The sequence below is a fragment of the Rhizobium sp. G21 genome, assembly GCF_014158035.1.
Lineage (GTDB): Bacteria > Pseudomonadota > Alphaproteobacteria > Rhizobiales > Rhizobiaceae > Rhizobium_E.
The window spans coordinates 172215-229304 of record NZ_JACFXW010000002.1; the positions used below are offsets into that span (position 1 = coordinate 172215).

The 57090-nt window shown below is 63.5% G+C and carries 47 protein-coding genes and 10 pseudogenes (2 of these 57 running past the window's edge); 34 read left to right on the top strand and 23 right to left on the bottom strand.

The window, feature by feature from the left end; translation table 11 throughout:
* Positions 1-122: the final stretch of an energy-coupling factor ABC transporter ATP-binding protein gene (locus H2O14_RS26860; protein ID WP_210275578.1), read on the top strand. It extends 409 nt beyond the left edge of the window; 122 of the gene's 531 nt are visible here — the last part of the coding sequence; its start codon lies off the left edge, out of view; it ends in the stop codon at positions 120-122.
* Positions 110-421, top strand: coding sequence for a hypothetical protein (locus H2O14_RS26865; RefSeq protein ID WP_210275579.1), 312 nt, complete (start codon positions 110-112; stop codon positions 419-421). Before H2O14_RS26860 ends, H2O14_RS26865 begins: the two co-directional genes overlap by 13 nt.
* Positions 422-574: 153 nt before the next feature.
* On the opposite strand, the gene H2O14_RS22135 is transcribed toward H2O14_RS26865, so the two are convergent.
* Positions 575-1840 carry a D-tagatose-bisphosphate aldolase, class II, non-catalytic subunit gene (locus H2O14_RS22135; protein ID WP_182829600.1) on the bottom strand — a complete coding sequence of 422 codons (1266 nt, stop codon included), beginning with the start codon at positions 1838-1840 and terminating at the stop codon, positions 575-577.
* A 147-nt stretch (positions 1841-1987) separates the two neighbouring features.
* On the opposite strand from H2O14_RS22135, the gene H2O14_RS22140 reads away from it, so the two are divergent.
* From H2O14_RS22140 to H2O14_RS22175, 9 genes and pseudogenes are all read left to right on the top strand, one after another.
* On the top strand, positions 1988-2773 hold the full coding sequence (locus H2O14_RS22140; protein ID WP_182829601.1) for a DeoR/GlpR family DNA-binding transcription regulator: 786 nt from the start codon (positions 1988-1990) through the stop codon (positions 2771-2773).
* Positions 2770-3336 (top strand): BadF/BadG/BcrA/BcrD ATPase family protein, encoded by a 567-nt coding sequence (locus tag H2O14_RS22145; RefSeq protein WP_182829602.1) that lies wholly within the window; start codon positions 2770-2772, stop codon positions 3334-3336. Before H2O14_RS22140 ends, H2O14_RS22145 begins: the two co-directional genes overlap by 4 nt.
* Positions 3318-3704: a hypothetical protein gene (locus H2O14_RS22150; RefSeq protein ID WP_182829603.1), complete on the top strand. Its 387-nt coding sequence runs from the start codon at positions 3318-3320 to the stop codon at positions 3702-3704. The genes H2O14_RS22145 and H2O14_RS22150 overlap by 19 nt, the downstream gene beginning before the upstream one ends.
* Positions 3705-3726: 22 nt before the next feature.
* Entirely contained in the window at positions 3727-4977 is a 1251-nt protein-coding gene (locus H2O14_RS22155; protein ID WP_182829604.1) for an extracellular solute-binding protein, read from the top strand.
* Positions 4977-5879, top strand: coding sequence for a carbohydrate ABC transporter permease (locus H2O14_RS22160; protein WP_182829605.1), 903 nt, complete (start codon positions 4977-4979; stop codon positions 5877-5879). Before H2O14_RS22155 ends, H2O14_RS22160 begins: the two co-directional genes overlap by 1 nt.
* Positions 5879-6728, top strand: a pseudogene (locus H2O14_RS22165) (carbohydrate ABC transporter permease). Before H2O14_RS22160 ends, H2O14_RS22165 begins: the two are co-directional and overlap by 1 nt.
* 107 nt (positions 6729-6835) lie before the next feature.
* Positions 6836-7168: pseudogene (locus H2O14_RS29600) on the top strand (SIS domain-containing protein); the annotation flags it as partial.
* Between the two features lie 24 nt (positions 7169-7192).
* On the top strand, positions 7193-7684 hold the full coding sequence (locus H2O14_RS29605; protein ID WP_409526970.1) for an SIS domain-containing protein: 492 nt from the start codon (positions 7193-7195) through the stop codon (positions 7682-7684).
* A gap of 122 nt (positions 7685-7806) precedes the next feature.
* The gene (locus H2O14_RS22175; protein WP_182829607.1) at positions 7807-8862 is read left to right on the top strand and encodes an ABC transporter ATP-binding protein; all 1056 of its coding nucleotides are present in this window, start codon (positions 7807-7809) and stop codon (positions 8860-8862) included.
* Between the two features lie 33 nt (positions 8863-8895).
* Here the strand turns inward: H2O14_RS22175 and H2O14_RS22180 are convergent, their stop codons facing one another.
* The 4 genes from H2O14_RS22180 to H2O14_RS22195 all read right to left on the bottom strand — a co-directional run bounded on the left by H2O14_RS22180 (position 8896) and on the right by H2O14_RS22195 (position 13011).
* The gene (locus H2O14_RS22180; protein ID WP_182829608.1) at positions 8896-9696 is read right to left on the bottom strand and encodes an ABC transporter permease; all 801 of its coding nucleotides are present in this window, start codon (positions 9694-9696) and stop codon (positions 8896-8898) included.
* Positions 9693-10637 carry an ABC transporter permease gene (locus H2O14_RS22185; protein ID WP_182829609.1) on the bottom strand — a complete coding sequence of 315 codons (945 nt, stop codon included), beginning with the start codon at positions 10635-10637 and terminating at the stop codon, positions 9693-9695. Before H2O14_RS22185 ends, H2O14_RS22180 begins: the two co-directional genes overlap by 4 nt.
* A gap of 115 nt (positions 10638-10752) precedes the next feature.
* Entirely contained in the window at positions 10753-11868 is a 1116-nt protein-coding gene (locus H2O14_RS22190; RefSeq protein WP_182829610.1) for an ABC transporter substrate-binding protein, read from the bottom strand.
* 33 nt (positions 11869-11901) lie between these two features.
* On the bottom strand, positions 11902-13011 hold the full coding sequence (locus tag H2O14_RS22195; RefSeq protein ID WP_182829611.1) for an ABC transporter ATP-binding protein: 1110 nt from the start codon (positions 13009-13011) through the stop codon (positions 11902-11904).
* Between the two features lie 346 nt (positions 13012-13357).
* Here H2O14_RS22195 and H2O14_RS22200 point away from each other — a divergent pair, with 346 nt between their 5' ends.
* Complete coding sequence (locus H2O14_RS22200) at positions 13358-13720, top strand: hypothetical protein (protein ID WP_182829922.1); 363 nt, start codon at positions 13358-13360, stop codon at positions 13718-13720.
* Positions 13721-13909: 189 nt separating this feature from the next.
* Here the strand turns inward: H2O14_RS22200 and H2O14_RS22205 are convergent, their stop codons facing one another.
* Genes H2O14_RS22205 through H2O14_RS22225 form a run of 5 tightly spaced genes read right to left on the bottom strand, consistent with a single transcriptional unit; the run spans position 13910 to position 18791 of the window.
* A complete protein-coding gene (locus H2O14_RS22205; RefSeq protein ID WP_182829612.1) occupies positions 13910-15370 on the bottom strand; it encodes an aldo/keto reductase in 1461 nt (486 codons plus the stop codon).
* 4 nt (positions 15371-15374) lie between these two features.
* The gene (locus H2O14_RS22210; RefSeq protein ID WP_182829613.1) at positions 15375-16346 is read right to left on the bottom strand and encodes a branched-chain amino acid ABC transporter permease; all 972 of its coding nucleotides are present in this window, start codon (positions 16344-16346) and stop codon (positions 15375-15377) included.
* The gene (locus H2O14_RS22215) at positions 16343-17254 is read right to left on the bottom strand and encodes a branched-chain amino acid ABC transporter permease (protein WP_182829614.1); all 912 of its coding nucleotides are present in this window, start codon (positions 17252-17254) and stop codon (positions 16343-16345) included. The genes H2O14_RS22210 and H2O14_RS22215 overlap by 4 nt, the downstream gene beginning before the upstream one ends.
* The gene (locus H2O14_RS22220; RefSeq protein ID WP_182829615.1) at positions 17251-17994 is read right to left on the bottom strand and encodes an ABC transporter ATP-binding protein; all 744 of its coding nucleotides are present in this window, start codon (positions 17992-17994) and stop codon (positions 17251-17253) included. The genes H2O14_RS22215 and H2O14_RS22220 overlap by 4 nt, the downstream gene beginning before the upstream one ends.
* Entirely contained in the window at positions 17991-18791 is an 801-nt protein-coding gene (locus tag H2O14_RS22225; protein WP_182829616.1) for an ABC transporter ATP-binding protein, read from the bottom strand. The genes H2O14_RS22220 and H2O14_RS22225 overlap by 4 nt, the downstream gene beginning before the upstream one ends.
* 98 nt (positions 18792-18889) lie before the next feature.
* Here H2O14_RS22225 and H2O14_RS22230 point away from each other — a divergent pair, with 98 nt between their 5' ends.
* The 4 genes and pseudogenes from H2O14_RS22230 to H2O14_RS22245 all read left to right on the top strand — a co-directional run bounded on the left by H2O14_RS22230 (position 18890) and on the right by H2O14_RS22245 (position 22260).
* Entirely contained in the window at positions 18890-19600 is a 711-nt protein-coding gene (locus tag H2O14_RS22230) for a GntR family transcriptional regulator (RefSeq protein ID WP_182829617.1), read from the top strand.
* 8 nt (positions 19601-19608) lie between these two features.
* Positions 19609-19950, top strand: a complete 342-nt coding sequence (locus H2O14_RS22235; protein ID WP_182829618.1) for a TIGR04076 family protein — start codon at positions 19609-19611, stop codon at positions 19948-19950.
* A gap of 4 nt (positions 19951-19954) precedes the next feature.
* Positions 19955-21001 carry an aldo/keto reductase gene (locus tag H2O14_RS22240; RefSeq protein ID WP_182829619.1) on the top strand — a complete coding sequence of 349 codons (1047 nt, stop codon included), beginning with the start codon at positions 19955-19957 and terminating at the stop codon, positions 20999-21001.
* Between the two features lies 1 nt (position 21002).
* Positions 21003-22260 (top strand): annotated as a pseudogene (locus H2O14_RS22245) (ABC transporter substrate-binding protein).
* A 73-nt stretch (positions 22261-22333) separates the two neighbouring features.
* On the opposite strand, the gene H2O14_RS22250 reads toward H2O14_RS22245, so the two are convergent.
* The 6 genes and pseudogenes from H2O14_RS22250 to H2O14_RS22275 all read right to left on the bottom strand — a co-directional run bounded on the left by H2O14_RS22250 (position 22334) and on the right by H2O14_RS22275 (position 28108).
* On the bottom strand, positions 22334-23587 hold the full coding sequence (locus H2O14_RS22250) for a cysteine desulfurase-like protein (RefSeq protein ID WP_182829620.1): 1254 nt from the start codon (positions 23585-23587) through the stop codon (positions 22334-22336).
* Positions 23588-23625: 38 nt separating this feature from the next.
* Complete coding sequence (locus H2O14_RS22255) at positions 23626-24381, bottom strand: amino acid ABC transporter ATP-binding protein (RefSeq protein ID WP_281410044.1); 756 nt, start codon at positions 24379-24381, stop codon at positions 23626-23628.
* A 22-nt stretch (positions 24382-24403) separates the two neighbouring features.
* A pseudogene (locus tag H2O14_RS22260) lies at positions 24404-25080 on the bottom strand (amino acid ABC transporter permease).
* A gap of 81 nt (positions 25081-25161) precedes the next feature.
* Positions 25162-25947: an ABC transporter substrate-binding protein gene (locus H2O14_RS22265; RefSeq protein ID WP_182829621.1), complete on the bottom strand. Its 786-nt coding sequence runs from the start codon at positions 25945-25947 to the stop codon at positions 25162-25164.
* 78 nt (positions 25948-26025) lie between these two features.
* Positions 26026-27165: an aminotransferase class V-fold PLP-dependent enzyme gene (locus H2O14_RS22270; protein WP_182829622.1), complete on the bottom strand. Its 1140-nt coding sequence runs from the start codon at positions 27163-27165 to the stop codon at positions 26026-26028.
* 181 nt (positions 27166-27346) lie between these two features.
* On the bottom strand, positions 27347-28108 hold the full coding sequence (locus tag H2O14_RS22275; protein WP_312858691.1) for a GntR family transcriptional regulator: 762 nt from the start codon (positions 28106-28108) through the stop codon (positions 27347-27349).
* Positions 28109-28250: 142 nt separating this feature from the next.
* Between H2O14_RS22275 and H2O14_RS22280 the strand changes: the two genes are divergently transcribed.
* Complete coding sequence (locus H2O14_RS22280; RefSeq protein WP_246697715.1) at positions 28251-29369, top strand: pyridoxal phosphate-dependent aminotransferase; 1119 nt, start codon at positions 28251-28253, stop codon at positions 29367-29369.
* 104 nt (positions 29370-29473) lie between these two features.
* On the opposite strand, the gene H2O14_RS22285 is transcribed toward H2O14_RS22280, so the two are convergent.
* Positions 29474-30496, bottom strand: a complete 1023-nt coding sequence (locus H2O14_RS22285) for a LacI family DNA-binding transcriptional regulator (protein ID WP_182829925.1) — start codon at positions 30494-30496, stop codon at positions 29474-29476.
* 278 nt (positions 30497-30774) lie between these two features.
* Here H2O14_RS22285 and H2O14_RS22290 point away from each other — a divergent pair, with 278 nt between their 5' ends.
* The 10 genes and pseudogenes from H2O14_RS22290 (at position 30775) to H2O14_RS22330 (ending at position 40917) form a co-directional block, all read left to right on the top strand.
* Positions 30775-32109 carry an ABC transporter substrate-binding protein gene (locus H2O14_RS22290; RefSeq protein WP_182829624.1) on the top strand — a complete coding sequence of 445 codons (1335 nt, stop codon included), beginning with the start codon at positions 30775-30777 and terminating at the stop codon, positions 32107-32109.
* Between the two features lie 99 nt (positions 32110-32208).
* On the top strand, positions 32209-33156 hold the full coding sequence (locus tag H2O14_RS22295) for a carbohydrate ABC transporter permease (RefSeq protein ID WP_182829625.1): 948 nt from the start codon (positions 32209-32211) through the stop codon (positions 33154-33156).
* Positions 33153-34094: a carbohydrate ABC transporter permease gene (locus H2O14_RS22300; protein WP_182829626.1), complete on the top strand. Its 942-nt coding sequence runs from the start codon at positions 33153-33155 to the stop codon at positions 34092-34094. The genes H2O14_RS22295 and H2O14_RS22300 overlap by 4 nt, the downstream gene beginning before the upstream one ends.
* Complete coding sequence (locus H2O14_RS22305; protein WP_182829627.1) at positions 34091-34279, top strand: hypothetical protein; 189 nt, start codon at positions 34091-34093, stop codon at positions 34277-34279. Before H2O14_RS22300 ends, H2O14_RS22305 begins: the two co-directional genes overlap by 4 nt.
* A 3-nt stretch (positions 34280-34282) precedes the next feature.
* Entirely contained in the window at positions 34283-35380 is a 1098-nt protein-coding gene (locus tag H2O14_RS22310; protein WP_182829628.1) for an ABC transporter ATP-binding protein, read from the top strand.
* Positions 35373-35849 (top strand): annotated as a pseudogene (locus H2O14_RS29610) (ABC transporter ATP-binding protein); the annotation flags it as partial. The gene H2O14_RS22310 and the pseudogene H2O14_RS29610, both read left to right, overlap by 8 nt.
* 126 nt (positions 35850-35975) lie before the next feature.
* Positions 35976-36371, top strand: coding sequence for a TOBE domain-containing protein (locus H2O14_RS29615; protein ID WP_409526971.1), 396 nt, complete (start codon positions 35976-35978; stop codon positions 36369-36371).
* A gap of 11 nt (positions 36372-36382) precedes the next feature.
* On the top strand, positions 36383-38011 hold the full coding sequence (locus tag H2O14_RS22320; protein ID WP_182829630.1) for a dihydroxyacetone kinase subunit DhaK: 1629 nt from the start codon (positions 36383-36385) through the stop codon (positions 38009-38011).
* Between the two features lie 228 nt (positions 38012-38239).
* Positions 38240-39976: an alpha/beta fold hydrolase gene (locus H2O14_RS22325; RefSeq protein ID WP_182829631.1), complete on the top strand. Its 1737-nt coding sequence runs from the start codon at positions 38240-38242 to the stop codon at positions 39974-39976.
* A 179-nt stretch (positions 39977-40155) separates the two neighbouring features.
* A complete protein-coding gene (locus H2O14_RS22330) occupies positions 40156-40917 on the top strand; it encodes an SDR family oxidoreductase (RefSeq protein WP_182829632.1) in 762 nt (253 codons plus the stop codon).
* Positions 40918-41070: 153 nt separating this feature from the next.
* Here the strand turns inward: H2O14_RS22330 and katG are convergent, their stop codons facing one another.
* Entirely contained in the window at positions 41071-43242 is a 2172-nt protein-coding gene (gene katG, locus H2O14_RS22335) for a catalase/peroxidase HPI (RefSeq protein ID WP_182829633.1), read from the bottom strand.
* Positions 43243-43386: 144 nt separating this feature from the next.
* Between katG and H2O14_RS22340 the strand changes: the two are divergent.
* The 7 genes and pseudogenes from H2O14_RS22340 (at position 43387) to H2O14_RS22370 (ending at position 51642) form a co-directional block, all read left to right on the top strand.
* A pseudogene (locus tag H2O14_RS22340) lies at positions 43387-44303 on the top strand (LysR substrate-binding domain-containing protein).
* Positions 44304-44432: 129 nt separating this feature from the next.
* A pseudogene (locus H2O14_RS22345) lies at positions 44433-45417 on the top strand (BMP family protein).
* 9 nt (positions 45418-45426) lie between these two features.
* Positions 45427-46835: pseudogene (locus H2O14_RS22350) on the top strand (amidase).
* Positions 46832-48352, top strand: a complete 1521-nt coding sequence (locus H2O14_RS22355) for an ABC transporter ATP-binding protein (protein WP_182829634.1) — start codon at positions 46832-46834, stop codon at positions 48350-48352. The pseudogene H2O14_RS22350 and the gene H2O14_RS22355 overlap by 4 nt, the downstream one beginning before the upstream one ends.
* Complete coding sequence (locus H2O14_RS22360) at positions 48342-49391, top strand: ABC transporter permease (protein ID WP_182829635.1); 1050 nt, start codon at positions 48342-48344, stop codon at positions 49389-49391. The genes H2O14_RS22355 and H2O14_RS22360 overlap by 11 nt, the downstream gene beginning before the upstream one ends.
* A pseudogene (locus H2O14_RS22365) lies at positions 49388-50333 on the top strand (ABC transporter permease). Before H2O14_RS22360 ends, H2O14_RS22365 begins: the two are co-directional and overlap by 4 nt.
* Positions 50334-50349: 16 nt before the next feature.
* Positions 50350-51642: an amidohydrolase family protein gene (locus H2O14_RS22370; protein ID WP_182829636.1), complete on the top strand. Its 1293-nt coding sequence runs from the start codon at positions 50350-50352 to the stop codon at positions 51640-51642.
* A 32-nt stretch (positions 51643-51674) separates the two neighbouring features.
* On the opposite strand, the gene H2O14_RS22375 is transcribed toward H2O14_RS22370, so the two are convergent.
* The 5 genes and pseudogenes from H2O14_RS22375 to H2O14_RS22395 all read right to left on the bottom strand — a co-directional run.
* Positions 51675-52481, bottom strand: coding sequence for a ferredoxin--NADP reductase (locus H2O14_RS22375; RefSeq protein ID WP_182829637.1), 807 nt, complete (start codon positions 52479-52481; stop codon positions 51675-51677).
* Positions 52482-52558: 77 nt separating this feature from the next.
* Positions 52559-54309, bottom strand: a pseudogene (locus tag H2O14_RS22380) (hydantoinase B/oxoprolinase family protein).
* A 3-nt stretch (positions 54310-54312) separates the two neighbouring features.
* Entirely contained in the window at positions 54313-56400 is a 2088-nt protein-coding gene (locus H2O14_RS22385) for a hydantoinase/oxoprolinase family protein (protein ID WP_182829638.1), read from the bottom strand.
* A gap of 75 nt (positions 56401-56475) precedes the next feature.
* Positions 56476-57060: an amino acid synthesis family protein gene (locus H2O14_RS22390; protein WP_182829639.1), complete on the bottom strand. Its 585-nt coding sequence runs from the start codon at positions 57058-57060 to the stop codon at positions 56476-56478.
* Positions 57057-57090, bottom strand: partial view of an amino acid synthesis family protein gene (locus tag H2O14_RS22395; protein ID WP_182829640.1) — the final stretch only. It continues 551 nt past the right edge of the window; the window shows 34 of its 585 coding nt (coding positions 552-585); its start codon lies beyond the right edge, outside the window; the stop codon is at positions 57057-57059. The genes H2O14_RS22390 and H2O14_RS22395 overlap by 4 nt, the downstream gene beginning before the upstream one ends.

The following is a 57090-nucleotide window of genomic DNA, read 5'->3' on the forward strand; positions in this document are numbered from 1 at the left end:
ACATGTTGAGTTTCGGCCAGCGGAAGCGAGTGGCGATCGCGGGGATTCTCGCCATGTCGCCGTCGGTTCTGCTTCTCGACGAACCCACTGCCGGGCTCGATCCGAGGGGGTGGAGGATCTGACGAGAACGCTCGATACGTTGGCGGCAAAGGGTATCGCCGTCGTTCTCGCCACGCATGACATGGATGTCGCTTACGCCCTGGCCGACCGTGTCGCGGTCTTCGCCGCGGGCAGGGTGCTGATGGAGGGCGCGCCCGACGCCGTGTTCGGCCAGGCCGATTTCTGCGAGCGCAGTGGTTTGCGGCTGCCCAACATATTCCAGGTCGCCAGCGGTTTGAAAGACCTGGGGCTGCTGCCGAGCGATGGCGACTTGCCCCGCTCCGTGGATGAATTGCTCAGGCTCGTGTCCGCTCCGCGCTGATTGCAGAGTCGTCGTTCATTCGGAAAGATCGATCTCGACCTGCGGGCGTTACCATTCGCATCGGCCCGGCGATGGCGGCTTAGCTTTGGGGTTCGCGCATGTCGCGACAGAGACCGCCGGGCGGACGCGCGCATGCGTCCGCCGTCGCATCGATCAGCTCTGGCCGCAAGCAGCCGCGTAGATCCGCAGCATGCGCGTGACGGCGGCGCGCGCCAGCGATCGGGCCGTGGGTGCGGTGAGGCCCGTCCGCACTTCCGGCCATGCCGCCGCGAGGTGTTGGCTGATCAGCGTTTCCGGCAAAGCCTTGTCTCCGAGCCTCTTCATCAGCGCGTCGATAGCGGCTTTCGCTTCCGGCAAGGCCCAGTAGTAGCGGATGCGGTCGGAATAGCTGAAATGGCGATGCAATGCCTGCTCTTCAGCGGTCCCGGGATAGTATTTCGCCCAATGGCCGGGCTGGCGGAGCATCAGCGCTTCCATGGCCGGCTTGAGCGACAGTGCGTCGCCGTCCAGTTCCGCCGCGATGGCGTCGAGACCATAAAGCGCCTCGCGCAACGCGAAAGTGAGGCCCGGCCCGACCTTGAGGATGGAAAAGCCGTCGACGACCAGCGCTCGAAGATCGGCTCCTGTCTGATAATCGGTGGAATGGGCTTCGAAAACGAGACCCGGGAGATCCGCCAGGCGTCGCGACAGCGCCTGGGCGGCTTCGGGAACATAGGACACGACATTCTGATTGCCGAATTCGACGCCGGGCTGGACGACAAGGCCGATGACGCGTTCGAAGGCCTCGTCCAGGCCGGCGCCCGCAAAGGCCCGGCGATGAATGTCGACGGTCGCCTCGGCGGCGTCGGGCGACGTCACGTCGAGATGCTCGACCTCTTCGAGCGCCCCGCCGGGAACGGGCACTTCCGTGCCGATGACATAGACCGGTCTGCCGGTAGAGTGTTTTTCGGCGACGGCGGCGAGGCGGGCGGCGCGAGCGGCGGTGTGTTCGTCGTCCAGGGCCGGCGGCTCGCCGGCGCAGCCCATCGAGCAATCGAGATGGATCTTTTCAAAGCCCGCCGCCGCATAGGCCGCCACCATCGCCTCGGCCTTTTCCATCGCCGCCTCGGGGCTCAGATGCTTCCAGGGATTTGGTCCGAGATGATCTCCGCCGAGAATCAGTCTGTCGAGATCAAAGCCGGTTTCGCCGGCGATGCGTTCGACGAAGCGGCGAAAATCGCCAGGGGTCATGCCGGTGTAGCCGCCATCCTGATTGACCTGGTTGCACGTGGCTTCGATGAGCACGGACTGGCCCGTGTCCCGGCCCAGCCTCAGCGCAGCGCCGATCACCTCGGGATGCGCGGAGCACACCGACGTGATGCCGACAGCCCGTCCCTCGCGGTGAAGACGGGGCAGAGACGTAAGGGCGGTCGTGGACATCGGCAGGCTCCATCGCTCGGTGGCATCAGGCTAGAAATGCGATGAACGATCAATAACGCTCAAAAATATGATTGACAATGATTCATTTTCAAGAAATCTTGTGACGAGATTGAACGCAGAGCCTCCCATAAAGGGGTAGTGAGCCGCATGAAGCCAGACCGCGCCCAAGCCATCCGCCAGTTCCTGTTTTCCAACGGCTCCTCCTCGATCGCCGCCATTGCGCAGGCTGTCGGCGCGTCCCTGCCGACGCTGCGCCGCGATCTGGCGGAACTCGAAGAAGCGGGCGTAGTGGTGCGCACGCATGGCGGCGCGCGGTTGGCGGATCAGTTCGAGGTCGAAGTGGCGTTCGAACAGCGCGAGGCGCAGGCTCTGCTCGCCAAGCGCGCCATCGGCGACCTCGCCTATGACATGCTGCAGCCGGGAACCTCGATTTTCCTGGATTCCGGCACGACGGTGCTGCAGCTCGCGCGGCGCATCCGGGTCAATCCGCTGCCGCTCAATGTCTTCACCAATTGTTTGCCGGCGGCGCAGATGCTCATCGACGTGGTCGGCGTCAAGGTCACGCTTCTCGGCGGTCAGTTGCGCAAGGAAAACTCGTCCGTCGTGGGTCCTCTGGCGGAGGAGATGCTGGAGCGACTGTGGTTCGGCCAGTTGTTTCTCGGCGCCGGCGCAATCGCCGTGGACGGGGCGATGAGCTCCGTCGACGAGAACGAGGCGCGGCTGAATTCCGTGATGATCGCACGGTCGGAGCAGCGCATTCTCCTATCCGATTCCAGCAAGTTCGGTCAGCGGCTGACTTACCGTGTCGCCCCGATGACAGATCTGCAAACGGTGGTGACGGATACGGGACTCTCCGCCGAATGGTTCGACCGTCTGGGCGCCTTCGGTCTCGACGTGCGTCAGGCGGACCTGCCGCAGGCGGTTGCGGCATGACCCTGATTTTCGGGCTCGATTCCGGCGGCAGCAAGACGATCGCCGCGGTGGCGACGGCGGATGGCGCTGTCCTCGACGTCTGGCGCGGACCTGGCCTCGATCCGATGGCGGGCGAGGGCTGGACAGCCGTGCTGGCGACGGCGGTCGACGCTCTTTGCGGAAATCGCAGTTTCGCCTCGAGCGTGCTCGGTCTCTCCTGTCATGGCGAGATCGACGCGGTTTCCGCCCATCAGCGGGCCGTGGTCGCAGCGCATTTTTCCGGCCCTCATCTCGTGCTCAACGATGTCGAGGTCGCCTGCGACGCCGCCTTTGCCGGGCGTGACGGCGTGCTCTTGCTGGCCGGCACCGGCAGCATGGCCTGGGCGAAGGTTGCCGGCCGGAGTGTGCGCTTCGGCGGCTGGGGCGAGGCTTTCGGCGATGAAGGCTCGGCCTTCTGGATCGGTCGTGAAGCCCTGTCGCTGGCGAGCCGTGTCCTGGACGGGCGGCTCGACGATCCCTCGGGCGAGGGGCGGCGCTTCGCCGAGGGCGTTTTGCCGCCTGCGGCGTGTCCGCGGTCGACCTGATCGAATGGGCTTTCAATCGGGGCAATCGCCGAGCGGATTATGCGGCGCTCGCGCAAACGGTGTCGGCGATGCGCGAACAAGGCAACGACGTCGCCGCGGTGTTGCTCGACGCCTCAGCGGACAGGCTGGCCGAACATGTGTTCGCCGCCCGACGCGCTCTGGGAGCGCCCGATCTCGACTGGTCCTATGCCGGCGGCGTCTTTCGGTCCGCCGGGCTTCTCGCCGCGACCGCCAAGCGGGCCGGAGAACCCGTCACGCCCAGACTACCCCCTATTGGCGGCGCGCTCTGGCGTGCTGCCGAACATGCCGGACTGCCCATCACGAACAGCTTTCTGGAGACGCTTGCCGCATCGCTTGAAGACCACTAACCACAACAGGAGATAAATGAACATGAAACGTCGTACGCTGTTGTCTGCCGCCGCCGCACTGGGATTGGGCGCGGCATTTCTTCCTCTTTCCGCCTTCGCCGCAGAACCTTTGTCGGTCCTGCTGCCGCCATGGGTCACGCTCCCCAAGGAGATGACCGACAAATACACCGCCAAGACCCAAGGCGCGCTCGACGTGCAGACGCTGGGCTGGGACGAGATCCGCACCAAGATCGTCACCTCGATGATGGCCAATACCGCGCCCGCATCGGCCACCGAAATGGATTGGTCCTGGGTCGGTCAGTTCGGCAGCGCCAACTGGTACGACGATCTCTCGGGCATCCTCAGCGAGGATCTGAAGAAGGATCTGCCGACCACCTCGATCTTCACCTTCGACGGCAAGCTGATCGGCGTGCCCTACAACAACGATTTCCGCGTGCTGATCTACAACAAGGCGCATCTCGCCAAAGCCGGCGTCACCGATGCGCCGAAGACGCCGGACGAGCTTCTCGCCGCCGCCAAGGCGGTCAAGGAAAAGGCCGGCGTGCAATATCCGATCGGCCTGCCGCTCTCGGCCACCGAAGGGGCGGCAACCGCCTGGTACCTGCTGACGAAGGCGTTCGGCGGCGATCTGTTCGACAAGGACATGAACCCGCTGTTCACCGACAAGGACAGCGGCGGCTACAAAGCCATGGCCTTCGAGGTTCAGGCGCTCAAGGACGGCCTGATCGATCTGGCCTCGACCTCGCTCAAGGATGTCGAAATCCAGGAACTGTTCAAATCCGGCAAGGTCACCTTCGACGTGGCCGGTTGGGCCGGCAATCTGGCGGTCTATTCCGACGCGTCCAAGTCGCAGGTCGCGGCCGACGCAGCCGCCGCGCTGGTGCCGAATGTCGACGGCAAATCGCGCACCATCGGCCTGCCGGGCGCGCTGGGCGTCCCGGTATCGGCCAAGGACAAGGAGGCTGCGCACGCCTTCATCAACTGGATGCTCGATCCGGAAACGATGGAGAACAACTACCTCAAGCTCGGCAATCTGCCCACCCGCATCTCGGTGCTGGAAAAGCTCAACAAGGACGGCAAGCTTCAGCAGGGCGATACGCTGATCGCCCAGGCGGCGCTCGTCGAGCCGCTCTTTGCCCAGGGCACGCCCGGCTGGTATCCCGAGTTTTCCGCAGCCGTGGCGACAAATCTGAACGCCGCCGCCAAGGGTCAGCTCTCGATCGACGACGCGCTGAAAGCGATCGCCGACGCCGCCAAGGAGGCGCAGCAGTAATGGCGACAAGCTTCTTCAAGAAGCGCGTCTTCCTGGATAGGGAGGCGCGGCTCGGCCTCGGCCTCTCTCTTCCCATCATCCTGATCATGGGCGGGCTGGTGATCCTGCCCCTGATCGTCACGATCATCGACAGCTTCTATCGGGTCGAACCGATGAAGCCCGGCACGCCCTTTGTCGGCCTGCGCAATTACATCAATCTGATGTTCGATGAAAACGTGCTGGCGAGTTGGAACAACACGTTTCTCTATGTCGTCATGGCCGTCACCATCGAAACGCTGGGTGGGCTGGGCGCCGCGCTCGTGCTGCACAAGGCGCGCATCGGCCGCCGCTGGCTGCTGGCCGCCGTGATCCTGCCCTGGTGCCTGCCGCCGGTGGTCAACGCGATCATCTGGCTGTGGATCTATAATCCGAGCTACGGCCTGTTGAATGGCATTCTGAAAAGCTTGGGCGTCATTTCGGAGAACCAGGTCTGGTTCAATGATCGGCTGACCGGCTTGTTTCTGGTCGCGGTGGTGCATGCCTGGCGCATGCTGCCGCTCACCGCCATCATCCTTCTCGCTGCGCTGCAATCCATTCCGGCCAATCTTTACGAAGCGGCCCGTCTGGACGGAGCCTCGCCCTGGAAGCAGTTTAAGCTCATCACGTTGCCGTTGATCTCGAGCGGTCTTGCGATTGCGCTCAGCCAATCCACGGTGTTCGCCTTCAATCTGTTCGATGAGGCCTGGATCCTCAACGGCAGCTCGATCGGCACGCGCAGCCTGATGGTGCAGGTTTACATGTCCGCTTTCCAGAACATGAAGTTTTCGCTCGGCATGGCGCTGTCGATCCTCGCAATGATCGCCTCGCTGATGGTCTCCGCCGTCTATGTCCTTCGCGTTTATAAAGAAACGAGGTTCGACTGATGCGCCGCCTCGGTTTCTATGTCGCCGTCGTCCTGCTGCTGGTCTGGTCGCTCGGGCCGGTCTATTGGGCGCTCGCCACCTCGCTGACCCCGCCCAATGCACTGATCAGCGATCACCTGCGGCTCTGGCCGGAGAACGCGACGCTTCAGCACTACGCCAAGCTGTTCGGCGCCACGTCCGTCAGCCAGGGCAATGAGGTGCAGTCGGTCTGGCCGCAGTTCTCGCGCGCCTTCATCAACAGTCTCGTCACCTCGCTGGCGGCGACGCTCGCGACCGTCGCGATCGCCGCATTCGGCGCATGGGCTTTCGTGCGGCTCAAATTTCCGGGGCGGGATTTCGTCTTTGTCATCATCGTCGCAACGCTGGGCGTGCCGGCCTATACCGTGATGATCCCGCTCTATCGCATCATGATCGGCGCGGGCCTCGTCGACACCTATCTCGGCGTGACGCTGATCTATGTCTCCGCCTTTTTGCCCCTAGCGCTCTGGCTGATGCGCAGCGTCTACCAGTCCATGCCGCTGTCGCTCGAAGAGGCGGCCTGGCTCGACGGCGCTTCGAAACTCTACACGCTGGTGCGCATCGTGTTGCCGCTGGCCGGTCCCGGCCTCGTCGCCACCGCCATTCTGACCTTTCTCTCCGCCTGGGGCCAGTTCATGGTGCCCCTGGTCTTCTCGCCGACGCTCAGCACCAAGCCGCTGACCGTCCTCATTCCGGAATTCGTCACCCGCAACTATGTCGATTACGGCCTGATGAACGCCGCCGGCGTCATCGCCATCGTTCCCCGTCTTGCTGGTGATTTTCCTCAACCGTTTCCTCGTGCAGGGCCTGATGGCCGGCGCAAGCAAGTAAAGGACGCCCTCATGAACCTCACCGAAAAAGTCATCCGCGAACAGTTTCCGTTCTGGGAAATGGCGCTCGCGCAGCCGCTGCCTTCAGTGCCTGGTAAGACCGTGGTGATCACCGGCTGCGGCACTTCCTATTATCTCGCCCAGACGATCGCTGCCGCCTTCAACCACAATGGCCGCAACGCCATCGCCGTGCCGGGCGCCGAATGGGCGCGGCGAATGGGCGACTATCTCGCCGATCGCGGCGATGTCTGCGTGATCGGTCTGTCGCGCTCCGGCACGACCACCGAGACCGTCCAGGCCATCGAGGCGTCGCGGAATGCGGGTCTCGCGACCATCGCCATATCCTGCGAACCGGACAGCACGATCCTCAAGGCCGCCGACACGCCGATCTTTCTGCCGACCCATCAGGAAGAAGGCATCGTCATGACCGTGTCCGCTTCCCTGATGCTGCTGGCCGGCCTGCGAATGGCGGGGGCGTCGCTGGGCGCGATCGCGGAAGCCGAGGCGGCGCTTGAGGCGGCGGACGCCTGCGTTCCTCTGATCCGCGGACGCAGCCATTACGTCTATCTCGGCGCCGGCCCGCTCTATGGCATGGCGACGGAGGGCTGCCTGAAATTGCAGGAAATGTCGATCACCTTCAGCCAGGCCTTTCATCCGCTCGAATATCGCCACGGCCCGATCAGCCTGATCGACGAAAACTCCGTGGTCGTCATTCTCTATTCGGTCGATACGCTGGAGGAGGAATCGCGCGTCGCCGAAGACGTTCGCGCCAAAAGCGCGAAGGTGATCGGCTTGGGCGGTCCGGGCGATCTGGAAATTCCGCTGTCGCAGACCGGTCTCGGTCGGGCGCTGGAGGTGCTTCCCGCGCTGCAGATCATCGGTGAACGCGTGGCCAACCAGAAGAATGTCGACACGGCGGCCCCGCGCCATCTGAGCAAGGTCGTCGTTCTCGGCTGATCCGGCCCCACCCATCTCGCTGTCGGTCGGCTCTGCGGTTCGCCACACGGCCGACCGGTGCGACGGCTTTATTTTCCCGGCGCTTTCGAGCGACCCGGCTGCACTTCTCCGAAGAGGACGTCATGGCGCAACTCTCCATCAACACCGTGGAAAAGGCCTATGCGAAGGTCAAAGTCATGCACGGCGTGAGCTTCGACGTGGCCGATGGCGAATTCGTCGCGCTGGTCGGACCCTCGGGCTGCGGAAAATCGACGCTGCTGCGCATGGTGGCGGGTCTGGAGACCATCACCGGCGGCACGATTTCCATCGGCGGCAAGATCGTCAATGACGTCGAGCCGAAGGACCGTGATCTGGCCATGGTTTTCCAGAACTATGCGCTCTACCCGCATATGACGGTGCGAGACAATATGGGCTTCTCCATGAAGCTTCGAAATGCGCCGAAGACGGATATCGATGCGCGCGTGGCGGAAGCGGCGGCCATTCTCGGCCTGTCCGACTATCTCGACCGCTTGCCGAAGGAACTGTCCGGCGGCCAGCGGCAACGGGTCGCCATGGGCCGGGCGATCGTGCGTCAGCCCGCTCTGTTTCTGTTCGACGAGCCGCTGTCGAACCTCGACGCGGCCTTGCGTGTACAGATGCGGGCGGAGATCCGCGCGCTGCATGACCGCCTCGGCTCCACCTCGATCTTCGTGACCCATGATCAGGTCGAGGCCATGACTATGGCCGATCGCATCGTTGTGCTGAGGGCAGGGCGGCTGGAACAGGCGGGCGCGCCGCTGGAACTCTATGATCGGCCGGCTAACTCTTTCGTCGCGGGCTTCATCGGTTCGCCGGCCATGAATCTCCTGGCCGGAACCGCCGCCGAGGGAAAACTGCGGATCGTCGGCCAGATCGACATCGACGCCCGAACGACGGCATCCGGCCCGGTGCTGTGGGGCATCAGGCCGGAGCATCTCGACCTCGTCGCGCAGGGAACGCCCGGCGCGCTGAGCGTGTCCGTCACCGCCGTTGAAAACACAGGCCACGCGACGTTCGTGATGGGAGACATGGCGGGCGTTCAGATGACTGCGCTGTTCACCGATCGACCTTCGATCCAGCGTGGAGAGACCATTCATCTCAAGCCACGCGCCGGAAAGGACCATCTGTTCGACGCGTCCACCGGCAGAAGGCTTGACTGAGGAAGACCGCCGCCGCGTCGGCTCGCTCTCGGTTCACTTCGACTTGAGGAAGATGTCGAGCCCGACGAGGCGGTCGAGCAATGCGATCGCTGCGCCCGCGCAGGCGATGAACACCACGGAGATGGCGGCCAGATCCGGTGTGATGATCGAGCGGATCGAATTGTAGATCTGCACCGGCAGCGTCACGCTTCGCGCATCGACGAGGAGCAGGCTGACCAGGAACTCGTTGAGCGCCAGGATGAACATCAGCAACGAGCCTGTGATCACGCCCGGCAGCACAGCGGGAAGCGTGATGTAGAAGAAGGTTTGAAGCGGCGGGGCGCCGCAATTGGCCGCCGCCAGCTCCAGATCCGGCGACAGATTGCTGGCGCTCGCCGTGACCGCCCAGATCATGAAAGGCAGGTTGATCACAGCGCAGGCAATGCCGACGGGCCAGAGTTGGCCCAACACGCCCATTTGTCCGAACGCGAGCATCATGCCGATGCCCGACCCGATCAACGGAATTGTAAAGGGCAACAGCAGATAGACCTGAAGGGAGCGGGCGAAGCGCACCCGATATTTGGCGAGCGCGATCCCCGCCAATGTGCCCACCGGAATGGAAACCGCGGTGCAGATGGCCGCGACGATCAACGAACGAACGAATGCCTGGCGCAGGTCGCCGGCCTGGAGGATCTTGGCGTACCATTGCAGCGATAGGCCATCCGGAGGAAAGGTGATGATGTTGCCGGCGGTGAACGAGGCTCCGAGGACGACGATGGTCGGCGCCGAAAGCATGATGAGCGCGGTGGCCACGAAAGCCCAGATCACGATCGATTTGCTGCGGGCGCCGGTCATTTGCGGTCGCCGCCCATGGACAGAGTTCCGGCGCCGAACAGCATGAAGACGACCCCGACCAGGATCGAGCCGACCGCGACGAGCAGTAGCGAAAGCGTCGCGCCCAGCCCCTGATCGGACGTGCGGAAGAACTGGTCGTAAATGGCGTTGGCGATGAAATCCTGTGTGCCGCCGCCGAGGATCGCCGGAATGGCGAAATCCGTCAGCGACAGGGTCAGGACGACGAGACCAGCTCCGACGAGGCCCGGTTTGGCCAAAGGCAGCAGAACGTGGAGGAAACTTCGTCCCCAACTCGCGCCCAGCGAAGTTGCCGCCGCCTCGAGTTCCGCCGGGATGGCGGTCAAGGCAGGAGCCAGCATCAGCACAGCGAAAGGCAGCATATATTGGACGAGGCCGAAGAGAACGGCCGGATAATTGTAGAGAAGGCGCATCGGCTCGACGCCCACCAGGCCGAGCGCTTCGTTGACCATGCCCTGATTTCCCAGAATGATCAGCCAGCCATAGGCGCGCACCACCTGACCGATGAAGAACGGCAGAAACAGCGCCACCAGCAGAAATTTGCGCAGCGCCGAAGACGGCGTCCGCACCATCAGATAAGCGTAGGGAAAGGCGAAGATCAGCGTGATCACGGTGACGATCAGCGCCCCCACCAAGCTGCGACCGGCTACCGTGATGAAAAATTTCTCGGTCATCGCGCGCTGATAATTGGCGAGCGTATAAGTCTCGGACATCAGGAACGTATTGGTGTCGAGCGTCCTGAGGCTTGCATCGCCGATCTGGATGAGGCCGAGCACGAGCAGGCCCACCAGCACGACGGCCGGCAGCAACATCAGATAGGGCAGCGTCCTCCGGAAGCTGGTCGGCCACAGGACGGCTGCGAGCCGTTCGAAGACATCCATGACGCGCCACGTCAGAGGATAGGCGACACGGGAAGCGCGCATGAGTCCGGTCCTTTTGCCGTTCACGAGGCGGAGAGAAGGCGTCGCGATGACGAAGATGGATTGCAGGGCGAAGCGGAAGGCCCGCCGCCTCGGAAGGCGGCGGGCGCCACAGGGATCAACCCTGCATGATTTCCTTGAACTTGGCGAACCACTGGCTTTCGTTCTCGACCTGGACCTTCGACGAGATGCGGATCAGATGTTTGAACTGCTCCTCGGTCGTCGGATAGGACGGGTCGTTTGCGAGGTCGGCCGGGGGCTTCACGCCCGGAATGACGCCGGGCAGACCGAGTCCGTCGAGCCAGATCTGCTGGGCTTCCTGGGTCAGCGCATGGTTGATGTATTGCTTGGCCCAATAGAGCTCGTTCTCCGGAAGTCCCTTGGGGATCCAGAGACCGTCGGTATCGAACTTCGCCCCTTCCTCGGGCACCACCCAGGCGATCTCGATGCCGTTCTTCTTGGCTTCGCGGGCGTTGGTCGAAATCGTGCAGGCGGCGTCGATCTCACCCTTCTGGAACCATGTGGTGAAGTCGGGATCTTCACCCAAGAGCGGCTGCTGTTCCTTGATCTTCGAAATAAAGTCCCAGGCCGGCTGCATGTTGCCCGGGATGTCCTCGAGCTTGCCGCCGCCGGCGACCTGGGCCGGGAAGTGGAAGCCGATGCCGTCGTTGTACAGCGCGATGCGCCCCTTCAGCTTGGGGTCGAGCAGATCCTTCCACGACTTCGGCGCGCCGTTCGGGAAGGCGGAGGGGCGATAGGCCAAGACATAGACATAGCCATAGGTGTTGACGATCGGGTAGCCGTCGAGGCCAACAGGCTTGGCGAGGTCCGTCGCGTTCTTCAGGTTCGGCAGATCCGAGAGATCCTCCGTCACGCCCCGCAGCGCCGACTTGGTGGCGTTGGTGGTGGTGTCCCAATTGATGTGGATCGGCGGAACGCGCTTCTGAGCGACGGCCGCCCAGACTTTTGGCTGGATTTCGTTGTCTTCGGTCAGGTCGTGGCGAACCGCAATTCCGGTCGCCTTGGTGAAGCTGTCGGATACGCCGGCCTTGAGCGCATCCACCCAGCTTCCGCCCCAGGCGCGCACGATGATTTCGGCGGGCTTTTCCGGTTCCTGGGCGAAGGCGCGGCCGACGCCGAGGGTCGACAGACCGGCGGACGCGCCGGCCGCCGCCATGGACGCCAGTATGGTGCGGCGACGGAGCGGGGCATTCATAGATTTTTCATGCGACATGTAACACTCTCCTCTGGCTCGACCTTCTGAGGGTCATTTTTGAAAGACATGCATATCCCGTGCATTCCAGCCCAGACAGACCTCCTCCCCGGGACTGAACTGCAGATGCGTCTCGGGATCGTGATCGAAGACGCGCATGAGCGCGTCCCCCAGTTCCCCGACACGGATTTCATAGACGACACGCTCGCCTTCGAAAATGCAGTCGACGACGCGCCCGGCCACCACCGTTTCCAGGCCGGCGAGACCGTCGCCCTTTACGGCGATGCGGACCTGCTCGGCGCGCACTGCCCCGGCGCAGCGGGAACCTACCGCAAGCTTCGGATCGGCGGCGACGCCGGCGAGGCGTCGGCCATTCGATTCGATCGCCGCCGCCGGCGCCGAGAGATCGACGACCCTGCCGTCGATGAAATTGGTGACCCCGATGAAATTGGCGACGAAGGCGTTGGACGGCGTCCGATAGGCGTCGACGGGCCGCGCATTCTGCTGGATCTCGCCGTCATTCATGACGATGACCTCGTCGGACACCACCAGGGCCTCCCGCTGATCGTGGGTGACATTGATCGTCGTCACGCCGAGTTCCTTTTGGATACGTCGAAATTCGAGCTGCATCTCTTCGCGCAGCTTGCGATCCAGCGCGGCCAGCGGTTCGTCGAGCAGCAACAGGTCCGGTTCGAACACGAGCGCGCGGGCGATGGCGACACGCTGCTGCTGGCCGCCCGAGAGCTCGCCGATCCGCCGGTCGCCATAACCGCCGAGCCGAACGAGGTCGAGATATTTTTCGACCTTCTCGGGGATGACGCGGGCGTCGTGGCGACGCATTTTCAGCGGGAAGGCGATGTTTTCCCCAGCCGTCATATGCGGGAAGAGCGCGAGCTTCTGGAAGACCATGCCGATGGCGCGCCGATGCGCCGGCACCGCGCTTACCGGGCGGGCGCTGATGAAGATCTCGCCGCTGGTCGGGCGGTCAAAGCCGGCGATCATGCGAAGAAGCGTCGTCTTGCCTGAGCCGGACGGACCCAGGATGGTGAGAAAGCGCCCTTTGGGCAGATCGAACGAGGCGTTCTTCACAGCCTGGACCGCGCCGAATTTCATTCCGACATTCTGAACGGAAACAGCGATCTGGTCGGCGGCTGCAGCGCCCATGGCATGTCCCCCTGCGTATCTCTGCTCGGAGTTTTTCTCCGAACGCCATCGGCTGGCGGTCTTTCGGCCCGGACCAATTGGGCGTTCGATGACAGATGTATAAACATATTCATACAAGTGTCGTCAATCGACCATCGGGGAAGTCGGCCCCATTATCCGCCGCGGTGAATGTATGCGGCGGCGGCGATGTGAACGCGTAGCGGACGGTATGAGCGGCTCGTTGCGAAGGCCCAAAGGCGCGGCATTTGGATCTTGTCCCGGCTCCCTCCTTGCGTCGCCCGCCATTGGAGGTAAACTGATGGCGTTATCGACATGGAAAGCTGGGAGGAGCGACTTCATGAGACGGATGTGGCCTGACGACCTCGACTTCATACTGAACGACGCGGAGGAGGTGACGCTTGAGGAGCCGGGAAGCGGCGAAGCCGGTTCGGCGAAAGAGGGGCATGGGTCGCGCCAGGCGTTGCGCCTGAGGATTACGCAGCAGGATTTCGAGCGGATCTGGCCTTTGGCCGAAGCGCGCTACCGGCTGGGCGGCGCCCGGCTCGGCAAGGCGATTACGCTCATCACCACCAATCCGCACTATCATCGTTGGCACCCCACGGACGGCGGCGTCGAGGAGCATGTGAGCGAGAGCGGCCGGCAGGTGACGACGAACTATGTCATCGTCCATTTTCTCCTCGACGATGTGCGGGAGACGGTCGACGCCTGAGAACGAAGACCTCGCTTTTTCGCGAGATAAGACATCTCCGCCGGAACAAGGAGGCGGAGATGTCTGAAAGCCGGCTTCAAGCCTTTTGTCGAGCGGCGACGACGTCCTTTCGTCCCACCGGCAAGGCGGCGCAGCCTTGCGATTGGCTCTCGCAATCCTTCCAGCTTGGCGAAACCATCCGGGGGCGGCTCAGCCGACCACCGCTTCCGCTTCGATCTCGACCTCATAGTCGCCGATCAGATTGCCGGCCTCGATCAGCGTGTTGGCCGGCAAGACCCCGCCGAAGACGCGGCCATGGGCGCGCGACACCGGTTCCCATTGATTGGCGTCCTTCAGGTAGATGCGGGTGCGCACCACGTCTTCCATCTTGCCGCCGAGCGGGGCGAGCGAGGCGGCGATCTTGTCGAGGATATAGGTCGCTTGCGCGCCGGCGTCTCCCGGGGCGACGCAGCGGTTGGCGCCATGCGTGGCGGTGGTGCCGGAGACGAGAATGCGGTCGCCGACGCGGACCGCGCGGCTATAGCCGGCGATCGGCTCCCAGACGCTGCCCGAGGAGACTCTGAGACGATCAGGGCGTCCCGGCACGGGAACGGCCTGGTAGACCGAGGGGATCGCGTCGAGATGATGGCTGAGGTCGCCGGACGCCGTGAGGAATGGCGGCTTGCGATATTCATCGCCGCAATCGCCGGGAATGGGCGTGGTCTGCGCGAAAGCCGCATTGAGCGCGGCATGGTCGTCAGCGTCGAGCGCGAAGCGGAAGACATTGAGATTGTCGTCGCGATGCTCGCTCTCTCCTAGGCGCGCGCCGATGATCGTGGCGGCGACGGCCTCATGTTCGAGCACCCAGCGGCTTGCGACATTCGACAGCGAGACATTGTGCTTGCGACCGATGCTTGAGGCGGCGCGGAGGATCGCCTGATAGGGCTCCCAGCCGCCGGCCGCATCGATGAAGCGCTTGTATTTCGACCGGCTCCAATCGGCGATCTCGGTGGGTTCGGGCTTGCCGAGCCACTTTTCCGAGAGGAAGCCGCCGCACAGCGTGCCATAGGCGAGAAGCTTCACGCCGGATCTGGCGCAGACGCGCGAGAGATCGCCGGCGGCGCGGCGGTCGATCAGCGAGAAAGATACCTGATTGCTGACGATCTCGATGCCGTCGGCCAAGGCCAGCGCCAAATGCGCCGCATCGACATTGGTGAGGCCGAGCGCGCCGATGAGGCCTTCTTCCTTCATCGCCTGCATTTCATGCAGCGCGTCGAGCCAGGCCGGATGTTCAAACGTCCACCAGTGAAATTGCAGCAGATCGATCTTGGAGACGTTCAACCGCTCCAATCGCTCCTCGACGCCGCGCCGCACGATCTCGCGGGTCATCGGGCCGGGCTCGGGGCACCATTTGGTAAAGGCGCGCGGTCTGTCGGCGGTGTCGAAGCGGGCCAGCAGGCGGCCGGTGATGATCTCGGCAGAGCCGTAATGATCGGCCATGTCGAATGTGTCGAAGCCCGCCTTCGCATAGGCGGCCAGCGCATCGGCGCCGGTGTCGGGATCGATGGTTGCGCCGTTCTTCTCGATATCGGCGACCTGCCAGAGGCCGCAGACGAGGCGGCTGATCTCCAGATCGGGAGTGAGGCGGATACGGTCGGGGCGGGCGGTCATGATGTCAGTCCTTGGTTTTTGCGACGCGGGCGGATTTGAGGCGGGTCAACGGGCTGACCTCTCCGAACAGGCCGCGGGGGCGCCAGAGCAGCATCAGGCAGAGCCCGATGCCGATGGCGACGATTTGCAGGGAGGCGGCGCGCGCCTGCTGGTCGGGCGGAACGAAGCTCGAGACGGCCGCAGCCGTCAGCGCCCAGAGACCCCAGACGAGGATGGCGCCCGCGATGGCGCCCTTGTTGTTGCCGGAGCCCCCGACGATGAGCATGGCCCAGACCTGGAAGGTGAGGATCGGCATGTAATTGTCGGGCGCGATGAAACCGATGAAATGCGCCTGGCAGGCGCCGGCAAGCCCCATGATTGCACCGCCGAGCGTGAAAGCCTGCAAGCGGAATCGGATCGGCCGCTTGCCGAGCGCCTGCGCCGCCGTCTCATCCTCGCGCACGGCGCGCAGCACGCGGCCCCAGGGGCTTTTCGCCAGATGCTCCAGGCCGAGATAGAGGCAGAGAACGACCACCGCCATGACGCCGAAATTGGCGAAGCTGAACAGCGCGGCATTTTCCTGCCAGGCGCCGAAGGGGCGGGGAATGAAGCCGATGCCGAAGGCGCCGCCGGTGACCGGCTGCAGATTGAGCATGGCGAGTTGCATCGTCACCGCCACGCCGAATGTGGCGATGGCGAGATAGTCGGCGCGCAGCCTGATGGTCAATGCGCCGACGCCCCAGGACAGAAATCCTGAGAGAACAGCCGCGCCGAGCCAGCCCACGACGATCGGCAGGCCGAAGCCGCCCAACCGGTCGGGGGCGTCGGGCGTCGTCAGAATGGCCGAGGTATAGGCGCCGATCGCGACGAAGGCGGCAACGCCGACATTAAAGAGGCCTGTCATGCCCCATTGGACATTGAGCCCCAGGCAGATCACCGCATAGGTCAGCGCCATGGTCAGGAAGAAGGCGGCGTAAGCGAGGATGTCGAGGCTCATGCCACTCTCCCGAACAGGCCGCGCGGTCGCGCGAGCAGAACCGCGATGAGGATGACGAAGGCCACCGCCGCGCGCCATTCGGCGCCGACCAGCTGCACCGCCAGCGCTTCGCAGAGGCCGATGATCAGCCCCGCCAGCATGGCTCCCGGCACGCTGCCGATGCCGCCGAGGATCGCGGCGGCGAACAGCGGCAGCAGGAGATCATGGCCGAGATAGGGGCGGATCTGGATGAGCAGCCCGCTCATGACGCCGGCCACGCAGGCGAGCGCCGCGCCGAGGAACCACGCCGTTCGGATCACGCGGCGCACATCAATGCCGGCGATGCTGGCGAGCGCCGGATTTTCACTGACCGCCCGCATGGCGCGGCCGATGTCGGTGCGGGTCATCAGGAGATGCACGACGATCACCGCGATGGCCGCGAGCGCCAGCATCAGCAACTGGTCGGGCGTGGCGCGCAGGCCGCCGCCGAGCTTCATGGCGATCTGCAGCGCATTGGTGAAATAGGCGGGGCTGGAGGTGAAGATGAATTCGAGAAGACTGCGCAGCGCGAGCGATGCGCCGAAGCTCGCCATGACCATGATGATCACGGCGCTGCCCCGGCGGCGGAAACTGGAAAACAGCAAGGCGTCCACGGCAAGCGCCAGAAGCCCGGTCAGCATGATCGCAAGAAGCATGCCCAAGGGGAGCGACCAGCCGAAGGAAAAGGGGCCGATCGGAGAGGTCAGGTCCGTCGCCAGATAGCCGAGCGCGCTGGAGACCGCGAGAGCAATATAGGCGCCCCAGGACAGAAGCTCGCCATGGGCGAAATTGGAAAAGCGCAGGATCGAATAGGTCAGCGTGACGCCGACCGCGCCGAGCCCGATGATCGACCCGGCAATCAACCCATCCATCAGGAACTGTGGGTTCATGGGGAAGCCCTTTCGCGGGAATGGGTCGCGCCCAGATAGATTTTGCCGACCAGCGGATCATCCGCCAGTTCCGCCGGCGTTCCCTGGTGGCGGATCTGTCCCTCCGCCAGGATCACGGCGCGGCTGGCGATGGCGAGCGCCGCCTTCACATTCTGCTCGACCAGGATCACGGTCACGCCGCTGGCATTGACGCTGCGGAGCATGGAAAAGACCTCGCCGACGATCTTGGGCGAGAGGCCGGCCGAGGGCTCGTCTAGAATGATGACGGGCGGATCGAGCGCCAGGGCGCGGGCGACCGCGAGCATCTGTCGCTGTCCGCCCGACAGCGCGCCGGCGAGGCGAGAGGGCTTCGAGGCGAGATCAGGAAAGCGGGCAAACAGCGCGTCGATCGCCGTCTTGCGCTCAGAGCGCGGCAGATGCGCGACCGCGATCTGCAGGTTTTCGAGAATGCTCATGGTGGCGAAGACATTTTCGGTCTGCGGCACGAAGCCCAGGCCCTCCGCCACTTTCCGATGTGGGGCGACGCGGGTGATGTCGCGGCCATTCAACGTCATAGCGCCTGAATGGATCGGAACCAGCCCGGCGATGGCCTTGACGAAAGTGGATTTGCCGGCGCCGTTGGGACCGAGCAGCACGACGAGTTCACCCTTCCGGACCTCGAAATCGACGCCGCGAACAATCGGCAGGTCAGGCTCGTAACCGGCGACCAGGGCCTTGGTGGAGAGGACGATGTCGCTCACAAGCCGCCTCCGAGATACGCGTCGATGACGGCGGGGTTGGCCGCCACATCGGCAGGAGAGCCCTCCGCCAGCAGTTTTCCGAGCGCCATCGCCACGACGCGCGAGCAGAGCCGGGAGACCATGTCCATATTGTGCTCTATCAGCAGGATGGACACGCCCTGACGGTTGAGCGCCGTCACGCGTTCGATGATCACCTCCAGCAAGACGGGATTGACGCCCGCCGCCGGCTCGTCGAGCAGGATCACATTGGGATCGGCCATCAGCACGCGGGCGAGTTCGAGCAGCTTGCGCTGGCCGCCGGAGAGAATCCGCGCCGGCTGATGTTCGAGATGCGAGAGCGTCACGAAGTCGAGAAGCCCGCGGGCTTTGTCGATCAGAGCTGCCTCGCCGGCGCGCACCGCCGCCGGTCGGAGAAAGTTGGCGAACAGGCTTTCGCCGACCTGCCGCTGGCCGCCGACCAGCACGTTTTCCAGCACGCTCATCTCAGGAAAAGGACGGGGAATTTGGAAGGTGCGGGCCAGGCCATGCGCGATGCGGGTTTCGGGCGCCGCTCCGGAAACTTCCCGGCCCGAGATCCACAGTTCGCCCGACGTCGGCTTCAGGCTGCCGGCGATGAGGTTGAACATCGTCGTCTTGCCGGCCCCGTTCGGCCCGATCAGACCAACCATCTCGCCGCGCCGGACGGTCAGCGACATCTCGGAGACCACGGTCAAGCCTTCGAAGCGTTTGGTCAGCCGCCGCGCGTCGATGACGGGCGGGGCAGCGTCTGTCGTGCTTTGAACTTCGCTATCGGCCATTCTCAAATTCAGACTTGATTTGATGTGTGATGTTTGATCAAACTTTATGACCGGCAGAAAATCAACCGGAATTTATCCGGAAATCGCATGAGGCGGGGATGACGGACTTACAGGCCAATTCCGTGGAGGGGCTGACGCCGGTCGGACGGGAGACCGTGCAGGATCGCGTCTATGGCCAGTTGCGCCAGTCGCTGATCTCGGGAGGCTTCGCCGCCGGAGATCCGCTCCGCATCGTCGATCTCGCGGAGCGGCTGCAGACCTCCACCATGCCGGTGCGAGAGGCGCTCGGTCGCCTCGTTTCCGAACAGGCGTTGGAGGCGATGCCGAACCGCACCGTGCGCGTGCCGCTCATCACCCGCGAGCGTCTCGACGATCTCGAACGCGCCCGCGTGCTGATCGAGGGCCGGATGGTGGAGCTCGCCATCGCCAATCTCACGGAAGATGATCTCGAAATTCTCAAAGAGATCAACCGGGAGTGTGATCTGGCCTTCGGGGAACACGGCCTGGATATCGGCCCGGTGACATCGCACTTCAACCAGCGTTTCCATTTTCACATCTATCAGGCGGCCGGCTCCAATGTGCTGATCCCGATCGTCGAGAGTCTGTGGCTGCAATCGGGGCCCGTCGTCCGGGCCGCCGCCCAGATTCATGACGAGCAGGGCGGGCTTGCGGCGACCGATCATCACTGGGCGATGATCGAGGCGATCGAGCGCCGCGACGCCGACGCCGCGACGCGGTCGCTGGCCAACGATATCGGCCGGTCCTTCGATCTCGTCAGATCCCGGCTTATGGCCGAACAGGCCGCGTGAGGAATGCCATGAGCGTCAATGATCTCTTCGAACTCTACGACCTCCGCGTCGAGGTGGTGTTCCCGGAAAACGGTCCCGTCTATTGCGGCGCCAAGCCGGGCGACCATTTCGAGCTTCGCGGCGAGATGCTGCATATGCCGCCGGGGCAGGGGTTCTCCATCTATTCGCTCGCCTCGGTTCTGCCGCTTCTGGCCGCCAAGCAGCGGCCCACCCATCCGCATGACTGGATGACCACCGACGCCGAGATTGCCTGCCCCGACCCCAATTGCGTGACGCGTCTGCGCATCAAGCGGCTGGGCCTGCGTCGGTTCAGCCATGCCGAAACCACCGCCGTTCCCTTGAAAGACTGACCTCATGCAACGCATCACCCTCGCACCCGGCTACGACATCTCCCGCGTCATCCGCGGCGGCTGGCAATTGGCGGGCGGCCATGGCGCCGTCGATGCCGACGCCGCAATCGACGACATGGTGGCCTTTGCCGATGCGGGCATCACCACCTTCGACTGCGCCGACATCTATACCGGCGTCGAGGAGATGATCGGCCGTTTCCGCCTGCGCTATCGCGATTTGCGCGGCCAGGAGGCGCTCGATCGCATCCGCGTGCACACCAAATTCGTGCCCGATCTCGCTGTGCTGCCCACCATCAGCAAGACCTATGTGGAGGGCGTGATCGACACGTCGCTCAAGCGGCTCAATCTCGAACGGCTCGATCTCGTCCAGTTTCACTGGTGGGCCTATGATATCGACCGCTGGCTGGAAACCGCCGGTTGGCTGCGGGAGCTGCAACAAGAGGGCAAGATCGACAAGGTCAGCGCCACCAATTTCGACAGCGATCACATCGAGGCGTTGTTTGCCTCCGGCGTGTCTCTCGCCTCGCTGCAGCTGCAATATTCGCTTCTCGATCGCCGCCCCGAAAAGCGTATGACGGCGCTGGCTGCGGAGAAGAATTTCGCGCTGTTCTGCTACGGCACCGTCGCCGGCGGCTTCCTGAGCGATCGCTGGCTGGGCGTCGCCGAGCCGGAGCATCCGCTCGAAAACCGGTCGTTGACCAAATACAAGCTGATCATCGACGATATCGGCGGCTGGGATCTGTTCCAGGCGCTGCTCGGTACGCTGCGCCGCATCGCCGACCGTCGCGGGACCGACATCGCCACCATCGCCAGCGCCGCCATGCTGCGCCGGCCCGGCGTCGCCGCAGTCATCGTCGGCGCGCGCAATCGCGATCATCTCGCCGCCAATCTGGCGATCTCCGACACGCAGCTGTCGGACGATGATCTCTCCGAAATCGAGGCCGTCATGGCCGAGGCCAAGGAGCTGGAAGGGGACGTCTATACGCTCGAACGGGATCGGACGGGACGTCATGGGAGCATCATGAAATACAATCTCAACAAAGGGGAATGATATGAAAAAACTGGTTCTCGCATCCACCATGCTGGCGGGCTTCGCCCTGCCGGCCTTCGCCGCCGATTGCGACATCACCGTCGGCGTCGTCATGGAACTGACCGGCCCGGCCGGCGAATATGGCAAGGCCGGCGCAAAATCGATCGAAATGGCCTTCCGCGACTTCAACGACGCCGGCGGCGTCGGCGGTTGCAAGCTTGTCATGGACACCCGTGACAGCCAGAGCCAGGGTAATGTCGCAGTCGACCAGGCCACCCAGCTGGTCAATATCAAGAAAGGCGCCGGTGATCATCGGCGGGATTATTTCGTCGGTATCGATCCCGATCCTGACCTCGGTCACCGCGCCTGCCGGCGTGCCGCAGGTCTCGCCCGCCTCGTCCTCGCCAACGCTGACGGCGCTGGGTCGTGACGGCAAGACCAATGGCGTCTTCTTCCGCACCATCACGTCTGATGCGCTGCAGGGCACGGCGGCGGCGAAATACGCCATCGACCAGGGCCTCAAGAAGATCGCCATCATCAACGTCAACAACGACTTCGGCGTCAACATGGTGAAGGAATTCTCCGCCGCCTACACCAAGCTCGGCGGCGTCATCACCTCCACCACACCCTATAACGAAAAGCAGGCGAGCTATTCGGCGGAAGCCAGCGCTGCAATGAACGGCGAGCCGGAAGCCCTCTATCTCGTCAGCACGCCCGTCGATGGCGCGACCATCGCCCGCGCCTGGATCTCCGGCGGCGGCCCGGCCAAGTTCCTGCTCAATGACGGCATGAATTCGGGGGATTTCATCTCCGCCGTCGGCGCGCAATATCTGAACGACGCCTATGGCACGTCCTCTGGCACCAGCCCGACCGCGTCGACCGAATATTTCAACGCCAATTACGAGGCGTTCTCCGACGGCATCTCGCCGTCGGCCCCGGCGGCAGACCGCTCCTATGACGCCGGCGCGATCGTCGCGCTCGCCATCGCCAAGGCCGGCAAGGCCGACAAGGCGGCGATCAAGGCGGCCATTCCCGAAGTCGTGGCGGCTGGCGGCGAGCCGATCCATGCCGGCAAGGCCGAGTTCGAAAAGGCTTTGAAACTTCTCAAGGAAGGCAAGCCGATCAAGTATGAAGGCGTGATCGGCAATGTCAGCTTCGACAAATATGGCGACATCACCGGCCCGTTCCGTCTCTGGAAGATCAAGGACGGTGAAGTGACGACCCTCGGCCAGATGGAGGCCGATGAAGTGACCAAGCTCAAGGCGTCTCTCGGCGAATAACCGGCGACGCGATGTAAACCTGGGCGGCGCGATATGCGCCGCCCAGCACGTTCTGAGTTCAGGCTGAGTTCATTCAGATCAGTTGTTCCAGCACTCGGTCGAACCGCGAAATCTCTTCTACGGTATTGTAGTGCACCAGCGTCGCTCGAAGCGCGCCGCTGTCCATGGCGAGCCCCAGTCGCGCCATCAGGCGGGGCGCATACATATGGCCGTCGCGGATCATGATGTTTGCGTCGGCCATGGCCTGTGCCACATCGGCCGGGCGACGGTCGGGAAGGTTGAAGCAGAAAGTCGGGACGCGCGCTGAAATCCGGGTTTCGTCCGAGACGCCGTAAATCGTCGCGCCATGCGATGTCAGCACCCTCAGCATCGCCCGCGACAGCGTCAGTTCATAGGCGCGAATCGCGGTCATTCCGGCAACGAGATCGTCACGACGGGAGGTCGTGGACGTCAAAGAGAAGTTTCGGCCCAGCGCGGCGAGATAGTCAACGGCCGCGCCCATGCCGACGGCGTTCTCATAGGTGAACGTGCCGACCTCGATCTTGTGCGGCGGGACATCGGGGATGAAGTCTTCCTTGAAGGTCGGCAACGCCTTCAGAAGGTCGAAGCGACCCCAGAGAAAGCCCATATGCGGCGAGAAATTCTTGTAGCCGGAGCAGACGAGATAGTCGCAATCCCAGTCCTGCACGTCGATCAGGCCATGCGGGCCATAGTGAACGCAGTCGAGAAACACATCCGCGCCGGCGGCATGCGCCATCGCGCCCACCGCCTTTACATCGACCAGCGAGCCGATCGCGTGCGACGCCACGGTGCAGGCCACCAGCCGCGTACGGTCGTTGAGCAGAGGCTGGAGATCTTCGACATGCAGAGCGCCGTCGTCGCGCATGCGCCACCAGACGCATTTGACGCCATGGCTTTCCAGCGCCAACCATGTGGCGATGTTGGCGTCATGGTCCATATCGGTGACGACGATCTCGTTGCGCGCGCCGATCATCCGGGCGATGCCGAGGCTGACCAGACGAATGAACGAGGTGGCGTTCATGCCGAAGGAGATCTCGGCGGAATCATAGGCGTTGACGAGATCGGCGACGCGGGCGCGGGCTTCGGTGATCGCCTCATCGACGGCGCGGCTTGCGCTATAGCGACCACCGCGCTGCACCATGCGATGCAGCATGTGATGGCCGACCGCGTCGAGGACGCCCTGTGGGACCTGCGCGCCTGCGCCATTGTCGAAATAGACGGGATCGCCGGGCAGCGACAGCGCCGGAAAATGCGCGCGTATCTGCGCGAGCGGAAACGCGCCGCCTTGTTCATGGGCAGGGGACATCGGGTGCTCCAAGGGTTCGGAAGGCCGCCGAAGCGGCGTCAATGCATGATCTGGCTGAGGAAGGCGGCGGCGCGCTCGGTCTTGGGGGCGGAGAAGAATTCCTCGGGCCGCCCTTCCTCGCAAATCGCGCCGTGATCCATGAAGATCACCCGGTCGGCGACGCGCCTGGCGAAGCCCATTTCATGGGTGACGACCAGCATCGTCATGCCGTCTTCGGCGAGTGAGATCATCGTATCGAGCACTTCGCCGACCGTTTCAGGGTCCAGCGCCGAGGTCGGCTCGTCGAACAACATGATCTTCGGCTGCATGCAGAGCGAGCGTGAAATGGCCGCGCGCTGCTGCTGGCCGCCGGAGAGCTGCGCCGGATAGCGATCGGCGAGATGGCCGATGCGGACGCGCTCGAGATAGCGGCGCGCAATATCCTCGGCGTCCTTGCGCGGCGTCTTCTTGATCGTCATCGGCGCCACCGTGCAGTTTTCGAGAATGGTCAGATGCGGAAACAGGTTGAAATGCTGGAAGACCATGCCGACCTCGCGGCGGATCTCGTCCAGCCGCTGGCCCTTGGCGCCGAGCTCGATGCCGTTGACGGTGATCGCGCCGCTGTCATGCTTCTCCAACTGGTTGATGCAGCGGATCGTCGTCGACTTGCCGGAGCCCGACGGGCCGCAAACGACGATGCGCTCGCCCTTGGCGACCGTGAGGTTCACGTCGCGCAGCGCGTGGTAGCGGCCATAAAACTTGTTGATGCCGCGCATGACGATGGCGGGCTGATCCATCGATTTGAGATCGCTCATGGACGTCTAGGCTTTCTGAAGATCAATGCGTCGACCGGGCGGCGGCGCTGCGCTTTTCGAGATAGCCGACTAGGCGAACCAGCGGCCACAGAATGACGAAATAGATGATGGCTGCGCCGATCAGGGGCGTGGGATTGGCCATCAATGCCTGCGTGTCGTTCGCCTGCTTCAAGAGATCGGGCATGGCCACGACCGAGGCCAGCGCCGTGTCCTTGACGGTCGAGATGCAGTTCGAAGTCAAAGGCGGGATCATCACCTTGATCGCCTGCGGCAGGATGATCTTGCGCATGGATTGCCAGAACGGCATGCCCAGGCTGGCGGCGGCTTCGAACTGGCCTTTCGGCACATTCTCTATGCCGGCGCGGCAGACTTCCGCGGTGAAGGCCGACAGCACCTCGACAGCGCCAGCGTGGCGGAGGTGAAGGAGGAGAAGGAAATGCCGACGAAGGGCAGGGCGTAATAGATGAGGATCAGCACGACCAGGATCGGCAGCGCGCGGAACACATCGATATAGGCGACCGCAAGATACTGGAACGGCTTGGGCGCGTAGAGCCTGACGAAACACAGCGCCAGACCGAAGATGCTGCCGAAGAAGATCGCGGAGACGCCGAGAAGCAGCGTGTTGCCGAGGCCGCGCAGCAGGATGGGGAAGGACCGAACGAGGATCTCCCAATTGAAGAAGGTTTCGATCAGACCCATGATGTCTATCCCGCGCTAAGCGCAACCTGGTTCGATGAACAGTGTCGGAGGCTGCGGCGAATCCGCCGCAGCCTAACGCAGTTACTGCGCTGCCGGAATGGGCATCACGGTGACGGTGGAGGTGCCGGCGTCGGGCTCGGCGCCGAACCACTTCTTGTGGATGGCGGCGAGCGTGCCGTCGGTCTTCATCGCCGAAATCGCGTCGTTGATCTTCGGAAGGAGTTCATGGTCCTTCTTCGCCATCATCGCGAAACGCTCGCCGGTCGGGATGCGGACGAGGATCTTCAGGCCCGGCACCTTCTGAATGGCGTATTGGAAGCCCGCGAGTTCGCCCGCGCCGCCTTCGATGCGGCCGTTCTGCACGTCGAGCAACAGGTCCTGCTGGGCGGCGTAGCTCTTGACTTCGGAGATGCCGAGCTTGTCGGCGTTTTCCTTGGCCCAGGCTTCGCCGGTGGTGGCGGCGACGACGCCGATCACCTTGCCCTTGAGATCTTCGAGCGTCTTGACTGTCGAGCCGTCCTTGCCGACGATCGTGCCGTCGCTGTCATAATAAGGCTGGGTGAAGGACTGGGTCTTCAGGCGGTCATTGTTGATCGAAATCGAGGAGATGGCGAAATCTATGCGGCCGGAGCTGGTTGCGGCGAACAGCGCCTGGAAGCCGAGCGGCTGGAATTCCACCTCCATGCCGGCGCGCTTGGCGGCTTCCGTGGCGACGTCGATTTCGAAGCCTTCGAACGTGCCGGACTCATTCTGGAATTCCCAGGGCGGATTGGCCGCGTAGGAGCCGACGATGATTTTTCCGTCCGCGAAGGCCGATGAAACCATCATCGTGAAGGCGGCGGCGGCCATGAGTGCTTTTTTAAACATTGTTCCTCTCTTTTCTCTTTGTTGACCAGGATAGTGGCAGTTCACGTCGTATTTTCCGAGGCGAGGCGCATCCTCGTCTCAGGCGGACCGGGTCTTTCCCGTCGGCACAATGCGTTCGAGCGCATTGAACAGCTCGTCGACGGCGCTTTCGGACGTCACCACGCCCGGCGAAAGCCGCATGGTGCTGCCGCGCGCGTCGCAATAGATTTCCTCGGCCCGGAGCGCCGAGATAACGGCAGGGGGCTCGATCGTCGAAGGAAGCGTCAACATGACGCTGCCGCCGCGTTCATTGTCGTCGAGCGGCGAAGCGATTTTCCAGCCGAGATCCTTGGCGCGGCCGATGATCTTGTGAGCGGCGCCGAGATTGTTGGCGCGGATGGCGTCGATGCCGCGCTCCATCACCCAGTTGATCCCCGGAAGCGAGGCGACGGAGGCGAGGATGGCGGGCGTGCCGTGGTCGAAGCGGCGCGCGTCGCCGGCGTATTGGAATTTGTCGAGGTCCCAGGAAAACGGATTCTCCTGGCTGAACCAGCCGCGCAATTCCGGCTGGCAGTCGGTCAGCAGGTCGGGACGAACATAGAGCACGCCAGCGCCGGACGCGCCGCACAACCATTTGAGCGAAGTCGAGACGACGAAATCGATGTCCCCGCCCGACACCGAAAATGGCGCTACACCCACGCCCTGGGTGATGTCGACGCCGACGATCGAGCCCATCGCATGACCATGCGCGGCGAGCCTGTCGACGTCCACCCGGTGAGAGGTGGTCGAGGAGACGAAGGTGAGGAGCGCCAGGCCTACGTCCTCCCGCCAATGGGCAATGAAATCGTCGTCGCGCACCCAGCCTTCGCCCTGGCGGAAAGGCACGGTGTCCAGCGTGAAGCCGAAACGCGGGGCGATGCCGGCGAGGAGAAAATGCAGGCTGGGGAAACAATCGGCCGCCACCAGCACGCGCTTGCCGCGCAGCCGGTCCGCAGGCAGACCGCCGATTAGGCTGTAAAGCGCGGTGGTGACGTTCTCTGCCGTCGTCATCGAACCCTCCTGCGCGTCGATCACGCCGCGCCAGGCGTCGATGAAGCTCTGGCGTTCCGCCAGCGCCGCCGGCCATTGCCCATCGTCCTCCGCCGACCAGACCTGTGAGAAGCGCCCAAGCGCATCGCTCATCTGGGCCGCTTTGCCCGGAAAGGTGCCTATGGAATGGTAGAGAAAGTACCTGGACATTTCAAGCCTCAACTATTTTGATCAAAAGATCATAATAGCAGGCCTTCGTCAATCTGGTCGCCGCACGGAAATATGCGTGAGGAACGATTTTTGCCATTACGATAAAATTTGTTGAAAAAACATATGCTTACGATATTGAGGCGACATTTCCGCGCTTTGGCGGGCGCGGATGGGGACGATCTCATGCGTCGATCAGGCTGCGCAGCAGATCTTGCGTGTCCCTGATGTCGGCGACCATCTCCTCCCGCGCCCGTCCGGCGTCGCGCTGGCGCATGGCGGCGATGATTCTGCGGTGATGCACGGTGTAGGATCGAAAATCCTCGGTGGCCATGCGCGGCTCGACATAGGCCGAAAGCATGCGCATATAGGGACCGTAGCGCAACCAAAGCGTGTCGATCAGCTGGACCAGAACTTCAGACCGGGAGGCGCTGTAGACCCGGTAGTGGAATTCACGGTTGAAATCCAGCATCTCGAAGACCTGGCCCTTCTCGGCGCAGCGTTCATGAGCGGACACCACGTCATCCAGCGCGTCGATCTCCTCCGGCGTCACCAACTGCGCAGCCAGCTCCGTGGCGAGACCTTCGATCGATGCGCGGGCGCGGCAGAGGTCGTCGAGCCGGGCGATGCTGACCGGAGGCACCCGGGCGGAGCCGTTGCGCGCCACTTCCAGCGCGTTCTCGGCCGCCAGCCGTCTGAGAGCCTCGCGGACGGGCATGTGACTGGTGTCGAAGGACTGCGAAAGCGAGGCGATCGTCAGCACCTGGCCCGGATCGAACCGCCCTAGAAGCAGAGCTTCTCGCAACTTGACGTAGACCGCGTCCTGAACCGTAACCCGTGCCAGAACAGGACCGAAATTCTCGTCCAACGCCAATGTGCGCCCCTTTGCCGTCTCGCCGCCGATACCCCGTTCGGAAAATCTAGCCGCCGAAAAGATCAAAAACAAGCGACAATATCATTTGATCAAATGCTCAATATTCGGTAGGTCGGGGTAAGGCGCGGTTCAGGGCGCCGAACGCCAGTCATTGGGATCAGACATGCCACGCTTCGCGAAACGGATTACGCAGACTTCCCCCAAGAGCTTCGGAATGTTTCAGAAGGCGGCGGCTCTCGCGTCGTCGGGACGCGATCTCATCCACCTCGAACTCGGCCGCCCCTTTCATGACACGCCGGCGCATATCAAGGATGCGACGGTCAAGGCGCTTCGCGACGGGCTTGTCCACTATTCCGACTTGCGCGGCGAGCCGGCCCTGCGTACGGCCTTGCAGGCGAAGCTCAGGGACTACAACAAGATCACGGTGTCGCCAGACGAGATTCTGATGACCAACGGCCTGACCCAAGCCTCTTTCGTCGCCTTCATGGCGTTGCTCGACGAGGGCGACGAGGCGATCCTGCTGGAGCCCTATTATCCCCAGCACATCAACAAGATCGAGATGACCGGCGCAAAAGTGGTCCTCGCGCCGCTCGACAAGCATGACGATTTTGCGATCAAGCGCGAGTTGATCGCGCCCCTGATCACGCCGCGCACGCGCATGATCGTGCTGGTCAATCCCTCCAATCCGACGGGGCGGGTCTATTCACGCGCCGAGCTCGAAATTCTCGCGGACCTCGCCACAGCGCATGATCTGGTGGTGGTCTCCGACGAAGTCTATGAACAGATTCTCTTCGACGGCGCCGAACACGTCTCCATCGCTTCGCTGCCGGGCATGAAGGAGCGCACCATCTCGATGTTCGCCTTCACCAAGGCCTATGCGATGGATGGCTGGCGCCTCGGCTATATCGCCGCCGACGCCAGCATGATGCCGGCGTTGCTCAAGCTGACGGCCAACGAGATCACCCACGTCAACACCTTCATCCAATACGGGGCGCTGGCGGCGGTCACCGGCGATCCCGAGATCCTGGACGCCATGGTCGCGGACGACAGGCGCAAACGCGACCTGGTGGTGAGCCGACTCAACCAGATGCCCGGCGTCACCTGCCGGAGCCCCGAAGGCACGATTTACGCCTTCCCCAATATCAGCGGCACGGGCCTGAAGTCCCAAGACGCGGCGGATCGCATTCTCGAAAAAACCGGCGTGGTCGTCGAAGCCGGGGGTTTCTACGGCGCGGCCGGGGATGAACACCTGCGCGTCTGTTTCGGCTCGGAGAGCTATGAGCGGCTGGAGCAGGCGATGGATCGGTTGAGCGGGTTCTTCAACGGGCTGTGACGAGTTTGCTGGGCGTGCGGGTGAAGTGAAGAGCGTCGCAAGAGACGCCTTGCGCCACCATGCGCCATACACCGGTGGTCGATGTTGCGCGCGAAGGCGACCGATCAGGTGTTTTCCTTCAGCAAGACCTCGATGCGGATCTTTTCCTGTGAGGCGATCGGCTCGCGTTGTTCGAGCCGCGCCCGCATGATGCGGATCGCGCTACGCACGGCGTGGCCCGGGTCCTGGGCGATGATCGCGTCGATGCGCTCGTCCTTCAGCGCCTCTTCGCTGAACGGAGTCCGCTCATGCGCGACGATGGTCAGGCGCTGCGGGTCCGCGAATTCCTCCACCGCCGAGAGCGGCGCGCGCGCCTCCGAGCTCAATACATAGACGGCCCGGATATCCTGGTGATGCTCGAGCAGGCGACGGATCACCTGGCGGGCGCGCTTCTCGTCGCCATAGGTTTCGAGCGAGGGCAGGGCGCTTAGATGCGGGAAGCGCGTGTTGATGATGCTGTCGAAGCCCAGACGCCGTTCGATGCTGTCCTGCGCCATCATGGTTTCGGCGACCACCATGATCTTGCCCGGCTTGTCGCCCAGAAAACGGCCGATGATCTTGCCGGCGGTCGCGCCGGCGGCGTGGTTGTTGACGCCCACGAAATCCGCGTCGTCTAGTTTTTCCTGGCCTGACAGGAATTGCACGACTTTCACGCCGCGCTCGATCAACCGCGCCATGGCGTCTCGCGCCTGCGGCGATTCCGGCGCCATGATGGCCACGCCGTCGACTTGGTCTGGATCGAGCCCCGTCAGATATTTCGCGAGAGCATAGGGATCGCCGGCCGGCGCCTGGACCACGTCGACATCGGTCAGATCGGCGCGGAGCGCGTCGCGCGCTTCCTCGACCTGGGCCAGAAGGGCGCCGAGATACTGGTCCCCGGCGATCGGCAGCACGAAACGGAAGCGATAAATCCTGTTGCGCGCCAGATTGACGGCTGCCGGATTGCGGATGAAGCCGATCCGCTCGATGGCCTCGTTGACCTTTCGCGCCGCTTTCTCGCTGACATTGGGCCTGTCGTTGAGCACGCGATCCACCGTGGCGAGGCTGACGCCTGCTGCTTCGGCGAGGTCCTTGGCGGTGGGTCTCATCATGGGGAATGGCGTTCACTGGGTTTGATCGGGAAAGACTTTTCCAACAATTTCAAGAGAAAAGCAAGAAATTGACGTGCGCACCTCAAAATTAACTTGCGCTGAGGTGCGCACCTCAATTATAGACTCCCGCCAGGAGATGGTGATGGACGGCGGGGAGCGCAAAAGCGCCCCGGGCTTTGGAGGAAGCCGCCGCGTCGCGCATGTCTTGAGGTCGTCGCCCGGAGGGGCGGCATTTCTCCCGATGGAGGTCGGGAGCCAGTGAGGAGGAGAAGGTCATGACATCGGCATTCCTGAAAACCACCGTCGCCGCCGGCGCGCTCATCGCCGCCAGCCTGACGGGCGCCACCGCCGCCAGGGCGGACGAATTGACGCTGTGCTGGGCGGCTTGGGACCCGGCCAATGCGCTGGTCGAGCTCAGCAAGGATTTCGAGGCGAAATCCGGTCACAAGATGAAATTCGAATTCGTGCCCTGGCCGAACTTCGCCGACCGCATGCTCAACGAGCTCAACTCCGGCGGCAAGCTCTGCGACCTGATGATCGGCGACAGCCAGTGGATCGGCGGCGCGGCCGAGAATGGCCAATATGTGAAGCTCAACGATTTCTTCGACAAGGAAGGAATCAAGATGGACAACTTCATTCCCGCCACCGTGGTCGGCTATGCCGAATGGCCGAAGAACACGCCGAATTACTGGGCGCTGCCCGCCTTCGGCGACGTGGTCGGCTGGACCTATCGCAAAGACTGGTTCTCGCGTCCCGAGCTTCGCGAAGAGTTCAAGACCAAATATGGCCGCGAGCTCGAAGTTCCCAAGACTTTCGCCGAGCTGAAGGACATCGCCGAATTCTTCCAGAAGCGCGAGATCGACGGCAAAACCGTCTATGGCGCGGCTGTTTATACCGAGCGCGGCTCCGAGGGCATCACCATGGGCGCCATGGACGTGCTCTACAGCTTCGGCTTCGAGTATCAGAATCCGCAAAAGCCCTATGAGATGGAAGGCTTCGTCAATTCGCCGCAGGCGATCGCCGGCCTCGAATATTACAAGGCGCTTTACGATTGCTGCACGCCGCCGGGCTCCTCGGACGCCTATATGTCGGAAAACATCGACGCCTATAAATCCGGTCAAGTCGCGCTGCAGATGAACTTCGCCTTCATCTGGCCGGGCATCCATGCCGATCCGAATGTCGGCGGCGACAAATCGGGCTATTTCCCCAATCCGGCCGGACCCGACGGCAAGCAGTTCGCACAGCTGGGCGGGCAGGGCATCTCCGTTGTCGCGGCGTCGAGCAAGCAGCAGGCAGCGCTCGAATATATCAAGTGGTTCGCCCAGCCCGAGATCCAGCAGAAATGGTGGTCGCTCGGCGGCTATTCGGCGCTGCGCTCGGTGGTCGAGGATCCGTCATTCGCCACCAGTCAGCCTTATGCGCAGACCTTCCTCGATTCCATGGCGATCGTGAAGGATTTCTGGGCCGAGCCTTCCTACGCCTCGCTGTTGCAGGCGTCGCAGAAGCGCTTCCACGACTATGTGATCGCCGGCCAGGGCACCGCCAAGGAAGCGCTCGACGGTCTGGTCAAGGACTGGACCGAAGTCTTCGAAGACGAAGGCAAGCTCTGATCTCTCCGGATCGCCTCGCGCGATCCGCCAGCGGAGCCGGCCATGCCGGCTCCGCGCCTAGAAGCCATTCGATATCAGTGTTTAAAAGCAGGTGCAGCCATGTCCGAGAGCGCCATCGATCGCCTCGCGCGCGTCACGCCGCCCGGGGTTTCCAGACGGGTCCGGGGCATGTCCGACCGCGCCATCGCCTGGATCTTCGTGACGCCGACGATTATTCTCCTGCTCGCGGTCAACATCTTTCCGCTCATCTGGACGGTCAGGCTGAGCTTCACCAATTTTCGCGTCAATCGCCCCAACGAAGCGCCACAATTCGTCGGCCTCAAGAATTACGAACGCATCCTCACCGACGGCGACATCTGGCAAACGATGCAGGCGACGGCGCATTTCCTGTTCTGGACCATCGCGCTGCAGGTGCTGATCGGCTTTTCGCTGGCCTATCTGATCAACAAGAAGTTTCGAGGCAACGATCTCTGGACTACGATCATCGTGCTGCCGATGATGCTGAGCCCGGCGGTAGTCGGCAATTTCTGGACCTTCCTTTACCAGCCGCAGATCGGCCTGTTCAATTACGTGGTCGGCTTCTTCACCGGGCTTGATCCTTCGAGTTTCACCATGATCGGCGATGTCTCGCTCGCACCCTGGTCGATCGTCATCGTCGACACCTGGATGTGGACGCCTTTCGTGATGCTGATCTGCCTGGCCGGACTGCGCTCCATTCCCGACAGCATCTATGAGGCGGCGGAATGCGACCGGGCCAGCAAATGGCGGCAATTCTGGACGATCACGATTCCGCTGGTGCTGCCCTTCCTGATGCTGGCGATCCTGTTTCGCGGCATCGAGAATTTCAAGATGTTCGACCTCGTCGTGCAATTGACCGGCGGCGGCCCCGGCTCGATCACCGAACTCACCTCGATCAATCTCAAACGTGAAGCCTTCGAGAAATGGCGCACCGGCTACGCCTCGGCCTATGCGGTGATCCTGTTCGTGACGGTGTTCGGCCTCGCCTCGATCTATGTGAAGGCGCTCAACAAGGTGAAAGAACGATGAGCAGCTATTCCGTCACCGAACCCTCGCTTCGGCAGAAATGGGTGGCCGGCGCGCTGGTGATCTTCTACGCGGTCGTCACCATCATGCCGCTTGTCTGGATCATCGCCACCGGATTCAAGACGCCGTCCGACGCCATCGCTTATCCGCCGAAAGTGTTGTTCACGCCGACGCTCGAAGGCTACGTCAATCTCTTCACCACCCGAACCCGGGTCTCGGAAGAGGATCTCAAGGCGCTTGGCGAGCCGAAGACCTGGTATGAGGCGCTGGTGCGCAAGGACGGGTTGGTGATCGCGGGTCCCTCGCGTTACGGCGAGCGCTTTTACAATTCCGTGGTCATCGGTTTCGGCTCGACGCTGCTCTGCATCGTGCTCGGCACGGCCGCCGCCTACGCCTTCTCCCGCTTCAAGGTGCCGCTGAAGGACGATCTCCTGTTCTTCATCCTGTCGACGCGGATGATGCCGCCGATCGCGGTGGCGATCCCGATCTTCCTGATGTTCCGCTCGCTGGGGCTCAGCGACACCCATGCCGGGCTGATCCTGCTCTACACCGCCGTCAACCTGTCGCTGTCGGTCTGGCTGCTCAAGGGCTTCATCGACGAGATCCCGATCGAATATGAGGAAGCGGCGCTGATTGACGGCTATACCCGTTTCCAGGCCTTCTACAAGGTCGTGCTGCCGCAGGCGGTCACCGGCATTGCTTCGACCGCGATCTTCTGCCTGATCTTCGCCTGGAACGAATATGCTTTTGCGGTGCTGTTGACGTCCGGCACGGCGCAGACGGCGCCGCCCTTCATCCCCACCATCATCGGCGTCAGCGGCCAGGATTGGCCGGCGGTCGCGGCGGGAGCGACGCTCTTCCTCGTGCCGGTCGTGGTCTTCACGATCCTGCTTCGCAAGCATCTGCTGCGCGGCATCACATTCGGAGCGGTGAGAAAATGAGCCGGTTTCTAAGGGGACTGCGCCGTTTCAGGCGCAATGAATGGGAGTTTCTGGCATCGGGTCTCATCGCGCTCGGCGTGCTGATGATGATGCAGCCCTTCGCCATGGCGCTCTACAGCTATTCCTTCGTGGTGACGCTCACGGGAACCGTCATGTTCGTCGTTGTCAGTCATTTTCCGGAGTAGAGCATGGCGCAGATCAGGATTGAAAAGCTGCGCAAGGAGTTCGGAAGCTTCACCGCGGTGCAGTCGTCGAGCTTCACCATCGAGGACGGCGAGTTCTTCATGCTGCTCGGTCCCTCGGGCTGCGGCAAGACCACCACTTTACGCATGATGGCGGGTCTCGAACTGCCGACCAGCGGCGAGATCTTCATCGATGGCGACGAAGTCGGCATGAAGCGCGCCAGCCAGCGCGACATCGCCTTCGTCTTCCAGATGTTTGCGCTCTATCCGCATATGAATGTCCGCCGCAACATCGCCTATCCACTGTTGAGCCAGGGCGTGGCCAAGGCGGATGTCAAGACGCGGGTCGAGGACGTCGCGCGTATTCTGAGGATCGAATCCATCCTCGACAAGCCGGTCGGCGGCCTGTCGGGCGGCGACCGCCAACGCGTCGCGCTCGGCCGCGCCATCGTCCGCCGGCCCAAGGCCTTCTTCATGGACGAACCGCTCGGCGCTCTCGACGCCGAGTTTCGAGAACATATGGCGGAAGAATTGCGCGCGTTGCATGACCGGATCGGCGCCACCACTGTCTACGTCACCCATGACCAACTCGAAGCCATGCAGATGGGCGACAAGATCGCGGTGATGAACCACGGCGTCGTCGAGCAATTGGGGCCGCCCCAGCAGATCTATGACTGGCCGGCGACCCGCTTCGTGGCGGATTTCATCGGCTCGCCGCCGATGAATTTTCTGGAGTTCCAAGGCATGATCGGCATCGGCGGCGATCATGTGGTGCTCGACGGCCAAAGGATCGCGGTGCCGACATCGAGACAGGGCGCCGAGGGCGCGCTGACGCTCGGGGTCCGCCCGGAACATGTCCGCCTTTCCGACGCCTCTCCCTATCGCGCCCGGATCGAGGCTGCGGAATATCTGGGAACTACGCAGATCGTCCGCCTCGCCACGGCCAATGGCCCGATCAAGGCGCGGATCTCGTCCGCCGATGTGGTCAGGCCCGGCGAGACGGTCGGCCTCGATTTCGACAGCCGCACGCTGACACTGTTTGCCGGCGAACGCGGCCGCGCTTTGGTGTCCGAAGCGAATGAAGGAGTGCTGGTTCATGGCTGAGGTGGTGTTGCATGCGATCACCAAGAGCTTCGCCGGCCACAAGGCCCTCGACGACGTCTCCATGACCGTGGCCGACGGCTCCTTCGTCGTCCTGCTCGGCCCCACCGGCGCCGGAAAAACCACCACGCTGCGCGTCATCTCCGGATTGGAGGAACCCGACGGTGGTGATGTGCGGATCGGCGGCCGCCCGATGAGAGGTCTTTCGCCGGCCGAGCGCAATGTGGCGATGGTCTTCCAGCAATATTCGCTCTATCCGCATCTGACCGTGCGCGATAATCTAGCCTTTCCACTGCGCTCGCCGCTTCTGAAGACGCCGCCGGCGGAGATCGAACGCAAGGTGGCGGCGGTGGCGGAGACACTGCGCATCTCGCATAAGCTCGACAACAAGGCGACAGCCCTTTCGGGCGGCGAAATGCAGCGGGTGTCGATTGGCCGGGCGCTGGTGCGCAATCCCGAAATCTATCTCATGGACGAGCCGCTGAGTTCGCTGGACGCGAAACTCCGCGCCGATCTCCGCGTCGAGCTGAAGAGCATCCAGGCCAATTCCGGCGCGACGCTGCTCTATGTAACGCATGACCAGGTGGAGGCCATGACCATGGCGACGCATGTCGGCGTTCTCGATCACGGACGACTGGTGCAGTTTGGCCCGCCGCGCGAGGTCTATGAGCAACCCGTAAGCCTTTACGCCGCAGCGCGGTTGGGGCAGCCGCGCATCAACATCGTTCCCGCCAGTCTCTTTCCCGCGCCCCCGGCCCGCGCCGCCCATATCGGCCTTCGACCCGAACATATCCGGCTCGGGCAAGGGGAGGAGAGTCTGGTCAACCGTGTGGAGCGGCTGGGCGACCAGACGCGGCTGCATCTCTCGTTCCGCGGGCAGAGCATCGTCGTCGTCGTCGTCGAACCGCATACCGCCTTGCGGAGCGGCGACATCGTCAAGATCGAACCCGTCGCGCCGCTCTATTTCGACGCCGACGGCGCGCGACTGATCTAAGGGAGGACCTCATGGCGCAGTTCATCAACAAGAAGGAAGAGGTTGTCATCGAGGCCGTGGACGGCCTCTTGGCCACATCCTCAGTGCCGCTCGCCCGGCTCGACGGTTATCCGCATATCAGGGTCGTGGTTCGGGCGGATTGGGACAAGTCCAAGGTGGCGCTGGTGTCGGGCGGCGGCTCGGGCCATGAGCCCGCCCATGCAGGTTTCGTCGGCGAGGGGATGTTGACGGCGGCCGTTTGCGGCGATGTCTTCGCTTCGCCGAGCGTCGATGCGGTGCTGGCCGGCATCCTCGCCGTGACTGGTCCGGCGGGTTGCCTGCTGATCGTCAAGAACTACACCGGCGACCGGCTGAATTTCGGCCTCGCCGCCGAACGCGCCCGCGCCTTCGGCCTCAATGTCGAAATCGTCATCGTTGACGACGACATCGCGCTGCCGGATCTGCCGCAGGCGCGCGGCGTCGCGGGCACGCTGTTCGTCCACAAGATCGCCGGCGCGCTCGCCGAAGACGGCGCGGATCTCGAAACAGTGGCTGCGGCGGCTCGGCGGGTGATTTCGGGCGTCAAGAGTATCGGTATGTCGCTCGACACCTGCACGGTGCCGGGTTCGCCCAAGGAGGATCGCATTCCCGCCGGCATGGCCGAACTGGGTCTCGGCATTCATGGCGAAGCCGGCGTCGAACAGGTGGACTTCTCCGGCGCTCGATCGGCGATGTCCGCCGTCGCCGGCAAGCTCGCGGCTGCGATCGGCGAGGGGCGGCATGTGGCGCTGATCAACAATCTCGGCGGCGCCTCGGTCCTGGAAATGTCTGTTCTCGCCCATGAACTCGTCCGCTCGTCGATCGGCTCTCACATCAGCCATGTCGTCGGCCCGGCGGCCATGATGACCTCGCTCGACATGCGCGGCTTCTCGATTTCGCTCTATGCGGCCGACGACGCCGAGATCGCGGCTCTGACGCGTCCCGTTGGCCCTTCTGGCTGGCCGGGACTGTCGCCGGTCCGGCCGGTGACTGTGATCGCTCTGCCGGACGGGCTGGCGCCGGTGATGCCGCTGGCTTCCGATCACGCGCCGACGCGCGCCTTCCTCACCGAATGCTGCAATGTGCTGATCGCCTGCGAGCAGGATCTGAACGCGCTAGACGCCCGCTCCGGCGATGGCGACACCGGCTCCACGCTTGCCGGCGCGGCCAAGGCGTTGGTCAGCGCGATGGACAGGCTTCCGCTGTCGGACCACACCCAATTGTTGCGCGCCATCGGGCTCGAACTCAGCCAGACCATGGGCGGTTCGTCCGGCGTGTTGCTGGCGATCTTCTTTGCCGCCGCCGGCGACGGCGCATCCAGCGGCCTGCCGTTGCGCGAGGCGCTGAAGGCGGGTCTGCTGCGCATGCAGGAAATCGGCGGCGCCCGTGTCGGCGACCGCACCATGATCGACGCGCTCGCGCCGGCGCTCGACGCCTTGGAGCAGGGTTTCGCTCCCGCCGCCGAGGCCGCTCGCGCAGGAGCCAATCACACGGCGACCCTCGTCAAGGCGAAAGCGGGCCGAGCGGCCTATATTAACGCCAGGCAGTTGCTCGGTCATGCCGATCCCGGCGCGGAGGCCGTGGCGCGTCTGTTCGAATATCTTGCGCGGGTGGCGCCATGAAAGGACGATGGCCTATCGAAGCGGTTCTTTCGCTTGGTGGTATCCGGCGGAAATAGCGAAGGACATTTTTTTAACGACCGCATCTCGGCGATTTTCACGGACGGGACGAACAATTTTCGTCCAAGGATTGGCGAGCGTTTCGATGGCGCCACTTTTGTGCGCTTGACAGGTCGTAATACCATGTGAACAACGCTTGGTCGTTCATCGAATTTGCTCGAGCCCTTTCAGATGCCCACTGATACGCATGATCTGATCGCGGCGATCTACGCCGCTACTTTGTCTCCAAGTGATTTTTTCCGCATTCTCGACAATCTGGATTCATTGTTGTTTCTCGGCGAGGACAGCGCGTTCGACCGGGCGGCCGGATTGAGCGATGCGGCGCTGTCGCATATCGAAATGGCGCGTTCGATCCAGGAACGTATCGGCGGCGCGCGGACGCAGCATCAAAAACTGAGCGCCATCGTCGAGGCTGTGCCCAACCCTTCCTACATCATCTCCAGGACCGAAGCCGTGGTCGCAGCCAATGCGATGGCGACGTCCAAATATGGTCAGGCGCCCGCGCTGCTCAAGGATCTCGTTGCCGTGGGCGATGTCCAGAAACATCTTCGCGACTATCTGCGTCATGACAACGCCGGCGCTGCGCATGCGATCGCCGGGCAATCCGACCCTTCGCGCAAGGGGCAGACCAGCGTGCTCATCAGCCGGATCGATTCCGAAGTGACGGGTGGCGTCGGACAAATGTATTTGCTGTCCATCATCGATTTCGGTTTCGACGAGGCCGTGACCGAACTGTTCCGCTCGGCCTATGGCTTGACCCATGCCGAATGTCAGGTGGCGGTGCTCGTGGCGAGCGGCTTGCGGCTGTCGGACATTGCCGCCGAGCGTGATGTGGCGCTCGATACGGTGCGCAGCCAGATCAAGACGATCAAGAACAAGACGTCGACCCGCGACCTGCCCGCACTGGTCAGACTGCTCTGCGGATTTTCCGCCAGCGCTGCGGGCCAGACTGGCAGGCAGGCAGGGGAATTCAAGATCGACGGCGACGCGCCGATGAAAATCCGTCGGCAGATTTCGTTGCGCAGCGGTCGCCAAATCGACTTCGTCGAGCAGGGCGCCGCGGATGGGAAGCCTGTGCTGATGTTTCACAATCTCCCTTATGGCGTGGAATTGCCGGAGGCGGCGATCAAGCAGGCGCATGCGGAAGGGTTGCGGATCATCGCGCCATTCCGCCCGGGAATGGGCGCGACCGATTACGTCCAGCACGCCGATCTGAACGAACTTCTCGACAAAGCGGCTGATGATTGCGATGAGTTGTTGCGCCATCGGGGCGTCTCGTCTGTGGTCGCGGTCAGCCATGCGGCCGGTTCGCCATTCGCCTTGCGTTTCGCCTCCCGCCATCCCGAGCGGGTCAATCGGCTGATCGGCGTCGCGCAGGCGCCGGGATGGCGGCCAGAATGGATCAATGATCTGCCGCAGCGCCAACGGTTCGTCGTTCGGCTGGCCAAACATTTCCCACAGGTGCTTCCGGTGGTGATCTGGTCGATGCTCGCCTGCATGGATAGCCCCTACGCCAGTGAATTCGTCCGGCATGGCTGTCGGGATGGCCGCGCCGACAGCCGCGCCGTCGAGGATCAGGAAATCGTCGATTTGATCACCAAGGGGTCGGTGGACGCGCTCAAGCGCGGTGTCGCCGGATTGTGCCAGGAATGTCAGGTCCTGCAGTGCAATGGGGTCGAGGAGGCTCGCCGCTCGCCGCACAAATTCCATTTGTTGCACGGAGACGACGACAGAATCATTCCCGTCGCGCACAGCCTCGCTTTCGTCGACGATGTGCCGGGCACCACGATCGATATCGTCAAGGGGGCCGGCCAACTGCTGTTCTACAGCCACTGGCGCCATGTCTTCGACGCCATTACAGCGCCGTCGCGACAACCGCACATGGATCTCGCAAGCCAGTATGCGTGACGGATAAACCTCCAAAGGAGGCGGACATAGGCGTGGCTGACGATTCAATCCGGCGGCGCAGATTTCTTTCCCACATATTCGCTTGTATCTTGCCCCCTGCCAGAGCGGATGGGGGCGACCGCGGCCGTTGACCGATATACTTTGCGCGATGGAATTTCGGCGATAGCGAGGAACGTGTCATGTTGGATTTATTCCGTCTCGATGGCGCGCTCGCCGTGGTGACAGGCTCAAGTCAGGGCATCGGCCTTGCTTTGGCGAAAGGTCTGGCGGCGTATGGCGCCCGCGTGGTGATCAATGGACGCGGAGCCGAGAAGGTGGCTCAGGCTGTGGAGTCGCTTCGGCGAGACGGTTATGAGGCGCATGGCCGGGTTTTCGATGCGGCCAGCCCGATGGTGGCGTCTGCAATCGATGCGATCGAGGCCGAGCTCGGTCCGATCGACATCCTCGTCAACAATGCCGGCATGCAGTTTCGCGCGCCACTGGAGGACTTTCCGTCCGACAAATGGGAAGAGCTTCTCAAAACGAATATTTCCAGCGTCTTCTACACCAGCCAGGCGACGGCCCGGCACATGATCGCGCGCGGCAGGGGAAAGATCATCAATATCGGTTCGGTGCAGAGCGAACTCGGTCGCCCCTCGATTGCGCCCTACGCCGCCACCAAGGGCGCGGTGAAAAATCTGACGCGCGGCATGTGCGCCGATTGGGCGAGGCATGGCCTGCAGATCAACGGCATCGGTCCCGGTTATTTCAAGACGCCTCTCAATCAGGCCCTGGTCGACGACCCCGACTTTACGGGTTGGCTCGAAAAGAGAACACCCGCCGGTCGCTGGGGCGACGTTGAAGAATTGATCGGGGCGGCGGTATTTCTCGCAAGTCCGGCGTCTTCTTTCGTCAATGGCCACATGCTCTATGTCGATGGCGGCATCACCACCTGCCTTTGACCAGCCGCCTCGGCATGTTTGCTCGCCTTCGCCATGCCGACCGGACAGCGTGCGGTTTTGCAGGTCTTCGGCGGCGCGCTCCGCTGAACAAGACGGCCCTCTCTCCGGTCAGGAGAGAGGGCCGCTTCGTGACGATCTAACTGTTCTCGGCGATCACGCCAGATCGAAGCGATCGGCGTTCATCACCTTGGTCCAGGCCGCGGCGAAGTCGTGGACGAACTTCTCCTTCGAGTCATCCTGGGCGTAGACTTCGGCATAGGCGCGCAGCATGGCGTTCGAGCCGAACACCAGATCGACGCGCGTCGCCGTCCACTTCACCGCGCCAGTCTTGCGGTCGCGAATCTCGTAGAGATTGTCGCCGGTCGGAACCCAGCTATAGGCCATGTCCGTCAGGTTGACGAAGAAGTCGGTCGTCAGCGCGCCTTCGCGGTCGGTGAAGACGCCGTGCTTGGCGCCGCCATAGTTTGCGCCGATGGCGCGCATGCCGCCGATCAACGCCACCATCTCAGGCGCGGTGAGGCCCAGCAACTGGGCGCGGTCGAGCAGCATTTCCTCGGGGCTGACGACATAGTCCTGCTTCTGCCAGTTGCGGAAGCCGTCGGCCAGCGGTTCGAGATAGCTGAACGAATCGACATCCACCTGATCCTGGCTCGCGTCGCCGCGGCCGGGAGCAAAGGACAGCTCGAGCGCAACGCCCGCGGCCTTGGCGGCCTGTTCGACGCCGACATTGCCGGCGAGCACGATGACGTCGGCGATGCTGGCGCCGGTTTCAGCCGCGATCGGTTCGAGAGCCGAAAGCACCTTGGCGAGGCGCGCCGGCTCGTTGCCGGCCCAATCCTTTTGCGGAGCCAGGCGAATGCGCGCGCCGTTGGCGCCGCCGCGCATGTCCGACCCGCGATAGGTGCGGGCGCTGTCCCAGGCGGTGGCGACGAGCTCGGCGACCGAAAGACCGGATGCGGCGATCTTCGCCTTGACGGCGGCGACATCGTAGTCGCTGCGGCCGGCCGGGGTCGGGTCCTGCCAGATCAGATCCTCGGCCGGAACATCCGGGCCGATATAGCGGGACTTCGGGCCCATGTCGCGATGGGTCAGCTTGAACCAGGCGCGGGCGAAGGCGTCGGAGAAGGCGTCGAAGTCGTTCATGAAGCGCAGCGAGATCTCCCGATAGATCGGGTCGACCTTCAGCGCCATGTCGGCGTCGGTCATCATCGGATTGTGGCGGATCGACGGGTCCTCGACATCGACGGGCTTGTCTTCTTCCGCGATGTTGATCGGCTCCCACTGCATCGCGCCGGCCGGGCTTTTGCGCAGCTCCCAGTCATGCTTGAACAGCATGTCGAAAAAGCCGTTGTCCCACTGGGTGGGATGCGTGGTCCAGGCGCCTTCGAGACCGCTGACAACGGTATCGCGGCCGATGCCGCGGCCCTTCAGATTCATCCAGCCCAGGCCTTGGAATTCAGGATCGGCCATTTCCGGATCGGGGCTCAGATTGGTCGCGGAGCCGTTGCCATGCGTCTTGCCGACCGTGTGGCCGCCGGCGGTCAGCGCCACGGTTTCCTCGTCGTCCATACCCATGCGGGCGAAGGTTTCGCGCATCATCGCCGCCGTCGCCAGCGGATCGGACTTGCCGTTCACGCCTTCCGGGTTGACGTAGATGAGGCCCATCTGCACGGCGGCGAGCGGATTGGCGAGCGTTTCCGGCTTGGTCACGTCGGCATAGCGGTTGTCGCTGGGCGCGAGCCATTCCTTTTCATCGCCCCAATAGGTGTCCTTTTCGGGGTGCCAGATATCTTCGCGGCCGAAGGCGAAGCCGAAGGTCTTGAGGCCGGCGACCTCATAGGCGATCGTGCCGGCGAGCATGATGAGGTCCGCCCAGCTGATCTTGTTGCCGTACTTCTTCTTGATCGGCCACAGCAGGCGGCGGCCCTTGTCTGTATTGACGTTGTCCGGCCAGGAATTGAGCGGGGCGAAGCGCTGGTTGCCGTTGCCGCCGCCGCCGCGGCCGTCCGTCACGCGGTAGGAGCCTGCGGAATGCCAGGCGGTGCGAGCGAACATGCCGACATAGCTGCCCCAGTCGGCGGGCCACCAATCCTGACTGTCGGTCACGAGCGCGCGGACATCGGCTTTCAACGCTTCGATATCGAGCGTCTTCAGCTCTTCGCGGTAATTGAAATTCTTGCCCAACGGGTTCGTCTTGACGTCGTGCTGATGCAGAATGTCGAGATTGAGCGCATTCGGCCACCAGTCGGTGTTGGCCGCCTTGTGCGATGTGTGGCCGCCATGGGCCACCGGACATTTGCCGACGATTTTCGGATGTTCGTTCATATGTGATTTCCTTCCCTTCTTGCTGCCTGGCAGAGCCGCAGCCGCCCGTTCTGTTGGCGGGTCCCTCAACCCGTGAGCTCCTTCTAGATCATCCCAAACATAAAATATAATTGCATTTTCTAAAGGTTCCGATAGAAAAATCTAATGGCGAACCTCTCCATGAAACATCTCAAATATTTTGACGCACTCGCCCGCCACGGCCATTTCGGACGGGCGGCGGCCGATTGCGCCGTGACACAGCCGGCTTTGTCGGTGCAGATCAAGGAGTTGGAGGATCTTCTCGGCGCGCCGCTGGTGGAGCGCGGAGCGCGTCAGATAAGACTGACCGCGCTCGGAGAGACGGTGGCGGCGAGAGCGCGGGACGTGCTCACCTCCGTCGAAGAGATCGTCAATCTGACGCGGGGCGCGAATGGCGATTTCATGCGCGAATTGCGCCTCGGCGTCATCCCCACGATCGCCCCCTATCTGCTGCCGGCGCTTATCAAGGCGCTCGCCGCCCGCTATCCGGATCTGGATGTTCGACCGCGCGAAACCGTGACCCAGCGGCTGATCGCCGATCTCGGCGATGGCAAGCTGGACGCCGCTATCGTCGCCCTGCCGGTGTCGGAACCGTCGCTCACCGAAACGCCGCTGTTCGAAGAGGAATTCGTGCTGGTCCGGCCGCGCGAGGACGCCGCCAAGCCCGTTCCAAACCCGCAGGCGCTGCGCGAAATGCGATTGCTTCTTCTGGAGGAGGGACATTGCTTCCGCGAGCAGGCGCTGTCTTTTGCGATATAGCGCCGCCTGCGCCGCGCGACCTCATGGAGGGAAGTTCGTTGTCCACGCTCGTGCAGATGGTCGGCGCGGGCATCGGCATCACGCTGATTCCGCAGATGGCCGTCGCCATCGACACCCGCTCGGCCTCGGTTTCCGTCGCCCGCTTGGGCGATCCCAGTCCATCGCGCATGGTGGGCATGGTCTGGCGCAGGAGCAATCCGCTTGCCGCGCAACTGCAACAGATTTCCGACATCGTGCGTGAGGAGGGGCTGCGGCTTCTTTCGGAATTCAGGGGCGGCCGCTGACCCGCTGCCCTTGATCGCCAACGATTGAGACAGCATGGCTGACTAAAAAATCGCCATTCATCCGCCTTGACACATTTTTGGGCCGCCTTTAACAATTTTCACCAATTGGTAAAAAATGGGGAACCAAAAATGTCTAGCCAATTCAAACTATCGCGTCGCTCTGTGCTCGCCTCGGGCCTTGCGCTCGGCGCATCCTCCTTCATTCCCTCCGTTCGCGCCGCCGAACCGATCAAGGTCGCCGGCATTCATGGCTCGCCGGTCGAAAACGCGTGGAATTCGGTGCTGCACAAGGCGCTGCAGGACGCCGCCAAGGAAGGCGCGATCGAATATGTCTTCTCCGAAGGCGTGTCCGGCACGGATTACCCGCGCGCGATGCGCGAATATGCCGAACAGGGCGCAAAACTGATTATCGGCGAGACCTTCCCGGTCGAAAAGCAGGCGCGTGAAGTGGCGGCCGACTATCCCGAGACCGCCTTCGTGATGGGGTCGAGCGGCAAGGAAGCGGGTGAGAATTTCGGCGTGTTCGGCACCTGGAATTTCGACGGCGCCTATCTCGCCGGCATGCTGGCGGGCAAGATGACCAAGTCGAACGTGGTCGGTTCGGTCGGCGCCATGCCGATCCCGGAAGTCAACATGCTGATCAACGCCTTCGCGGCGGGCGTCAAGGCGGTCAATCCGGACGCCAAGCATCTGGTCACCTTCATCGGCACCTTCTTCGATCCGCCCAAGGCGCGCGAAGCGGGTCTGGCGCAGATCGACGCCGGCGCCGACATCCTGTTCGGTGAACGCATCGGCACGGCCGACGCCGCCAAGGAGCGCGGCATCAAGTCGGTCGGTTCGCTGATCGATTACACGCCGCGTTATCCCGATACGGTGTTTGCCAACGCGCTGTGGAATTTCCGCCCGATCCTCAACGCGGCCCTCGCCGATGTCGCCGCCGGCAAACCCACCGGCCGCGATTACACCGCCTACGGCCTGATGAAGGAAGGCGGCAGCGACATCGTTTTCGTCAAGGGCGTCGCCCCGCCGACGCCGAAACGGCGATGGAGAAGGTTCGCGCCGAGATCAAGTCCGGCGCCTTCGAAGTTCCCGGATCATGGATGAGCCCAAGTAAGCCTCTATCATGCAGGAAGACGCCACCAGCCTCGCAGAGGCGATCGCAAATGGTCGCCTCGCCTCTGTCGAGGCGATGCGCGCTTCGCTCTCGGCAGCCGATAGGGCTGTCGATCTGGGTTCCATCGCCTATCGCGACGACGGCAAGGGCCTCGCCGCCGCCCAGGCGGTCGATGCCCTGCCGCTATCCGCGCCCGAGCGCGCTGCCATGCCCTTCGCCGGCGTGCCCACGCTCGGCAAGGATCTCGGCGGTCCCTTCGCCGGCTTTCCGATGGCGGCGGGATCGCGGCTCATGGCGCGGCGGGGCGGTTTTGTCGATTCCGATCTTGCCGAACGATTTCGGAGCGCGGGCTTCTGCCTGTTCGGCCTGACCACCAGCCCCGAATTCGGCCTGTCGCTCGCCAGCGAGCCGGCCATCGGTCCCATCGCCCGAAATCCCCTGTCGCCCGATCTCTCGGCCGGAGGGTCCTCCGGCGGAGCCGCAGCCGCGGTCGCGTCGGGCATTGTCAGCATCGCGCACGCCACCGACGCGGGCGGATCGATTCGCGTGCCGGCCGCCTGCTGCGGTCTCGTCGGCTTGAAGCCGAGCCGGGGGCTGATGCCGGCCGGCCCGCATTTCGGCAATCATCTCGCGGGACTAGCCACCGAACTCGCGGTCTGCCGCTCGGTGCGCGACAGCGCCGCCATGCTCGGCCTGTTATCTGGCGAAGCGAGAGGGCCTTTTCCACCCGTAGCGCTGGCTTCCCCGGCGATGGGCCGCTGCGTATCGGTCTTCTAACCGACACCGGAGACGAGTTCCCAACAGATCCGGACCGCGCCCAGGCGATCGAAGACGCCGCTCGTCATCTCGAGCGGGACGGCCACCGCATCGTCCCCATCTCGTTTTCGCAGATTGACGCGGCGGCGGCCAGCAGCCGGCGCGCCTTCATCGATATCGTCTGCATCAACCTCGCCGATACGATCGCACAGTTCAACCTCGACGCGACCAAGACCGAACGGCTGACCCAGGCGGTGATCGAGCGCGGCCTCGGCATGAGCGCCGGCGCGGTGTGGCGTAGCCTCAACGCCATGGTCATCGTCAGCCGCGACCTCTGGCGTCTGTTCGACGGGATCGATTGCCTGCTTACGCCAATCCTGTCGTCCGCGCCGCTGCCGGTCGGCTCTTTCCCCAGCGATCACGCCGATACCGAGCTGCATTTCGACCGCATGGCCGCGTTTTCGCCGCTTGCGGCGCTGGCCAACGCGTCGGGTTTCCCGGCTCTGACCTTGCCTTTCGGCAGCGACGCCAAGGGCTTGCCGCTGCCGGTGCAATTGATGGCCCCGATGGGCGGCGATCACAGGCTCTTGCGTCTCGCCGCGCGTCTGGAGCAGGATGGGCGCTGGACGCATCCTTTCCCGATCGCAGGATTGACCGTATGAGCGCTTCCGTTCTCGACATTGTCGGCGTCAGCAAGCGTTTTGGCGACAATCTCGCCAATGACGATATTTCGCTTTCGCTGGGCCGCGGCGAGATCGTCGCGCTGCTCGGCGAAAACGGCGCCGGCAAGACCACGCTGATGAGCATCCTGTTCGGCCACTATACGCCCGACAGCGGACATATCCTCATCGACGGCCGCGATCTGCCGCCGGGCAAGCCGCGCGACGCCATCCGCGCCGGCATCGGAATGGTGCATCAGCATTTTTCGCTCGCGCCCAATCTGACCGTGCTCGAAAACGTCATGACCGGAACCGAAAGCTTGTGGTCGCCCGGCTCAAAACGCGCCGAGGGCCGGGCCAAGCTGATGGCGATTTCCGAGCGCTTCGGCCTGAAGACCGATCCCGACGCCCGGCTGGGCGATCTCTCGGTCGGCGAACAGCAGCGCGTCGAGATCCTCAAGGCGCTCTTTAACGACGCCCGCATCCTCGTGCTCGACGAGCCGACCGCGGTTCTGACCCAGATCGAGGCGGAACGCCTGTTCGCCATTCTGAAGGACATGGCGCGTGAGGGTCTGTCGCTGATCTTCATTTCGCACAAGCTCGACGAAGTGATGTCGACCGCCGACCGCGTCGTCGTGCTGCGCGGCGGACGGCTGGTCGCCGAACGCAAAGCGGCTGAGACCAGCAAATCCGAACTCGCCGAACTGATGGTCGGGCGCAGCGTGTCGCGTCCAGTCCGCGAGGCCTCGACGCCGGGCGAGATCGTGCTTGAAGTGGCAGGCGTCACCATCCGTCAGGGCGGCGTCGACAAGCTGAAAACGGTGGATTTCCGCCTGCGCGCCGGAGAGGTTCTCGGCGTCATCGGCGTATCCGGCAATGGTCAGGCGCAGCTGGCGCAGATGCTGTCGGGCACGCTGCCCTGGACGTCAGGCGACATCCTCCTGTTCGGCCAGACCGTCGAACGGCTGACGGTGTCAGATGCGGTCGCGGCGGGCATTGGGCGCATCCCCGAAGATCGCAACAAGGACGGCGCGATCGGCGAAATGGCGATCTGGGAAAACGCCGTGCTGGAACGCCTGTCGAAATTCTCGAAAAACGGTCTGGTCGACCGCAAGGCCGGCGCCGCCTTTGCGCAGGAGATTATCGGCCAGTTCGACGTGCGCGGCGGCTCGCCAACCAGCCGCATCCGGCTTCTGTCGGGCGGCAATATGCAGAAGCTTATTCTGGGTCGCAATCTCATCGAACGACCGAAGATCCTGATCGCCGCGCAGCCGGCGCGCGGGCTCGACGAAGGCGCGGTCGCCGCCGTGCATGCGCGCATTCTGGAGGCGCGCCGCCAGGGCGCGGCGGTGCTGCTGATTTCCGAAGATCTCGATGAGGTCATGGCGCTGGCCGATCGCATCCAGGCCATTGTCGGCGGCAGGCTGTCGCCGCCGATCTCCGCCGATCAGGCGTCGACGCGAAAACTCGGGCTGATGATGGCGGGCGAATGGGAGAGCGAGGTGGCGCATGCGGTTTGAACGCCGGGAACACCGTCCTCTGGCGCTGGTCGTGTCGACGCCGCTGATCGCCATCGCCGCCGCAATGGCGATCGCCGGCGTGCTGATCGCGATTGCCGGCTCGCCGGTTCTGGAGGCCTATTGGCTGATCCTCAAGGGCGCTTATGGCTCCAGGCTGTCCGCCACGGAGACGCTGACCCGCGCTGCGCCGCTGATTCTGACCGGGCTTGCCGCAGCCGTGGCCTTTCGCGCCCGCCTTTGGAATATCGGCGGCGAAGGCCAGCTTTATCTCGGCGCCATCGCGGTCGCCTGGATGAGTTCGCATCTTCTCGGCGACCTACATCCTGCCGTTCAGATACCTCTTTTGCTGGTCTTTGGCGCAATCGCCGGCATGGTCCTGCTGCTGGCGCCGCTCTGGCTGAGATTGCGCTTTTCGGTCGATGAAGTGGTGACGACGCTGCTTCTGAATTTCGTCGCAGTCCTGTTCGTCTCGATGTTGATCGACACGGTGCTGAAGGATCCCATGGCCTTTGGCTGGCCGCAGTCGCAATCGGTCGCCGATCAGGCGATGCTGCCGAAACTCCTGTCGCGGTCGCGGCTGCATCTCGGCCTGATCATCGCGATTGCGTTGGCAGTCGTCCTGCACTTCATTCAGTCGCGCACGGTGTTCGGCATGCAGTCGCGGGCGGCTGGGCTTAATCCGCAAGGCGCGGTCTTTGCCGGCGTGCCGCTCGGGCGCACGTTGGTCATCGTCGCCTGCCTGTCTGGAGGGCTCGCAGGTCTTGCCGGCGCGATCGAGGTGATGGGCGTCAAGGGCTACGTGACCACGGATCTGTCGCCGGGATACGGCTATTCCGGCATCGTCGTCGCCATGCTCGCCAATCTCAATCCGCTCGGCGTCGTGCTGGCCGGATTGTTCACCGCCACCATGTTCGTCGGCGCGGATGGCATGAGCCGCAGCCTCGGCATCCCCAGCTATATCGCCGATGTGATCGTGGCGCTGTCGCTGCTCACCATGCTGATCGCCGTCTTTTTCACCCAATACAGGATCCGCCGATGAGCGCGCTGTTCGACATCGTCGCCTCCGCCGGCCTCTGGGCCGCCGTGCTCAGGATCGCGACGCCCCTGATCCTCGGCACGCTGGGCGCGCTGTTGTGCGAGCGGGCGGGCGTGCTCAATCTCGGCATCGAGGGGATCATGACCTTCGGCGCGATGATCGGCTGGCTCGCGGTTTATAACGGCGCGGATCTCTGGACAGGCTTCCTGATCGCGGGGATCGCCGGCGGCGTCTTCGGTCTCTTGCATGCAGGACTGACCGTGACGCTCGGCCTGTCGCAGCATGTCTCCGGCCTCGGCGTCACGCTGTTTGCGTCGAGTTTCAGTTACTACGTCTTTCGCCTCATGGTGCCGGTCGCCGGCACGCCGCCGACAATCGAGCCATTTCAACCGATTGCGATCCCCGGGCTGAGCGATATTCCCTTCTTCGGACCGGCGCTGTTTTCCCAGACGCCGCCCACATACGCCGCCGTTCTTCTCGCACTCGTGCTGGCCTATATGCTGTTTCGGACCCCGCTGGGGCTAGCGATCCGCATGACGGGGGAAAATCCGCATGCGGCGGATGCGCAGGGCGTCAATCCCATGGCGGTGCGTTATGGCGCCGTCATTGCCGGCAGCGCCCTGATGGGCATGGCGGGGGCGTTTCTGACGCTGTCGGCCTTCAACAGCTTCTTCCCGACCATGGTGCAGGGGCGTGGCTGGATCTGCATCGCGCTCGTGGTGTTTTCGTCCTGGCGACCGGAACGGGCGCTGTTGGGGCGCTGCTGTTTGCCTTTTTCGACGGATTTCAGCTGAGGCTGCAGACCACGCTCGGCGGCGCCGTGCCCTATCAGCTGTTCCTGATGATTCCCTATATCCTGTCGATCGCGGCGCTGGCAGTCATGGCTCGGCGCGCGCCCGCGTTCCCCAGGCGTTGATGCAACCCTATCGGCGCGGCGAGCGCTGATTTCCGGAGAGTGACCATGTTCGATCTGATCATCCGCAACGCCAATCTGCCCGATGGCCGCCAGGGCTGGGATATCGGTCTCTCGGGCGGCAAGATCACCGCGATCGAGAAGAATATCGCTGCCGAGGCGGGCGAGGAGATCGACGCGTCGGGCCGCCTCGTCAGCCCGCCCTTCTGCGATCCACATTTCCACATGGATGCGACGCTGTCGCTCGGCATGCCGCGCATGAATGTTTCCGGCACGCTGCTTGAAGGCATTGCGCTCTGGGGCGAGTTGCGGCCGCTGCTGACCAAGGAGGCGCTGGTCGAGCGCGCCCTGCGCTATTGCGATCTCGCGGTCAGCCAGGGTCTTCTCTATATCCGCAGCCATGTCGACACCTCTGATCCCCGGCTGGTCACGGCCGAGGCGTTGCTCGAGGTGCGCGAACGCGTCGCGCCCTATATCACGCTGCAGCTCGTCGCTTTTCCGCAGGACGGCTATTACCGCGCGCCTGAGGGCGAGACGTCGCTGGAGCGCGCGCTGGACATGGGCATCGACATCGTCGGCGGCATCCCGCATTTCGAGCGGACGATGGATGACGGGCGCCGCTCGCTGAAAGCGCTGTGCCGCATCGCCGCCGAACGCGGCCTGCCGGTCGATATTCACTGCGACGAGACCGACGATCCCATGTCCCGGCATATCGAGACATTGGCGGCCGAGACGATCCGCTACGGCCTGCAAGGCCGAGTCGCCGGCTCGCATCTCACCTCCATGCATTCCATGGACAATTATTATGTCTCGAAACTCATTCCGCTGATGGCGGAGGCCGAGATCAACGTCATCCCCAATCCGCTGATCAACATCATGCTGCAGGGGCGGCACGACACTTATCCGAAACGTCGCGGCATGACGCGGGTGCGTGAATTGATGGCGGCTGGCCTCAACGTGTCCTTCGGCCAGGATTGCACCATGGATCCCTGGTATTCGATGGGCTCGGCCGACATGCTCGAAGTCGGGCATATGGCCATCCATGTGGCGCAGATGGGCGGGATCGAGGACAAGAAGAGGATCTTCGAGGCGCTGACCGTCAATTCCGCCAGGACCATGGGACTGGAAGGTTATGGCCTGGAGGTCGGCTGCAACGCCGATCTGGTGGTGCTGCAGGCGGCCGGTGTGATCGAGGCGCTGCGGCTGAAGCCGACACGGCTGTTTGTCGTCAAGAGCGGCAAGGTCATTTCCCGCTCGGCGCCGCGCATCGGCGAATTGTTCCTTGACGGTCGCCCTGACAGCATCGATCCGGGCCGCGACTACGTGCCGAAACCGGCCTGAGACGAAGGCGCTCCGGAAGGAGCGCCACGAGATCAGCCGACGAAGGCTCGCTCCACAACGAAGGTGGAGGGCGCATTGTTGGCGCCTTCTTCGAGACCGAATCTCTCAAGAACAGACTTGGTCTCGTTGAGCATCGCCATGGAGCCGCAGATCATTGCCCGGTCGGTTTCGGGCGAAATCGTCGGCAGGCCGAGATCGGCGAATAGCTTGCCATTGCGCATGAGATCGGTGACGCGGCCTATGCGAGGGGAAACTTCGCGTGTCGTCGTGGTGTAGAGCCTGAGCTTGCCGGCGGAGCATTCGCCGACCAGCGGGTCGTCCGCAAGTCCTTCCACCAGTTCGGTGATATAAGTGAGCTCGGCGACTTCGCGGCAGGTCTGCACCAGAATGACCTCTTCGAACTTTTCATAAGTCTCGGGATCGCGCACAAGGCTTGCAAATGGCGCGACGCCTGTGCCGGTCGAAAAGAGATAGAGTCGCTTTCCGGGCAGCAGCGCGTCCAGCACCAGCGTGCCCGTCGGCTTCTTGCGCATCAGCACGGTGTCGCCGGGAACGATTTTCTGGAGATGTTCGGTCAGCGGACCGTTTTCCACCTTGATGGAGAAGAACTCCACTTCCTCGTCCCAGGAGGGGCTCGCCACCGAATAGGCCCGATAGACAGGCTTTTCGGCGTTGGGCAGGCCGATCATCACGAATTCGCCGGAGCGGAAGCGGAAAGCGGCGGGACGGGTGATCCGGAAGGAAAATAGACGGTCGGTGTAATGCTTCACACTCACCACGCGCTCGGCGAAGACATTGTCGGGAATGGGGAAGGCGGGTGCGGAGACGAGGGCGTCCATGACGGGCTCCTGTGGAGAGATTGTTTGTGTACGAATTAAATGCATGCACGTTGACCGAGGAGGGCGTCCGGCGGCTCTCAGGCCGCCTTTGCAGATCGCGCCGCTTTCGTCGCCGTGATATCGACAACACCTGCCGCGTCGAGCGCCACGCCGAACAGAACCAATGCCTGTTCGACGCTATAGCGGCCCAGGCGAACATCGAGGGCCACGGCTTCGGGATCGCGTTCAAAGGGATTGCCGTAGCCGCCGCCGCCGGGGTCTGCACCCGCACCCGGTCGCCGGCTTTCAGCGGAATGTCCTGCGCCTTCGACAGATGCTCGGGCGTCATGGCGACGCCGTCGCGATAAAGCGTCACCTGATTGGGCGCGCCATCCTTGCCGCCGAGCGCGCCCGGAGGTCCGAAACGGCCGTGATCCATCACGAAGCTCGCCGTGGCCTGTCCGCGCCTCAGTTCGATCTCATAGTCGAGACCGAACCCGCCGCGATGGCGGCCTGCGCCGCCCGAGCCTTCGCGAAGCGCATAGCGATGATAGAGCACCGGATATTGCTGCTCCATGATTTCCACCGGCGGCGCCTTGGAAATGCCAATGGTCGAGCAGCCATTGGCGAGCCCGTCGTGATCGGCGTTGCCGCCATAACCGCCGCCGGAGATCTGATACATCACATAGCCCTGGCCGCGTTCCGGATCATGGCCGCCGAGCGCGAAATTGCCGGAACTTCCGGCCGGCGAGGCCGTCACCCGGTCTGGCAGCGCCTCGACCAGAGCGGAGAACACCGCTTCGGCGATGCGCTGGCTGACTTCGGCGGCGCAGCCCGAGACCGGTCGCGGATAATGCGCATCGAGGAACGTGCCTTCCGGCCGGATCACCGTCAGCGGCTCAAACGCGCCGGCCGAGATCGGCACATCCGGGAAGATATGGCGCATGGCGAGATAGACGGAGGACAGCGTCGTCGCCAGCACCGAATTCATCGGGCCGATGCAGGGTTTGGAAGAACCAGTGAAATCGAAGGTCAATTCGCCCTGATGGGCCGTCACCGTCAGGCGGATTTCGAGCGGTTCATTGACCACGCCGTCGCTGTCGACATAGGCGGTCGAGTGGTAGGTCCCGTCCGGGATCAGGCGGATATTGGCGCGCATCTGGTCGGCCGCGCGACGGCGCAATTCGGCGATCGCCTCGGTCACCGTGGCGTCGCCATAGCGATCCAGCAGCCGCACAAGGCGTTTCTCGCCGACGAGAAGGGCTGCGGCCTGCGCCTTGACATCGCCGATGCGCTGGTCGGCCACGCGGATATTCGAGCAGATGATCGAGTAGATTTCCGTGTCGAGTTCGCCTTGCTTGAACAGGCGCACGGGCGGCAGACGCAGGCCTTCCTGCTCGACGGATGTCGCCGAGGCCGAAAAGCCGCCCGGCACCGCGCCGCCGGTGTCCGGCCAATGGCCGGTGTTGGACAGCCAGCAGAATATCTCGCCATTGCGATAGACGGGCATGGCGAAGCGCACATCCATCAGATGCGTGCCGCCGAGATAGGGGTCGTTGACGATATAGATGTCGCCCGGCTTCGGAGCGGCCGCCTTGCCGGCGGCGATCATCTCGATCAGCACGCGGGTGGAATACTGCATCGTGCCGACGAACACCGGCAGGCCGCTCGATCCTTGTGCGATCAGCGCGCCGTCGACGGCGGAATAGATGCCATCGGAGCGGTCGTTGGCTTCGGCGATGACGGGCGAGAAAGCGGCGCGGGAAAAGGACAGGTCCATCTCGTCGCAGACCTGCTGCAGGCCGGATTGAATGACGGAGAGCGTGATGGGATCGATGCCTTGGGTCATGGCTCAGCCTCCGATGGTGATGATGATGTTGCCGTCGGCGTCCTGACGGGCGACGTCGCCGGGCTCGATGACGATGGTCGTGTCCATCTGCTCGATGATGGCGGGACCTTCGACGACGGCGTCGGCGGGCAGATGGTCACGCCAATAGACCGGCGTCTCCACGAATCCGCCGAAAAACACCGGACGTCTGCCGGTCTCGGCCTCGGCGAGGCTTGCCTTGCGGCCGCTGGCGTCGATGAGCGCCGAAAGATCGATCTCCTCGCGGCGTCCGATCACCGATGTGTTGACATTGACGAGATTGGCGCGAATTTCCGGCAGCGCCACATGGAAGCGGGCGAAATAGGCTTCCTCGAAGCGTTGCTGCAACTCTTCACGGCTCGGCGTGGGATTGGGAAGCGGCACGCGCAACACATGCGTCTGGCCGATGAACTGCATGTCGACCGAGCGCATCTCGCGGATTTCGCGGATCTGCACGGCTTCCTTGGCGATCAGGCCGCGGCCTTCCTCGCTCTGGCGGGCGAAGATTTGGTGCACCGTGTCGATATCGGCGGCGGCCAGGGGACGATTGACGGTCTGCACGAAATCATGCCGGAGATCGGCCACCACGCAGCCCAGCGCATTGGTGATGCCGGGTCTGGAGGGTGCAAGCACTTTGGGAATGCCGAGTTCCCTGGCGATGGCCGAGGCATGCAGGGGCCCTGCGCCGCCGAAAGCGAACAGGGCGAAATCGCGCGGATCTTCGCCGAGGCTGACCGAGACCATACGCACGGCGTCGGACATGCGGGCATTGGCGATGCGGATCACGGCGTCGGCGGCCTGGACCGCGTCGAGGCCAAGCCTGTCGCCGATCTCGCGGGCGAAAGCGGCCTCGACATCGGCGAGCGTCACGCCGCCCGGCACCTTGTTGAGGCGCGAGGGATTGAGGCGGCCGAGCAGAAGATTGGCGTCGGAAATGGTTGGTCTTGTTCCGCCCTTGCCATAGCAAATCGGGCCAGGGGTGGCGCCGGCGCTTTCCGGGCCGACCTGCAGCAAGCCGGCTTCGGTGACGCGGGCGATCGAACCGCCGCCGGCGCCGACAGTGCGCACATCCACCATCGGCACATGAATCGGCATGGCGTATTCCACCTCGATCTCGTTGGAGACGGTGGGTTCGGCGTCGCGGATCAGCGCGACATCGGTGGAGGTGCCGCCCATGTCATAGGTGATCAGGTTGGGCATGCCGGCGCGGCGGCCGGTATAGGCGGCGGCCATGACGCCGGAGGCGGGGCCGGACATCACCGTCTTGGCCGCTTCATTGGCGACCCGGCGAGCCGACACCATGCCGCCATTACCGTTCATCACCAAAACATCATGGCGATAGCCGCGCGCAGCCAGCGTATCGGCGAGACGCTCGACATAGCGGCGCAACAGCGGCTGCACCGAAGCGTTGACGGCGGCGGTGACGCCGCGCTCATATTCGCGGCTTTCCGAGAGCAACGCATGCCCGAGCGTGATATTGCCGTTCGGCCAGACCTCGCGGGCGATTTCGCCGGCCCGGAGTTCGTGGACCGGATTGGCGTAGGCATGCAGGAAGTGAATGACGAGCGCTTCGCAGCCCTTGTCGGCGAGATCCTGCAGCGCGGAACGAAGCGCATCCTCGTCGAGTGGCGTTACCACCGCACCGCGCGCATCCATGCGTTCGGGGATTTCCATGCGCAGATCGCGGGGAATGATCGGCCGGAAGTCGCCCTTCATGCCATAGGCCTGCGGCCGGGTGCGGCGGCCAAGCTCCAGCACGTCGCGGAAGCCCAGGGTGGTGATCATCCCGGTCTTGCAGAGCTGGCGTTCGAGCACGGCGTTGGTGGTGGTGGTCGTGCCATGCACGATGAGATCCAGCGCGGCGAAATCGGCCTCGGCCGCCTCGAGCGCATGGATCACGCCGAAGGCCTGATTGTCGAGCGTCGTCGGCGTTTTCGCCAGCCGCACCGTGCCGGTTGCAGTGTCGAACAGCACGAGATCGGTGAATGTGCCGCCGACATCGACGCCGGCGACGATCGATTGGTTGGAAGATGGAGTCCTGGCGTCGGTCGCCGATGCGGGGGGCTGAGACACGGCTGTTCCTTGCTTATTATTGTTTGTATACGAATGATATTGTCAGCCGCTATCTGGGCTGTCAAGCAAGGGCGGTCAGCGCAGACCGTCCTTGCCTTCGATTTCTTGGACCGTCAGGCCGCCGATACGGGGCAGGGGGCGGCCACTATCCGTCAAGGCCACCGCGACCATGATCTCCCCAGCTCTCGGGCTATCGGCGAGCCTGATATCCATCCCGTCGAAATGCGAGCGGACATAGGCCGCATCCTTGTGTCCCAGGGGAATGTCGAGCGTCTGCCCCGGGCCGCCGCGCTTCTTGGACGAGGGCACCAGAGCCGCGCCCTTTTCGACGGCGGCGCGCAACGGCTTGCCCAGCGCGGGATGCAGGATGGCGGCGGCATGTTCGAGTTCGCCGTCCTCGCCCACCATCGCCGCCTTGCCATAGCTTTCGACAGCGCCGGGCTCGATGCTCAACGCGTCGACGCAGCGGCGGCCGAGAAGATCGCCGAGTTCGGCGCCGATGTCGATCAGATCGGTCAGATCCGAGACATAGCGGCCCGCGAAGGGGTTGCGGATCACCGCCACCGCCGCGACCTTGCGGGTGGCAGGGTTGATCTCGCGGCCCATCTCCTCGCGCAGTTCCTCGACGAAGACAGCGATTTTCCGGATTTCGGCCTTCACCGCAGTCCGTCCTCGCCCTTGATGTCCTCG

Bases quoted from the DNA above. Each gene is read 5' to 3' on its own strand.
- H2O14_RS22330 (WP_182829632.1), top strand. From the start codon at position 40,156: ATGTTGGATTTATTCCGTCTCGATGGCGCGCTCGCCGTGGTGACAGGC.
- H2O14_RS22295 (WP_182829625.1), top strand. From the start codon at position 32,209: ATGTCCGAGAGCGCCATCGATCGCCTCGCGCGCGTCACGCCGCCCGGG.
- H2O14_RS22135 (WP_182829600.1), bottom strand. From the start codon at position 1,840: ATGTCCACGACCGCCCTTACGTCTCTGCCCCGTCTTCACCGCGAGGGA.
- H2O14_RS22180 (WP_182829608.1), bottom strand. From the start codon at position 9,696: ATGACCGGCGCCCGCAGCAAATCGATCGTGATCTGGGCTTTCGTGGCC.
- H2O14_RS22280 (WP_246697715.1), top strand. From the start codon at position 28,251: ATGTTTCAGAAGGCGGCGGCTCTCGCGTCGTCGGGACGCGATCTCATC.
- H2O14_RS22250 (WP_182829620.1), bottom strand. From the start codon at position 23,587: ATGTCCCCTGCCCATGAACAAGGCGGCGCGTTTCCGCTCGCGCAGATA.
- H2O14_RS29605 (WP_409526970.1), top strand. From the start codon at position 7,193: ATGGCGGGGGCGTCGCTGGGCGCGATCGCGGAAGCCGAGGCGGCGCTT.
- H2O14_RS22210 (WP_182829613.1), bottom strand. From the start codon at position 16,346: ATGAGCCTCGACATCCTCGCTTACGCCGCCTTCTTCCTGACCATGGCG.
- H2O14_RS22360 (WP_182829635.1), top strand. From the start codon at position 48,342: ATGCGGTTTGAACGCCGGGAACACCGTCCTCTGGCGCTGGTCGTGTCG.
- H2O14_RS29615 (WP_409526971.1), top strand. From the start codon at position 35,976: ATGGCGACGCATGTCGGCGTTCTCGATCACGGACGACTGGTGCAGTTT.
- H2O14_RS22205 (WP_182829612.1), bottom strand. From the start codon at position 15,370: ATGACCGCCCGCCCCGACCGTATCCGCCTCACTCCCGATCTGGAGATC.
- H2O14_RS22225 (WP_182829616.1), bottom strand. From the start codon at position 18,791: ATGGCCGATAGCGAAGTTCAAAGCACGACAGACGCTGCCCCGCCCGTC.
- H2O14_RS22240 (WP_182829619.1), top strand. From the start codon at position 19,955: ATGCAACGCATCACCCTCGCACCCGGCTACGACATCTCCCGCGTCATC.
- H2O14_RS22235 (WP_182829618.1), top strand. From the start codon at position 19,609: ATGAGCGTCAATGATCTCTTCGAACTCTACGACCTCCGCGTCGAGGTG.
- H2O14_RS22305 (WP_182829627.1), top strand. From the start codon at position 34,091: ATGAGCCGGTTTCTAAGGGGACTGCGCCGTTTCAGGCGCAATGAATGG.
- H2O14_RS22145 (WP_182829602.1), top strand. From the start codon at position 2,770: ATGACCCTGATTTTCGGGCTCGATTCCGGCGGCAGCAAGACGATCGCC.
- H2O14_RS22325 (WP_182829631.1), top strand. From the start codon at position 38,240: ATGCCCACTGATACGCATGATCTGATCGCGGCGATCTACGCCGCTACT.
- H2O14_RS22355 (WP_182829634.1), top strand. From the start codon at position 46,832: ATGAGCGCTTCCGTTCTCGACATTGTCGGCGTCAGCAAGCGTTTTGGC.
- H2O14_RS22200 (WP_182829922.1), top strand. From the start codon at position 13,358: ATGTGGCCTGACGACCTCGACTTCATACTGAACGACGCGGAGGAGGTG.
- H2O14_RS22160 (WP_182829605.1), top strand. From the start codon at position 4,977: ATGGCGACAAGCTTCTTCAAGAAGCGCGTCTTCCTGGATAGGGAGGCG.
- H2O14_RS22370 (WP_182829636.1), top strand. From the start codon at position 50,350: ATGTTCGATCTGATCATCCGCAACGCCAATCTGCCCGATGGCCGCCAG.
- H2O14_RS22300 (WP_182829626.1), top strand. From the start codon at position 33,153: ATGAGCAGCTATTCCGTCACCGAACCCTCGCTTCGGCAGAAATGGGTG.
- H2O14_RS22270 (WP_182829622.1), bottom strand. From the start codon at position 27,165: ATGTCCAGGTACTTTCTCTACCATTCCATAGGCACCTTTCCGGGCAAA.
- H2O14_RS22310 (WP_182829628.1), top strand. From the start codon at position 34,283: ATGGCGCAGATCAGGATTGAAAAGCTGCGCAAGGAGTTCGGAAGCTTC.
- H2O14_RS22155 (WP_182829604.1), top strand. From the start codon at position 3,727: ATGAAACGTCGTACGCTGTTGTCTGCCGCCGCCGCACTGGGATTGGGC.
- H2O14_RS22320 (WP_182829630.1), top strand. From the start codon at position 36,383: ATGGCGCAGTTCATCAACAAGAAGGAAGAGGTTGTCATCGAGGCCGTG.
- H2O14_RS22185 (WP_182829609.1), bottom strand. From the start codon at position 10,637: ATGCGCGCTTCCCGTGTCGCCTATCCTCTGACGTGGCGCGTCATGGAT.
- H2O14_RS22265 (WP_182829621.1), bottom strand. From the start codon at position 25,947: ATGTTTAAAAAAGCACTCATGGCCGCCGCCGCCTTCACGATGATGGTT.
- H2O14_RS22215 (WP_182829614.1), bottom strand. From the start codon at position 17,254: ATGAACCCACAGTTCCTGATGGATGGGTTGATTGCCGGGTCGATCATC.
- H2O14_RS22175 (WP_182829607.1), top strand. From the start codon at position 7,807: ATGGCGCAACTCTCCATCAACACCGTGGAAAAGGCCTATGCGAAGGTC.
- H2O14_RS22255 (WP_281410044.1), bottom strand. From the start codon at position 24,381: ATGAGCGATCTCAAATCGATGGATCAGCCCGCCATCGTCATGCGCGGC.
- H2O14_RS22195 (WP_182829611.1), bottom strand. From the start codon at position 13,011: ATGGGCGCTGCAGCCGCCGACCAGATCGCTGTTTCCGTTCAGAATGTC.
- H2O14_RS22190 (WP_182829610.1), bottom strand. From the start codon at position 11,868: ATGTCGCATGAAAAATCTATGAATGCCCCGCTCCGTCGCCGCACCATA.
- H2O14_RS22285 (WP_182829925.1), bottom strand. From the start codon at position 30,496: ATGAGACCCACCGCCAAGGACCTCGCCGAAGCAGCAGGCGTCAGCCTC.
- H2O14_RS22140 (WP_182829601.1), top strand. From the start codon at position 1,988: ATGAAGCCAGACCGCGCCCAAGCCATCCGCCAGTTCCTGTTTTCCAAC.
- H2O14_RS22230 (WP_182829617.1), top strand. From the start codon at position 18,890: ATGACGGACTTACAGGCCAATTCCGTGGAGGGGCTGACGCCGGTCGGA.
- katG (WP_182829633.1), bottom strand. From the start codon at position 43,242: ATGAACGAACATCCGAAAATCGTCGGCAAATGTCCGGTGGCCCATGGC.
- H2O14_RS22375 (WP_182829637.1), bottom strand. From the start codon at position 52,481: ATGGACGCCCTCGTCTCCGCACCCGCCTTCCCCATTCCCGACAATGTC.
- H2O14_RS22290 (WP_182829624.1), top strand. From the start codon at position 30,775: ATGACATCGGCATTCCTGAAAACCACCGTCGCCGCCGGCGCGCTCATC.